50 protein-coding genes, 1 tRNA gene and 1 pseudogene (2 of these 52 running past the window's edge) are annotated in these 56,093 nt (G+C 67.6%); 15 read left to right on the top strand and 37 right to left on the bottom strand.

Features of this window, described 5'->3' with window-relative positions; translation table 11 throughout:
• Positions 1-31, bottom strand: partial view of an ABC transporter ATP-binding protein/permease gene (locus OCUBac02_RS23345; protein ID WP_173049097.1) — the 5' portion only. Its footprint begins 1,688 nt before the window's first position; the window shows 31 of its 1,719 coding nt (coding positions 1-31); the start codon lies at positions 29-31; the stop codon falls past the left edge of the window.
• Between the two features lie 239 nt (positions 32-270).
• Between OCUBac02_RS23345 and OCUBac02_RS23340 the strand changes: the two genes are divergently transcribed.
• Entirely contained in the window at positions 271-573 is a 303-nt protein-coding gene (locus OCUBac02_RS23340) for a plasmid stabilization protein (RefSeq protein ID WP_173049095.1), read from the top strand.
• A gap of 121 nt (positions 574-694) precedes the next feature.
• Here the strand turns inward: OCUBac02_RS23340 and OCUBac02_RS23335 are convergent, their stop codons facing one another.
• Both OCUBac02_RS23335 and OCUBac02_RS23330 read right to left on the bottom strand, forming a co-directional pair.
• A complete protein-coding gene (locus tag OCUBac02_RS23335) occupies positions 695-2,980 on the bottom strand; it encodes an NADP-dependent malic enzyme (RefSeq protein ID WP_173049093.1) in 2,286 nt (761 codons plus the stop codon).
• Between the two features lie 121 nt (positions 2,981-3,101).
• Complete coding sequence (locus tag OCUBac02_RS23330) at positions 3,102-4,934, bottom strand: methyl-accepting chemotaxis protein (protein ID WP_173049091.1); 1,833 nt, start codon at positions 4,932-4,934, stop codon at positions 3,102-3,104.
• A 104-nt stretch (positions 4,935-5,038) separates the two neighbouring features.
• On the opposite strand from OCUBac02_RS23330, the gene mutS reads away from it, so the two are divergent.
• Positions 5,039-7,756 carry a DNA mismatch repair protein MutS gene (gene mutS, locus OCUBac02_RS23325; protein ID WP_173049089.1) on the top strand — a complete coding sequence of 906 codons (2,718 nt, stop codon included), beginning with the start codon at positions 5,039-5,041 and terminating at the stop codon, positions 7,754-7,756.
• 163 nt (positions 7,757-7,919) lie between these two features.
• Here mutS and OCUBac02_RS23320 read toward each other — a convergent pair whose 3' ends face one another.
• The 3 genes from OCUBac02_RS23320 to OCUBac02_RS23310 all read right to left on the bottom strand — a co-directional run bounded on the left by OCUBac02_RS23320 (position 7,920) and on the right by OCUBac02_RS23310 (position 10,635).
• Positions 7,920-8,777 (bottom strand): C40 family peptidase, encoded by an 858-nt coding sequence (locus tag OCUBac02_RS23320; protein WP_047580970.1) that lies wholly within the window; start codon positions 8,775-8,777, stop codon positions 7,920-7,922.
• A gap of 41 nt (positions 8,778-8,818) precedes the next feature.
• Positions 8,819-9,172, bottom strand: coding sequence for a MarR family winged helix-turn-helix transcriptional regulator (locus OCUBac02_RS23315; protein WP_047580968.1), 354 nt, complete (start codon positions 9,170-9,172; stop codon positions 8,819-8,821).
• Between the two features lie 80 nt (positions 9,173-9,252).
• On the bottom strand, positions 9,253-10,635 hold the full coding sequence (locus OCUBac02_RS23310; RefSeq protein ID WP_173049087.1) for a leucyl aminopeptidase family protein: 1,383 nt from the start codon (positions 10,633-10,635) through the stop codon (positions 9,253-9,255).
• 168 nt (positions 10,636-10,803) lie between these two features.
• On the opposite strand from OCUBac02_RS23310, the gene OCUBac02_RS23305 reads away from it, so the two are divergent.
• The gene (locus tag OCUBac02_RS23305; RefSeq protein WP_173049085.1) at positions 10,804-11,667 is read left to right on the top strand and encodes a tetratricopeptide repeat protein; all 864 of its coding nucleotides are present in this window, start codon (positions 10,804-10,806) and stop codon (positions 11,665-11,667) included.
• Between the two features lie 120 nt (positions 11,668-11,787).
• Here OCUBac02_RS23305 and OCUBac02_RS23300 read toward each other — a convergent pair whose 3' ends face one another.
• The 9 genes from OCUBac02_RS23300 to OCUBac02_RS23260 all read right to left on the bottom strand — a co-directional run bounded on the left by OCUBac02_RS23300 (position 11,788) and on the right by OCUBac02_RS23260 (position 20,532).
• On the bottom strand, positions 11,788-12,765 hold the full coding sequence (locus OCUBac02_RS23300) for a type II secretion system F family protein (RefSeq protein ID WP_173049083.1): 978 nt from the start codon (positions 12,763-12,765) through the stop codon (positions 11,788-11,790).
• Positions 12,766-12,773: 8 nt separating this feature from the next.
• Positions 12,774-13,751 carry a type II secretion system F family protein gene (locus tag OCUBac02_RS23295; RefSeq protein ID WP_173049081.1) on the bottom strand — a complete coding sequence of 326 codons (978 nt, stop codon included), beginning with the start codon at positions 13,749-13,751 and terminating at the stop codon, positions 12,774-12,776.
• Positions 13,752-13,778: 27 nt separating this feature from the next.
• Complete coding sequence (locus OCUBac02_RS23290) at positions 13,779-15,227, bottom strand: TadA family conjugal transfer-associated ATPase (RefSeq protein ID WP_173049079.1); 1,449 nt, start codon at positions 15,225-15,227, stop codon at positions 13,779-13,781.
• Between the two features lie 80 nt (positions 15,228-15,307).
• Positions 15,308-16,552: a P-loop NTPase gene (locus tag OCUBac02_RS23285; protein ID WP_047576438.1), complete on the bottom strand. Its 1,245-nt coding sequence runs from the start codon at positions 16,550-16,552 to the stop codon at positions 15,308-15,310.
• A gap of 20 nt (positions 16,553-16,572) precedes the next feature.
• Positions 16,573-17,319 carry a CpaD family pilus assembly protein gene (locus OCUBac02_RS23280; RefSeq protein WP_173049077.1) on the bottom strand — a complete coding sequence of 249 codons (747 nt, stop codon included), beginning with the start codon at positions 17,317-17,319 and terminating at the stop codon, positions 16,573-16,575.
• Between the two features lie 33 nt (positions 17,320-17,352).
• On the bottom strand, positions 17,353-18,798 hold the full coding sequence (locus OCUBac02_RS23275; RefSeq protein WP_047576426.1) for a type II and III secretion system protein family protein: 1,446 nt from the start codon (positions 18,796-18,798) through the stop codon (positions 17,353-17,355).
• Entirely contained in the window at positions 18,795-19,568 is a 774-nt protein-coding gene (gene cpaB, locus OCUBac02_RS23270; protein ID WP_173049075.1) for a Flp pilus assembly protein CpaB, read from the bottom strand. The genes OCUBac02_RS23275 and cpaB overlap by 4 nt, the downstream gene beginning before the upstream one ends.
• A 125-nt stretch (positions 19,569-19,693) precedes the next feature.
• Positions 19,694-20,206, bottom strand: a complete 513-nt coding sequence (locus tag OCUBac02_RS23265) for an A24 family peptidase (protein WP_047576422.1) — start codon at positions 20,204-20,206, stop codon at positions 19,694-19,696.
• A 152-nt stretch (positions 20,207-20,358) separates the two neighbouring features.
• Positions 20,359-20,532: a Flp family type IVb pilin gene (locus OCUBac02_RS23260; RefSeq protein WP_082009641.1), complete on the bottom strand. Its 174-nt coding sequence runs from the start codon at positions 20,530-20,532 to the stop codon at positions 20,359-20,361.
• A gap of 415 nt (positions 20,533-20,947) precedes the next feature.
• Between OCUBac02_RS23260 and OCUBac02_RS23255 the strand changes: the two genes are divergently transcribed.
• From OCUBac02_RS23255 to OCUBac02_RS23245, 3 genes are all read left to right on the top strand, one after another.
• Positions 20,948-21,445 carry a pilus assembly protein N-terminal domain-containing protein gene (locus tag OCUBac02_RS23255; RefSeq protein WP_047576421.1) on the top strand — a complete coding sequence of 166 codons (498 nt, stop codon included), beginning with the start codon at positions 20,948-20,950 and terminating at the stop codon, positions 21,443-21,445.
• Positions 21,446-21,746: 301 nt separating this feature from the next.
• A complete protein-coding gene (locus tag OCUBac02_RS23250; RefSeq protein ID WP_052232100.1) occupies positions 21,747-22,286 on the top strand; it encodes a TadE/TadG family type IV pilus assembly protein in 540 nt (179 codons plus the stop codon).
• 5 nt (positions 22,287-22,291) lie between these two features.
• A complete protein-coding gene (locus tag OCUBac02_RS23245; protein WP_047576419.1) occupies positions 22,292-22,897 on the top strand; it encodes a TadE/TadG family type IV pilus assembly protein in 606 nt (201 codons plus the stop codon).
• A gap of 112 nt (positions 22,898-23,009) precedes the next feature.
• Here the strand turns inward: OCUBac02_RS23245 and OCUBac02_RS23240 are convergent, their stop codons facing one another.
• From OCUBac02_RS23240 to OCUBac02_RS23230, 3 genes are all read right to left on the bottom strand, one after another.
• Entirely contained in the window at positions 23,010-23,537 is a 528-nt protein-coding gene (locus tag OCUBac02_RS23240) for a retropepsin-like aspartic protease family protein (protein ID WP_173049073.1), read from the bottom strand.
• Between the two features lie 132 nt (positions 23,538-23,669).
• Entirely contained in the window at positions 23,670-24,590 is a 921-nt protein-coding gene (locus tag OCUBac02_RS23235; protein ID WP_173049072.1) for a ribokinase, read from the bottom strand.
• On the bottom strand, positions 24,587-25,483 hold the full coding sequence (locus OCUBac02_RS23230) for a 2-dehydro-3-deoxygalactonokinase (protein ID WP_173049070.1): 897 nt from the start codon (positions 25,481-25,483) through the stop codon (positions 24,587-24,589). The genes OCUBac02_RS23235 and OCUBac02_RS23230 overlap by 4 nt, the downstream gene beginning before the upstream one ends.
• A 190-nt stretch (positions 25,484-25,673) precedes the next feature.
• Between OCUBac02_RS23230 and OCUBac02_RS23225 the strand changes: the two genes are divergently transcribed.
• On the top strand, positions 25,674-26,558 hold the full coding sequence (locus OCUBac02_RS23225) for an aldose epimerase family protein (protein WP_173049068.1): 885 nt from the start codon (positions 25,674-25,676) through the stop codon (positions 26,556-26,558).
• A 3-nt stretch (positions 26,559-26,561) separates the two neighbouring features.
• On the opposite strand, the gene OCUBac02_RS23220 is transcribed toward OCUBac02_RS23225, so the two are convergent.
• The 5 genes from OCUBac02_RS23220 to trpA form a co-directional block, all read right to left on the bottom strand.
• On the bottom strand, positions 26,562-27,227 hold the full coding sequence (locus OCUBac02_RS23220; RefSeq protein ID WP_173049066.1) for a L,D-transpeptidase: 666 nt from the start codon (positions 27,225-27,227) through the stop codon (positions 26,562-26,564).
• Positions 27,228-27,359: 132 nt separating this feature from the next.
• A complete protein-coding gene (locus OCUBac02_RS23215; protein WP_173049064.1) occupies positions 27,360-28,205 on the bottom strand; it encodes an aldo/keto reductase in 846 nt (281 codons plus the stop codon).
• A 37-nt stretch (positions 28,206-28,242) separates the two neighbouring features.
• The gene (locus OCUBac02_RS23210) at positions 28,243-29,565 is read right to left on the bottom strand and encodes a bifunctional folylpolyglutamate synthase/dihydrofolate synthase (protein ID WP_173049062.1); all 1,323 of its coding nucleotides are present in this window, start codon (positions 29,563-29,565) and stop codon (positions 28,243-28,245) included.
• A 38-nt stretch (positions 29,566-29,603) separates the two neighbouring features.
• The gene (gene accD, locus OCUBac02_RS23205; RefSeq protein ID WP_047573225.1) at positions 29,604-30,503 is read right to left on the bottom strand and encodes an acetyl-CoA carboxylase, carboxyltransferase subunit beta; all 900 of its coding nucleotides are present in this window, start codon (positions 30,501-30,503) and stop codon (positions 29,604-29,606) included.
• 106 nt (positions 30,504-30,609) lie between these two features.
• Positions 30,610-31,455 (bottom strand): tryptophan synthase subunit alpha, encoded by an 846-nt coding sequence (trpA, locus tag OCUBac02_RS23200; protein WP_173049060.1) that lies wholly within the window; start codon positions 31,453-31,455, stop codon positions 30,610-30,612.
• A gap of 78 nt (positions 31,456-31,533) precedes the next feature.
• Between trpA and hrpB the strand changes: the two genes are divergently transcribed.
• Entirely contained in the window at positions 31,534-34,038 is a 2,505-nt protein-coding gene (gene hrpB / locus OCUBac02_RS23195; RefSeq protein WP_173049058.1) for an ATP-dependent helicase HrpB, read from the top strand.
• A gap of 138 nt (positions 34,039-34,176) precedes the next feature.
• Here hrpB and OCUBac02_RS23190 read toward each other — a convergent pair whose 3' ends face one another.
• The 3 genes from OCUBac02_RS23190 to aroA all read right to left on the bottom strand — a co-directional run bounded on the left by OCUBac02_RS23190 (position 34,177) and on the right by aroA (position 37,254).
• Positions 34,177-34,983 carry a DUF1194 domain-containing protein gene (locus OCUBac02_RS23190; RefSeq protein WP_173049056.1) on the bottom strand — a complete coding sequence of 269 codons (807 nt, stop codon included), beginning with the start codon at positions 34,981-34,983 and terminating at the stop codon, positions 34,177-34,179.
• Between the two features lie 280 nt (positions 34,984-35,263).
• On the bottom strand, positions 35,264-35,914 hold the full coding sequence (cmk, locus tag OCUBac02_RS23185; protein WP_173049054.1) for a (d)CMP kinase: 651 nt from the start codon (positions 35,912-35,914) through the stop codon (positions 35,264-35,266).
• Entirely contained in the window at positions 35,911-37,254 is a 1,344-nt protein-coding gene (gene aroA / locus OCUBac02_RS23180) for a 3-phosphoshikimate 1-carboxyvinyltransferase (protein WP_173049052.1), read from the bottom strand. Before aroA ends, cmk begins: the two co-directional genes overlap by 4 nt.
• Positions 37,255-37,448: 194 nt before the next feature.
• Here aroA and OCUBac02_RS23175 point away from each other — a divergent pair, with 194 nt between their 5' ends.
• From OCUBac02_RS23175 to OCUBac02_RS23160, 4 genes are all read left to right on the top strand, one after another.
• Complete coding sequence (locus OCUBac02_RS23175) at positions 37,449-37,847, top strand: TIGR02300 family protein (RefSeq protein WP_047577354.1); 399 nt, start codon at positions 37,449-37,451, stop codon at positions 37,845-37,847.
• Positions 37,848-38,010: 163 nt separating this feature from the next.
• A tRNA-Ala gene (locus OCUBac02_RS23170) sits at positions 38,011-38,086 on the top strand.
• A gap of 215 nt (positions 38,087-38,301) precedes the next feature.
• Positions 38,302-38,583 carry a hypothetical protein gene (locus OCUBac02_RS23165; RefSeq protein WP_173049050.1) on the top strand — a complete coding sequence of 94 codons (282 nt, stop codon included), beginning with the start codon at positions 38,302-38,304 and terminating at the stop codon, positions 38,581-38,583.
• Positions 38,584-38,680: 97 nt separating this feature from the next.
• Positions 38,681-39,682, top strand: a complete 1,002-nt coding sequence (locus OCUBac02_RS23160; RefSeq protein ID WP_244639031.1) for a pyridoxal-phosphate dependent enzyme — start codon at positions 38,681-38,683, stop codon at positions 39,680-39,682.
• Between the two features lie 18 nt (positions 39,683-39,700).
• Here the strand turns inward: OCUBac02_RS23160 and OCUBac02_RS23155 are convergent, their stop codons facing one another.
• From OCUBac02_RS23155 to OCUBac02_RS23115, 9 genes and pseudogenes are all read right to left on the bottom strand, one after another.
• Positions 39,701-40,846, bottom strand: coding sequence for a Gfo/Idh/MocA family protein (locus OCUBac02_RS23155; protein WP_173049048.1), 1,146 nt, complete (start codon positions 40,844-40,846; stop codon positions 39,701-39,703).
• A gap of 85 nt (positions 40,847-40,931) precedes the next feature.
• On the bottom strand, positions 40,932-41,912 hold the full coding sequence (gene rocF / locus OCUBac02_RS23150; RefSeq protein ID WP_173049046.1) for an arginase: 981 nt from the start codon (positions 41,910-41,912) through the stop codon (positions 40,932-40,934).
• A 107-nt stretch (positions 41,913-42,019) separates the two neighbouring features.
• Entirely contained in the window at positions 42,020-42,844 is an 825-nt protein-coding gene (gene efeO / locus OCUBac02_RS23145) for an iron uptake system protein EfeO (RefSeq protein ID WP_173049044.1), read from the bottom strand.
• A 1-nt stretch (position 42,845) separates the two neighbouring features.
• Complete coding sequence (gene efeB, locus OCUBac02_RS23140) at positions 42,846-44,165, bottom strand: iron uptake transporter deferrochelatase/peroxidase subunit (RefSeq protein WP_173049042.1); 1,320 nt, start codon at positions 44,163-44,165, stop codon at positions 42,846-42,848.
• A complete protein-coding gene (locus OCUBac02_RS27240) occupies positions 44,162-45,118 on the bottom strand; it encodes a cupredoxin domain-containing protein (RefSeq protein ID WP_197933366.1) in 957 nt (318 codons plus the stop codon). Before OCUBac02_RS27240 ends, efeB begins: the two co-directional genes overlap by 4 nt.
• Positions 45,119-45,184: 66 nt before the next feature.
• Positions 45,185-45,982, bottom strand: a pseudogene (efeU, locus tag OCUBac02_RS23130) (iron uptake transporter permease EfeU); the annotation flags it as partial.
• 279 nt (positions 45,983-46,261) lie between these two features.
• Entirely contained in the window at positions 46,262-47,644 is a 1,383-nt protein-coding gene (locus OCUBac02_RS23125; protein WP_173049040.1) for an aldehyde dehydrogenase family protein, read from the bottom strand.
• 171 nt (positions 47,645-47,815) lie between these two features.
• Positions 47,816-49,471, bottom strand: coding sequence for an acetolactate synthase large subunit (locus tag OCUBac02_RS23120; RefSeq protein WP_173049038.1), 1,656 nt, complete (start codon positions 49,469-49,471; stop codon positions 47,816-47,818).
• 143 nt (positions 49,472-49,614) lie between these two features.
• Positions 49,615-50,403, bottom strand: coding sequence for a class II glutamine amidotransferase (locus OCUBac02_RS23115; RefSeq protein ID WP_052232115.1), 789 nt, complete (start codon positions 50,401-50,403; stop codon positions 49,615-49,617).
• A 270-nt stretch (positions 50,404-50,673) separates the two neighbouring features.
• Here OCUBac02_RS23115 and OCUBac02_RS23110 point away from each other — a divergent pair, with 270 nt between their 5' ends.
• From OCUBac02_RS23110 to OCUBac02_RS23100, 3 genes are all read left to right on the top strand, one after another.
• Positions 50,674-51,273: a TRAP transporter small permease subunit gene (locus OCUBac02_RS23110; protein ID WP_173049036.1), complete on the top strand. Its 600-nt coding sequence runs from the start codon at positions 50,674-50,676 to the stop codon at positions 51,271-51,273.
• 158 nt (positions 51,274-51,431) lie between these two features.
• Positions 51,432-53,105: a TRAP transporter large permease gene (locus tag OCUBac02_RS23105; protein WP_082009648.1), complete on the top strand. Its 1,674-nt coding sequence runs from the start codon at positions 51,432-51,434 to the stop codon at positions 53,103-53,105.
• Positions 53,106-53,118: 13 nt separating this feature from the next.
• Positions 53,119-54,543, top strand: a complete 1,425-nt coding sequence (locus OCUBac02_RS23100) for a sodium:proton antiporter (RefSeq protein WP_173049034.1) — start codon at positions 53,119-53,121, stop codon at positions 54,541-54,543.
• 152 nt (positions 54,544-54,695) lie between these two features.
• Here OCUBac02_RS23100 and OCUBac02_RS23095 read toward each other — a convergent pair whose 3' ends face one another.
• Positions 54,696-55,706 (bottom strand): Lnb N-terminal periplasmic domain-containing protein, encoded by a 1,011-nt coding sequence (locus OCUBac02_RS23095; RefSeq protein WP_173049032.1) that lies wholly within the window; start codon positions 55,704-55,706, stop codon positions 54,696-54,698.
• A 36-nt stretch (positions 55,707-55,742) separates the two neighbouring features.
• Positions 55,743-56,093 carry the 3' end of a phosphoenolpyruvate carboxykinase gene (locus tag OCUBac02_RS23090; RefSeq protein WP_465247743.1) on the bottom strand. It continues 1,284 nt past the right edge of the window, so 351 of the gene's 1,635 nt are visible here — the last part of the coding sequence; its start codon lies off the right edge, out of view; its stop codon occupies positions 55,743-55,745.

The raw sequence follows: 56,093 nt of genomic DNA, 5'->3' as shown, positions 1-56,093 counted from the left end.
CAGTCTCGCCGCGCCAGAAGTCACGGGTCAACCGCGCGAATCGTAGCGCGACCTGGCGATCTCCAGGCACGTCCGATCTAGCGCCTGGCGTCTCGTCGGGCGTCGGCACGGTTGCGATTGGTCCCCCAGGGCCGGTTTTCCGGTCTCCTCTGACTTGAACCTGATCGGGCGAAAATGAACTCGACATGAACGGACGGCCGCGCAGCCCGCTCCGGAACAGTCTCGAGGCGTCCGGCGTTCCCGGCTCATATCCGTGTAGGGAGGTTCGCGATGCCGCGTGGAGACAAATCCGCCTATACCGACAAGCAGAAGCGCAAGGCCGAGCATATCGAGGAGAGCTACGAGGAGCGCGGCGTGCCGCATGAGGAAGCCGAGCGCCGCGCCTGGGCGACGGTCAACAAGGATAGCGGCGGCGGCAACAAGTCCGGCTCCGGCAGGGGCAAGCCGGACACCAACGCCTCGGCAAGGCGCGGCGGCAGGTTGGGAGGCGAGGCTTCGGCCGCGCGTCCGAAGGCCGAGCGCTCCGCCTCGGCGAAGAAGGCCGCCGCGACGCGCAGGAAGAACGCGTCCTGACGTCCTCGTCATGGTCGGGCTTGTCCCGGCCATCCACGTCTTCCTGCGTCGAGGACGGCGCTCAAGACGTGGATGCTCGCCACAACGGCGAGCATGACGAGCGTTGGTCGATGACGCCGATTCAGCCGCCGATATTGAAGGCGGCCAGCGCGGCCATGTTGACGATGTCGGAATCCTTCGCGCCGAGCGGCACGATCTGGATCGGCTTGTCGAGGCCGACGATCAGCGGGCCGATCACGGTCGCGCCGCCGAGTTCCTGCAGCAGCTTGGTCGAGATCGAGGCCGAGTGGAAGGCCGGCATCACCAGCACGTTCGCCGGCCCGGAGAGCCGGCAGAACGGATACTGGCTCATCACCTCGCGGTTGAGCGCGACATCGGCCGCCATCTCGCCGTCATACTCGAAATCGACGCGCTGGTTGTCGAGCAGCGCGACCGCCTCGCGCACCTTCTCCGAGCGCTCGCCGGCCGGATGGCCGAAGCTGGAGAAGGCCAGCATTGCGACGCGGGGCTCGTAGCCGAGCCTGCGGCCGACGCCGGCCGCCTCGATCGCGATCTCCGAGAGCTGACGCGCCGTCGGCATCTCGGTGATCGCGGTGTCCGCGACCAGCACGGTGCGGTCACGCGAGATCACGATCGAGACGCCGATCACGCGGTGCCCCGGCTTCTCGTCGATGACGCGGCGGACCTCCTCCAGCGCGATCGAGTAGTTGCGGGTGACGCCGGTCACCATCGCGTCGGCATCGCCCAGCGCCACCATCGCCGCGGCGAAATGGTTGCGGTCCTGGTTGATCAAACGCTGGCAGTCGCGGAACAGGTAGCCCTGCCGTTGCAGCCGCTCGTAGAGATACTGGGCATAGACGGCATTGCGGTGAGAGAGCCGGGCGTTCTGGATCGAGATGCCCTTGGCTTCGAGATCGACGCCGAGGAAGGTCGCGACCTCCGAAATGCGGTCCTCGCGGCCGACGAGGATGGCCTGGCCGAGCCCCTGCGCCACGAAGGAGGCGGCGGCGCGGATGACCTGCTCCTCCTCGCCTTCGGCGAAGACGACGCGCTTCGGATAGCGCCGGACGCGCTCGAAGATGCGGTTGAGCGTGCCGGCGATCGGGTCGCGCCTTGCCGAAAGCTGCGCCTTGTAGGCGGCCGTATCGACGATCGGCTTGCCGGCGACGCCGGTATCCATCGCCGCCTTGGCGACCGCCATCGGCACGACATGGATCAGGCGCGGGTCGAACGGCACGGGGATGATGTAGTCCTTGCCGTAGCGCGGCCGCGAGCCCTGATAGGCGGCCGCGACCTCGTCCGGCACGTCCTCGCGGGCCAGCATCGCCAGCGACTCGGCCGCCGCGATCTTCATCTCCATGTTGATGGTGGTGGCGCGCACGTCGAGCGCGCCGCGGAAGATGAAGGGGAAGCCCAGCACGTTGTTGACCTGGTTCGGATAGTCCGAGCGGCCGGTCGCCATGATCGCGTCGTCGCGGATGGCATGGACCTCCTCCGGCGTGATCTCCGGATCGGGATTGGCCATGGCGAAGATGATCGGGTTCGGCGCCATCGAGGCGACCATCTCCGGCGTCACCGCGCCCTTTTGCGACAGGCCGAAGAAGGCGTCCGCCCCGTCCAGCGCCTGGGCCAGCGTACGCCGGTCGGTGACCGCAGCATGGGCCGATTTCCACTGGTTCATGCCCTCGGTGCGGCCCTGGTAGATCACGCCCTTGGTGTCGCAGAGGATGACGTTGTCGGGCTTGAAGCCCATCGCCTTGAGCAGTTCGATGCAGGCGATGGCGGCCGCGCCCGCGCCGTTGATGACGAGCTTGGTCGTCTTGATGTCGCGTTCGGTCAGGTCGAGCGCGTTGATCAGGCCGGCGGCGGCGATGATCGCGGTGCCGTGCTGGTCGTCGTGGAAGACGGGGATGTCCATCAGTTCGCGCAGGCGCTGCTCGATGATGAAGCATTCCGGCGCCTTGATGTCCTCGAGATTGATGCCGCCGAAGGACGGGCCGAGATAGCGCACGGCCTCGATGAACTTGTCCGGGTCCTCGGTATCGACCTCGAGATCGATCGAGTCGACATCGGCGAAGCGCTTGAACAGGACCGACTTGCCCTCCATCACCGGCTTCGAGGCGAGCGCGCCGAGATTGCCGAGGCCGAGGATGGCGGTGCCGTTGGTGATCACCGCGACGAGGTTCGAGCGTGTCGTGTAGTCATAGGCGCGCGACGGGTCCTCCGCGATCGCCAGGACGGGCACCGCGACGCCGGGCGAATAGGCGAGCGAGAGGTCACGCTGCGTCGCCATCGGCTTGGTCGGCACCACCTCCAGCTTGCCGGGCCGTCCCTGCGAATGGAACAGCAGGGCCTCCTGGTCGGTGAAGGTCGGGCGGGCTCTCTTGGTCGTCGGACGGTCGTTCATCGAAGCGTCTTTTCTTGTGCGTTTCCTCGAGGGGTACCGACCATACGGCGGCGGCGCCCGAGATCACAAGCGGCGAGTGCTTCACAGAACTCTTGTCGATGACGAGGGGTGTCGCGGGCGGTCAGGCCCGCGAGGCGCTGCGCACGCTGCGCACGAAATCCGCGACATAGCGGTCGAGCGCCTCGGCCTGCTCGTCGACCTTGCGGGCGGCGTCCGCGACCTGGATCGCGGCATCGCCGGTGACGCGCGCTTCGGCGCCGACGGCGCCGACATTGACCGTGACCGTATCGGCGCTCAGCGCCACGGCCTGCGCGTCGGCGGCGATGGTCGAGGCGATGCCGGCCTGGCGGCTGACGACATCGGCGATCGCGCCCGAGGTCTGCTCGATCGTCGTCATCGTGCCTTCGATATGGGCCACGGCCTCGAAGGCGGTCGCCGCGGCGCCGCGGATATCGGCCAGCGTCTCGGCGATGTCGCGAGTCGCCTTCTGGGTCTGCTCGGCCAGCGTCTTGACCTCGCCGGCGACCACGGCGAAGCCACGGCCGGCGGCCCCGGCGCGGGCCGCCTCGATCGTCGCGTTGAGGGCGAGCAGGTTGGTGCGGGCCGCGATCTCCTCGATGAAGTCGAGCACGGCGCGGACCTTGTCGGCGGCTTCCGTCAGCCCGGCGACGTCGCTGCGGGTGCTGCGGACATAGGATGCGGCGGCGCGTACCGTGTCGTCGGCATGGCTGGTCTGGCGGGTGAGCTCGCGGATCGAGGCCTCGATCTCCTCGGCCGCGACCGCGACGCTGCCGATGCGGCGCGAGGCGCTGTCGGCCTCCTGCGTCACGCTCTCGGCGCGCAAGGTCGTCTTGTTGGCGTTCTCGACCATCTGGCCGGCGGCCGCATGCATGCCGTGCAGCGAGGCGCCGACATCGCCCAATGCCTTGCCGACGGTGCGTTCGAGATCGCTCGCGAGCGCATCGAGCGTCGTCTTGCGCAGCGTTTCGATCTCGCCGCGGCGGGTTTCCAGCGTCTTCTCGGCGGTGATGTCGAGCAGGATGCCGTCCCAGACCAGCGTCCCGTCGCGCAGGCGCCGCTTGGTCGATTCGCTGCGAAGCCAGACGATGCCGCCATCGGGCGCGTGATAGCGTCCCTCGAAGCGCCAGAACGTCTCGGTCTCCTGCTGGTCGCGGCGTTGCTGCTCGAAGCGCGCCCGATCCTCGGGCAGGAGCTTGCCGAGCCAGACCTCGGGATCGCGCTCGACCTCCTCCCTGGTGATCCCCAGCAGCTTGTCGATGGCGAAGGAGGCGAACTGATAGGTCATCGTGCCGTCCGGCCGCACCAGCCGCTGGTAGAGCGTGCCGGGCGCGCGGTCGATCAGCGTACGCAGCCGATAGGCCGTCTCACGCCTCTCGCTGTCGTTGATGACGATGATGCCGGTGAGGAAGATGCCGATCGTCCCGACCAGGATCATCACCGGCACGGCCTCGCGCAGGAAGCGTTCGCCGGCCGCGCCGGGAATGAAGCCGACCGAGGCGATGAGGATGATGGCGTCGATGGCGCTGAGCGCCGCGAGGTCGCGGATGCCGAGCGGCCGCCGGCGGCGCGCCAGCCAGAACGCATAGGCGATGCCGATCAGCGCGCGGGCGAGGATACCGGTGATGCCCGTCACCATGCCGACTCCGCCGCCGAGATAGCGCATCACGACGAGCGGCGCGGCAGTCAGGACGGAGGCGATCGGTCCGCCGACCGGCCCTGCGAGGATCGCGAAACTGTTGCGGGAATCGACGACGAGACCCGGCTGGAGCACGAAGGGATTGCCCATGCTGACCAGCGCGCCCGCCGCGAACAGGATGCCGACGACGACCTGACGCAGCCAGGCGCGGTCCCCGATCCGGGGCGTGGCGACGGTCAGCAACAGCCCTGCCAGCAGCAGGAAGAACAGGCTCTCGGCGAGGTTGATCAGCAGCAATGGGGAGATCCTGGCCCGATTCGGCTGCCGAATAGTGCTTTCAATTGTTGAAAGCCGTCCTAACGGATGGCCTTGGCCGGACATTTTGCTAGCGTGCCGGCGCGATGCGCCAGAGTTCCTCCTCCGAAACCGCCCGTCCCATTGCCGCGGCGCCCGACCGGGTCACGCCGATGATGGCGCAGTATGTCGAGATCAAGGCCGCCAATCCCGACTGCCTGCTCTTCTACCGGATGGGCGATTTCTACGAATTGTTCTTCGCCGACGCCGAGATCGCCTCCCGCACGCTCGGCATCGTGCTGACCAAGCGCGGCAAGCATCAGGGCGACGACATCCCGATGTGCGGCGTGCCGGTGGAGCGCGCCGACGACTATCTCCAGCGCCTGATCGCCGCCGGTCACCGCGTCGCCGTCTGCGAACAGACCGAGGACCCGGCCGAAGCGAAGAAGCGCGGCAACAAATCGGTGGTGAAGCGTGACGTCGTGCGCCTCGTCACCCCCGGCACCATCACCGAGGAACGCCTGCTCGAACCCGGCCGCGCCAGCCTGCTCGTCGCCGTTGCGCGCCGCCGGACCGGCGAAGCGGCCTCGCTCTACGGATTGGCCGCGATCGACATCTCGACCGGCCGCTTCACCGTGATGGAGACGCCGCAGGAGCGGCTCGGAATCGAGTTCTCGCGACTGGAACCGCGCGAGATCGTCTGCCCGGACGCGATCCACGACGATCCCGAGCTCAGGGAATTCTGGCGCGAGATCGCGGTGCCGGTGACGCCGCTGGCGCGCGACGGTCTCGATGCGGCCTCGGCCGAGCGGCGCCTGAAGGAGTTCTTCGGCGTGGCCACGCTCGACGCCTTCGGCGCCTTCACCCGCGCCGAGATCGCGGCGGCGGGCGCGGCGCTCGCCTATGTCGAGCGCACCCAGCTCGGCGCCCGCCCGCCACTCTCGGCGCCGGTGCGCGATTCCGGCTCGGCGACGATGCTGATCGACGCCGCGACCCGCGCCAATCTCGAACTGACCCGCACGCTGGGCGGCGAGCGCCAGGGCAGTCTGCTCGCCACGATCGACCGCACGGTGACGCCGGGCGGCGCGCGCCTGCTGGCCGAGCGCCTCGCCGGCCCGCTGACCGATCCCGCCGCCATCGCGGCGCGCCATGATGCGGTCGAACTGCTCGTCGCGGATGCCGGTCTGCGCGAGAACCTGCGTCTCGCCCTGGAGAAGGTCCCCGATGTCGCTCGCGCATTGGCCCGGCTCTCGCTCGACCGTGGCGGCCCGCGCGATCTCGCGGCGCTCGGTGCCGGGCTCGATGCGGCCCGCGCGATCGCCGCCTTGCTGGTCCGGCGCGGCGAACTGCCCGTCGAACTCGCCCGCGCCATGCGGGCGCTCGGCGAAAGCGATCCCGACCTGCCGGTGCGCCTCAATGCGACGCTGGCCGACGAATTGCCGCTCAACCGCCGCGACGGCCGCTTCGTGCGAGAGGGCTTCGATCCGGCGCTCGACGAACTGCGCCTGCTCCAGATCGACTCGCGCAAGGTCATCGCCCAGTTGCAGGCGCGCTACGCCGCCGAGACCAACTGCCGGACTTTGCGCATCAAGCACAACGCCATGCTCGGCTATTTCGTCGAGGTGCCGCAGGCGATGGGCGAGGAATTCCTGCGCGATCCCTGGCGCGCGACCTTCGTGCATCGCCAGACCATGTCGGATGCGATGCGCTTCTCCTCGGTCGAGCTCGGTGAGCTCGAAGCCAAGATCGCCTCGGCCGCCGACCGGGCGCTGAAGCTGGAACTCGCGATCTTCGCTGCGCTCAGTGAGGCCGTGCTCGCCCAGGCCGAGCCGATCAAGGCCGCCGCTCTGGCGCTGGCCGAACTGGATGTCGCCTCCGCGCTGGCCGATCTCGCAACCCGCGAGGGCTGGAGCCGCCCGCAGGTCGATGATGGTGCAGCCTTCACCATCGAACGGGGCCGCCATCCCGTGGTCGAGGCCGCGCTGAAACGCGACGGCAAGCCTTTCGTCGCCAACGACACCGAACTCTCGCCGCCCGGCGGCGATGCGAAGGGCGGCCGCATCTGCCTGATCACCGGCCCGAACATGGCCGGTAAATCGACATTCCTCCGCCAGAACGCGCTGATCGCGGTGCTCGCCCAGATGGGTTCCTTCGTGCCGGCGACCGCGGCGCATATCGGCATTGTCGACCGGCTGTTCTCGCGCGTCGGTGCGGCCGACGATCTCGCCCGAGGCCGTTCGACCTTCATGGTCGAGATGGTCGAGACTGCTGCGATCCTGAACCAGGCCGGCCCGCGCGCGCTCGTCATCCTCGACGAGATCGGGCGCGGCACCGCGACCTTCGACGGTCTTTCCATCGCCTGGGCCGCGATCGAGCATCTCCACGAGATCAACCGCTGCCGCAGCCTGTTCGCGACGCATTACCACGAGCTGACGGCGCTCGGAGACCGGCTCGACCGCGTCGCCAACGCGACCGTGCGCGTCACCGAGTGGAAGGGCGAGGTCGTCTTCCTGCACGAGGTCGTGCCGGGCGCGGCCGATCGCTCCTATGGCATCCAGGTCGCCAAGCTCGCCGGCCTGCCGCCGGCCGTGGTCGAGCGCGCCCGCGCCATCCTCGGGGAACTGGAGAAGACCGAGCGCGAGAAGCCGGTCGCCTCGCTGGTCGACGACCTCCCGCTTTTCGCCGTGCCGCAGCGCCGACAAGCGTCGGTCGTCGTCGAGGGCGAGCCGGACGGCCTGCGCGAGGCGCTCGCCGGGATCGACCCGGATGAGATGACCCCGCGCGAGGCACTGGAAGCGCTCTATCGCCTGAAGGGCATCGCCTGAATTTCAAGCCCTACGAAGGACGGCCGTCATCCCGGACAAGTCGCGTCAGCGGCGCCGATCCGGGATCCATTCCGGATCGCCTCCGATGAAGGTTCAGGCATGGATCCCGGGTCTGCGCTTCGCTCCGCCCGGGATGACGGCCCGCTTTTAATGGATCGGGGCGTCAGCCCAGCCGTCTGATGGCCGTGACCTCGCCGAAGCTCCTGGCGCGGATGCGGTCGCGCGCTTCGCGCAGGGGCTCGCGATAGACGCTCATCACATGCCCGCTGGCATGGAGCAGCGTGTCGGGAGCGGTCAGGATGCCGACATGGCCCTTCCAGAAGACGAGGTCGCCGCGCTGCAGGCCGGCGAGGTCCTCGCGCAGTTCGACCGGTCGGCCGAGCGTCGCTTCCATCATGTCTGAATCGCGCGGCGCGGAGATGCCGGCCGCTGCCAGGCAAAGCTGCGTCAGCCCCGAACAGTCGAGCCCGAGACTGGTCTTGCCGCCCCAGAGATAGGGCACGCCGACGAAGCGTTCGGCCACAGCGACGAAATCCGGTTCAAACTGGTCGATCGGCGCGAGATGCGCGGCAAAGACATGGCCGCCATCGGCCAGAACCGCGAAATCGCCCTTGTTCTCGATCGCGGCGACGCCGGCGCCGAGTGAGAGCGCGGCGAGCGGCGGCAATTTGATCGAGGGGCCGGGATACACGAATGTCCGTAAGCCTGCGACCCGATGCGTCGGGTCAGGCTGGTCCGGCCGTAAGAAGTCATCGGGGATGTAGCCGACATAGCCGTCACGGGCGAGCTGCGCCCAGGCCCAGCCCTCCTCGCGCTCATAGACCTGCACCAGCTCGCCGGCCAGCGCTTCCGTATCGAGCGCCGCGTCCGGGCGCGGTTCGCGCCGTATCGGGGCGGAGGCTGCGACGACGCGCATCGGCTGCGGGTCGGTGAAGCGGGCGGCCTCGACCTGTCCGGTCAGCGCCCGCGCGGCGAGGTCGGGGCGGAAAGCGTGGATGCGGCGGTCGAGAATCGCGGTCATGGCGGCAATCTAGCGTGGCGGGCGGCAGTTCGGGAGAGGCGTCAGCTTCCACCGATCTCCTTGGCGTGTTCCGTGACCAGATCGGCCAGCCGCTCGACGGCCAGTGCCCCGGCGACGGTGCGCTGGATCACGACATTGCGGCGGTCCGCCTCGTCGCGCTTGCGGGTGAGCAGGCCGAGCTTGCCGAGCGTATCGAGCGCGCGCGTTATCACCGGCTTGGTCACGCCGAGCTGCGCGGCGAGCCCGCGCACCGTATGCGGCGGCAATTCGAGATAGACCGTCAGCAGGATCGCGGTCTGGCGTGCCGAGAGATCGGCGTCATGGTCCCGCACCAGATCGAGATGCACCTGCCGCCACAGCTTGAGCGCCTGCGAAGGCCTGATCTCCAGGGGCATGAAGGAACGGGTCCAGATCGTTACGGACCCGTATCATTATCGCGTGGCGGGTTTCGCGCAATCGCCTTTGCGGAACAGGCTTAACTGCCGGGATGAAGCTGCTTCACCAGCGCGTGGATCAGCCGTGCCCCCTGGCACTCGCCGCCCTCCGGCCGTCCCGGCCTGTTCGAGGGGTTCCAGGCATAGATGTCGAAATGCGCGTAGGATCTGGTCTTCTCGACGAAGCGGTTGAGGAACAGCGCCGCCGTGACCGAGCCGGCCATGCCGCCGCCGGAGATGTGGTTGACATCGGCGATCTTGGACTCGAGCAGGCCGTCATAGGGCGGCCAGAGCGGCAGGCGCCAGACCGGGTCGTTCACGGCCATGCCGAGCCGGGCGATCTCGCCGGCGAGGGTCTCGTCATGGGTGTAGAAGGGCGGCAGCTCCGGGCCGAGCGCGGTCCGGGCAGCCCCGGTCAGCGTCGCGAAATCGACGAGCAGCCCCGGTGCCTCCTCGTCGGCGAGCGCCAGCGCATCGGCCAGGATCAGCCGGCCTTCGGCATCGGTGTTACCGATCTCGACCGAGAGGCCCTTGCGGCTCGCCAGCACGTCGCCCGGGCGGAAAGCGCTGCCCGACACGGCGTTCTCGACGGCGGGCACCAGCAGGCGCAGACGAACCGGCAGCTTCGCCAGCATGATCATCCGCGCCGCGGCGATCGCCGCCGCAGCCCCGCCCATGTCCTTCTTCATCAGGAGCATCGAGGCATCGGGCTTGAGATTGAGCCCGCCCGTGTCGAAGGCGACGCCCTTGCCGACGAGCGTGACCTTGGGATGGACGGGATCGCCCCAGACGAGGTCGACGAGCCGCGGCGCCCGCGTCGAGGCGCGGCCGACCGCATGGATCATCGGGAAATTGCGGGTGATCAGGTCGTCGCCGACGATGCTGGTGACGGTCGCGCCGCATTCGCCGGCGAGCCCGCGGATCGCCGCCTCGATCTCGCCCGGTCCGAGCTCGTTGGCCGGCGTGTTGACGAGATCGCGCGCCAGCATGGCGGATTCGGCGATCTGGCTGATGTCCTCGCCATCGACGCCGCCGGGCACGACCAGCCGGGCGCGGGCCGGATTCGGCTTGCGGTAGCGATCGAAGCGATAGCCCTGCAGCAGCCAGCTCAGCGCCGCCAGCGCAGGATCGCCGACCTCGCCCGATAGCGCGTAATCGCCGGCCGGCAGCAGGGCCGCAAGGCGCCCGGCCGCGAACGGATCGGGCCGGCGCCCACCGGCATCGATGCCGAGCAGGACGGCTGCCAGCGCGCCTTGCTGATCCGGCAGCAGGCAATGCTGCCCGGCGCGGGCCGCGAAACCCTGCGCGAGGGCGAAACCGCGATGGGCGGCCGGGAGCTGGTCCTGAAGCGCGGGCCAGTTGCCGGCCGAGATGACGTGGACGGGAATGGCGGCAGCAGAAGCGGAGGTCAGGAGGCTGTGCACGGAGCGCTGTTTCGGTTTCGGGCAGGGGTGCCGGGGCGGGAATTAAGAATGCATTAGGGTTAACGCTTTATCACCGGATCGACCAGACGAACCCATCCGACGACCCGTTTTCGGGAGGCGATCCGGCCCATGTCTTCTGCCCGGCCCCATTCTTCAGCCCGCGAGCCCGTGCGGCGCGCGCGTCCCGTCCTCGGCCTCGCCGTCTGCCTTGCGGCGCTCGTCCTGGCGGGGTGCCAGGGTCGCGGCGGCCTCGGCGATGTCACCGGCTCGATCGGCCGCAGCCAGGCGAGCCAGCCGCGCAGCGCATCCGACTGGCAGGCCGAGCGCGACAGCTGGGCCAAGCGCTACGACGCCAACCCGAAGGATCGCGACGCCGCCTTCTATTATGCGCGGGCGCTGCGCAGCCTCGACCAGAACGCGCAGGCGCTGGCCGTGCTGCAGAGCGCCGTCCTGACCCATCAGGGCGATCGCGAGCTGCTCGGCGCCTATGGCCGCGTGCTCGCCGATAACGGCCGTTTCCAGGAGGCGGACGACGTGCTGTCGCGGGCGCACTCGCCCGAGCGGCCGGACTGGCGCATCCTGTCGGCGCAGGGCACGGTTGCCGACCAGCTCGGCGATCACGCCCGTGCCCAGCAGATCTACCAGTCGGCGCTGAAGCTCGCCCCGAACGAGCCGACGATCATGTCGAATTACGGGCTGTCGCTCGCCCTGTCGCGGAACCTGCCCGAGGCGGAGCGAATCCTGTCCGAGGCCGCGGCCTCCGAACGCGCTGATGCCCGCGTCCGCCAGAACCTCGTGCTGGTGCTGGGCCTGCAAGGGCGCTTCGGCGAGGCCGAGACGCTGGCCCGCCGCGACCAGAGCCCGGCCGAGGCTGCCCAGACGATCGCCTATCTCAAGCGCAGCGTCAGCCAGCAGAATAGCTGGAAACTGCTCAAGGGCGGCAAGGGCAAGGCCCAGGCGCCGGCGAGGCAGCCGGCCGTTCAGGGCGCGCAGGGAGCCGGTCCGCGGCCCGCGGCCGCCCCGCCCGCCTGAAACGGCTATCCGCCCCGGCTCGAGCGCGTCGCGAACGACAGCGTGGAAACCAAAGAAGGCCGGAGCTGCAAGGCTTCGGCCATTTGCGTCAGCGAGACATCGTTGGTGAGCGAAGACGCTTCACTGCCACTTGAAGACCTGCACCATCGCCGGCGTCATGATGATGACGAACAGCACCGGCAGGAAGAACAGGATCATCGGCACCGTGAGTTTCGGCGGCAGCGCTGCCGCCTTCTTCTCCGCGGCCGACATGCGCTGATCGCGGCTTTCCTGGGCCAGCACGCGCAAGGCGGTGCCGAGCGGCGTGCCGTAGCGCTCAGCCTGGATCAGAGCGGTCGAGACCGATTTCACGCTTTCGAGACCCGTGCGCAGCGCAAGGTTCTCGTAGGCGATGCGCCGATCGGTCAGATAGGAGAGTTCGGCGGTGCACAGCGCAAACTCTTCCGCCAGCGGCACCGATTGATTGCCAACCTCGCCCGCAACCTTGCGGAACGCATGCTCGATCGACATGCCGGATTCCACGCAGATCAGCAGCAGGTCGAGCGCATCCGGAAAGGCCAGGCGCATCGACACCTGCCGTTTGCTGATCTGGTTCGACAGGAAGATCTCCGGCGCTTTGATGCCGAGATACGCGCCGCCGATCGCCATCCCGACCTTGACCGTGAAGCTCTGGCCGAAATCATTGATCGCAAAGACGTAGAACAGCGTGAACAGGAACAGCCCCACGGGAACGGCCAGGCGGAAGAACAGGAAGCCGATTTCGGCCTGGGGGCCGCGATAGCCGGCCATGGCGAGCTGCTTCTTGGCGGTCTCCGTGCCCAACCAGTCGCCGAGTTTGAAGCGCTCGACGATGCGCCGCATATACGCCTTGGGCTCTTGCCGCAACGAGACCTTCTCATTCTGCCGGTTGAGACGCTCGCGTTCGCGGGCGCGGATCTTATCGCGCTCCGTCGCGACGTTCTTCATGCGCTTCTGGAGGCTGTTGCCCTCGGTCAGCGGGATCGCGATCGTCAGCACGGTCGCAGCCGCCGCGATGGCGGCCAGCAGCGCCAGCATGAACTGCGGATTGGTGACGCTGTTGGCGATTTGAGAGATCATCGTTCGCCTCAGATGTCGAAGTTGATCATCTTGCGCATGATCAGGACGCCGATCAGCATCCACAGGCCGCTTGCGACCAGCGCGACCTTTCCGGTCTGGCTGATCCAAAGAATCTCGATGTATTTCGGGGTGGTGAGCCAGACAAGGAGTGCCACCACCGGAGGCAGCGATCCGATGATGGCGGCCGAGGCCTTGGCCTCCATCGATACCGCCTGGATCTTGTCACGCATCTTGCGGCGCTCGCGCAGCACGCGCGACAGGTTTCCGAGCGTCTCGGAGAGGTTGCCGCCGGTCTTCTGCTGGATGGCGATGACAATGCCGAAGAAATTGGCCTCGGCACAGGGCATGCGCTCGAACAGTTTGCTGGTGGCTTCCGCCAGCGGCAGGCCTAGAGCCTGAGCCTCGATGATCGTCCTGAATTCGCCCTTCACGGGCTCGACGGCTTCGTTGGCGATGATGCGCAGGCAGTCGTTCACGGGCAGGCCCGCCTTGATGCCGCGTACGATGACGTCCAGCGCATTCGGGAATTCGACGCCGAACTTCTTGAGGCGCTTGGCCTTGCAGCGCTTCAGAAACCAGGCGGGCATGCCGAAGCCGCCGATGAACAGGCCGGCCAGGCCGATGATCCAGCTTCCGCTGCCGAGCCAGAGCGCGAAGCCCAGCGCGACTGCAAGTCCTGCGCTGATCCCGTAATATTTCTTGGGCGTCCAGCTAAGGCCAGCCTGGGCAATGCGTGTTTCGAGGGAGACCTTGTTGCGCTCGTTCTCGCGGTTCTCGATCTCCTTCAGGCTCTGCGCGATCTGGCCGCGCTTGTGCCGGGCCTGCGCCTCGCGGTCGATACCGCGCGCCGTGCTTGGGCCTGCGAACTCCTTGCGCCGCTTCTCGGCGCGCTTCTCCCCGCTGAGCGTCGGATAAAGCAGCGCGTAGACCACGCCGCCGACGGCGAACATGGCCAGCAGGGCAACGGCCAGCGTGCTCGTGTTCATGCCCGGCTTCCCCGCGAAAGCTTCCGGTCAGAGCGCATTGCTGGTGCCCGCCTCTTCGAGCTGGTCGATCGCGGCGGCGAGGCGCTGCTCCTCGTTGAAATAGCGCGCGCGCTCCCAGAAACGCGGCCGTCCGACCCCGGTGGCGCGGTGCCGGCCGATAAGCTTGCCGGCGGCATCCTCGCCGGTGACGTCGTAGAGCATCAGGTCCTGCGTCGTGATCACCTCGCCCTCCATGCCCATCACTTCGGTGATGTGCGTGATCCGGCGCGAGCCGTCGCGCAGGCGCTGGGCCTGGATGATGACGTCGATCGACGAGCAGATCATCTCGCGCAGCGTCTTGGAGGGCAGCGAGAAACCGCCCATGGTGATCATCGACTCGATGCGGCTCAGGCACTCGCGCGGCGAGTTGGCGTGCAGCGTGCCCATCGAGCCGTCATGGCCCGTGTTCATCGCCTGGAGCAGGTCGAAGGCCTCGGGTCCGCGCACCTCGCCGACGATGATGCGCTCGGGCCGCATGCGCAGGCAGTTCTTGACGAGGTCGCGCATCGTCACCGCGCCGGTGCCTTCGAGATTGGGCGGGCGGGTTTCGAGACGCACCACATGCGGCTGCTGGAGCTGGAGCTCGGCGGCGTCCTCGCAGGTGATGACGCGCTCGTCATGGTCGATATAGTTCGTCAGGCAGTTCAGCAGCGTGGTCTTGCCCGAGCCGGTGCCGCCGGAGATGACGATGTTGCAACGGACGCGGCCGATGATCTTCAGGATCTCGGCCCCCGGCGGCGAGATCGCGCCGAACTTGACGAGCTGGTCGAGCGTCAGCTTGTCCTTCTTGAACTTGCGGATGGTGAGGGCCGGGCCGTCGATCGCCAGCGGCGGTGCGATGACGTTGACGCGCGAACCGTCGGCGAGGCGTGCGTCGCAGATCGGCGAGCTTTCGTCGACGCGCCGGCCGACCTGGCTGACGATGCGCTGGCAGATATTCATCAGCTGCGCGTTGTCGCGGAAGCGGATATTGGTGAGCTGGATCTTGCCGGCGGTTTCGATGAAGGTCCGGCCGGCGCCGTTGACCATGATGTCGGCGATGTCGTCGCGGGCCAGAAGCGGCTCCAACGGTCCGTAGCCGAGCACGTCGTTGCAGATGTCGTCGAGCAGTTCTTCCTGCTCCGCGATCGACAGCACGACGTTCTTCAGCGAGATGATCTCGTTGATGATGTCGCGGATTTCCTCGCGCGCGGATTCGGCATCGAGCTTCGCGAGCTGCGACAGATCGATCGCCTCGATCAGCGCCCCGAAGATCATGCTCTTCATCTGGTAGTAGTCGTCGGAGCGCGGAGCCGCCTCGACCATCGGCGCGATCTTGCGCTCTTCCAGGGCGGCTGGAGCCGGCTCGGGCTTGCGCGGGGCGGCCTGCACGGCTGCGGGCACCCTTGCCTTCAGGTTGGGCGCATGACCGGCGCCTGCGGATCGCTTGCCGAACATCTCGTCACTCTCCCGCCCGGATCGGGTCGGTCTCTCGCCTCGCGCGCGGGCGGCTCGCCGTCATCGTCAGTTCCTGTTCCTCACGAGGCCTTGCGGCGTTTCAGCTTCGCGACGAACGGATCGAGCAGGCTGCGCCGGCTGCGTCTGGCCTCGCCGCGCCCGGTCAGGGCGCTGGCGATCTGGGTGAAGGCCTCGGTCGCCTTGCTGCCGGCCTGCACCTCGGCGATCATCTGGCCGTTATTGGCGGCCGTGCCGAAAAGCTGGGCGTCGAAGGGAATCGTGCTGAGCACGTCGATGCCGAGCGCCTTGGAGAACTCCGACGTGCTGATCTCCGGCCGCTTCGGAACGCCCACGCGGTTGAGGACGAGCCGGGCGACCGCATCGTTCGGCCGGGTCGCGCGCGACAGATCGACGAGGTTCTTGGCGTTGCGCAGGGAAGCGAGTTCGGGCTCGGCCACGATGACCACCTCGTCGGCGCTGAGCACCATCCGTTTCACCCAGGCACTCCACTGATGCGGCACGTCGAGGACGATGCACGGCACGCTGGCTCTGAGCAGTTCCAGCAGCTGTTCGAGCGCGTCCTCGTTAAGATCGACCGTCCGATCCAGGACGGCCGGAGCGGCGAGCAGAGCGAGATTGTCGCTGCAACGCGAGAGCAGCCGGTCCAATAGATTGGAATCGAGGCGCTCCGGTGCGAATACCGCTTCCGCGATACCTTGCGGCGGGTCCTGGTTGAAGTTGAGCCCTGCCGTACCAAAGGCAATGTCGAGATCGACCACCACAGTCGAAGCGTCGAGGTTGCGCGCAATCGCCCAGGAGACGTTGTGGGCGACGGTCGAGGCCCCGACGCCGCCCTTGGCGCCCATCACCGCGATGACGCGGCCGAGGTTGCGGGCTTCGGGGGCTGTGTAGAGATCCGACAGCGTGCGCAGGACATCGAGCGGCTCCAGCGGCGCGATCAGGTATTCGCTGACGCCGCGGCGCATCAGGTCGCGATAGAGCTGGACATCGTTGACATGGCCGATCACGACGACCTTGGTGCCGGCATCGCAGCTTTCCGACAGGGATTCGAGATGCGAGACCAGCGTCGCCGGGTCGGCAACGGCTTCGAGCACGATGATGTTGGGGGTCGGCGCCGCGCGGAAGGCCTCGACGGCCGCAGCCGGGCCCCCCATCTGGACGCGGGCATGGGCCTTGTCCATGCGCCGGTCGGCGATCGCGGCCTGCATGGTCGCGGCGACGGCCGGGGTCTCGCAGAAGGCCTGCAGCGTGACGCGCGGCAGCGGCGCGATGATCTCGTCGCTCGGCAGGTCGATCGCAGGGATGTCGCGGGTGTCGGCCTGCATCAGTTTCCGCCTCCGACCGTCGAGTTGATCTGCGGCGTCTGCTGGCGGTACTGGGTCGAAGGATCGCGGCCCTCGCGGATCTTGGCGATCGCGCCCATGCGCTTGACCATATCGGGGCGACCCTCGTCGCGCGACCGGACGAGGTCCAGCGGATCTGCCACCTGCGCGGCCAGGGTCGCCTGCGACGAGCAACCGAGATTCCAGTAGGGCGCGTTCGAGGACGAGAACTTGAAATCGGAGCTGCCGATGTCGGACGGCCATTGCCCGCAAGCGTGTGCCACGCTCGCCTGTAGCGAAGCGAAGGTCAGCCGGATCGGCGAGGCCAGTCCCGGATCCTGCACCGGATAGCTGCGGACGCTGAGGATGCGGGGCGAGACACCGCCGCGAGCCAGCTCGGCCCTGATTTCGTTGAGCGTGTCGTGCGCGGCACGGTCGCGGCGGTCGCCGGTCGGGACTTCGGCCACGAGGCCGCCCTTGCCGGAGAGGCGGAACTCGCGGGCAAAGCTGGCAACATCCTCGGCCTGCCGGGCGTCGAGCCTGCCGCCGGCGCGCCCGACGAAGACGTCGAGCGAGCGGGGTGCGTCGCGCAGCACGATCGGATGGCGCTCGCGCACGTCGTCTGGACCGTAGGCGAGAGTGTCGCCTCCGGCCGTCCGGTTGGCGCAGCCGCCGAGCACGGCGCCGAGCGCCAGCACGGCGGCGATCAGGCGCAGTCCTGTCGAGTCGATCCGGGAGGAAACCGTCATGGTCGGGCCATCCATCATCGTTTTCACCGGGGCTCAGTCGGCGATGAAGCCGACGCGGCCCTTGTAGGCCTGGGGAACCGGGCCACCACCGCTGCCATAGATCTTGTTGAGGCGGCCGAGCAGGATCGCCTGGGAATCATGTGCCTCGACGAAGCCGTCGTCGGGTCTCTGGATCTGGTTCGGCTGCATCGGCTTGGCGATGTAGGGCGTCGCCATGATCATCAGCTCGGTTTCCTCGCGCTGGTAGTCACGCGAGCGGAACAGGGTTCCGATGATCGGCAGGTTCATCAACCCGGGCAGGCCGTTGATCGACTGCTTCGAAACGCGCTGAATCAAGCCGGCCGTTGCCAGCGTGCCGCCCGAGGGCAGTTCCACCGTGGTGTCGGACTTGCGCACGCGGAACGCGGGCACGTTCAGGGCCTCGTCATTGGCAGCGTTGAAGCGAAGCTGGTTCTCGAAGTCGAGTTCAGTGACTTCGGTCGCGATGCGCATGCTGATCTTGTTGTCGGACAGCACGATCGGCGTGAAATTCAGGGCGACGCCGATGGGCTTGTACTCGATCTGAACCTGGCAGGTGCGCCGGTTGAGGATGTCGTAGGAGCAGTTCTGGCCCTTCGGCACCGGTACTTCGCCGCCGGCGGTGAATTTGGCGCTCTCGCCCGAGATGGCCGTAACCGTCGGTTCGGCGAGAACGCGAGCCAGGCCTGCGCGTTCAAGCGCTCGCAGCGTGAAATTCTGGGAATTGCCGAGTCCGGCGCCGATAGCGGTGGCCGAAAGCTGCTGCGGTTGCAGCGGGAACGGGTTCTCGATCGAAGGGGTGATGGAGAACTTCCCGAGCTTCCACTCGCCAGTCGAGTTGATGCCGAGCTGTTTGATCGCCTTGCGTGAGACTTCGGAAACGGTGACCTTCACCATCACCTGGTCGCGATCGCGTAGCGTCAGCGAATTGATCACCGTCCCGCTGCGCCAGGAGGAGGCGCCGCCGACGAAAGCCTTGGCGATGTCAACGGCCTGGGTCGCTTCCGAAGCGTTCGGCACGGTTCCGACGAGCAGGATCGAATCGCCGGCCGGCTTGATGTCGATCTGCGAGTTTGGCAATGCGGTGCGCAGCGTCTGCCGGAGGACGTTGAGATCGCGGCCGACATTGATGTCGAGCGCGGTGATCTGCTGGCCGTCGCCGTCCATGACGAACATCGAAGTGTTTCCGTCGGCGATGCCGATCACGAAGAGCTTGCGCGCCGTCCGGACCACCGCATTGGCGACCTTCGGATTGGCCACGAAGACTTCCTTCGCGTCGCGCGGCAATTCGACGATGAGCGAGCGGCCGATCGAGAGATCGAGCTTCCGCGAGATCGCGCTCTCGCTCGAGCCGACATTCAGCACCGGGGCAGGGCCTTTGCCTGTGGTCTGGGCAGTGGCGTTGCCGGCGGCCAGGGCAAGCGCGAGAGCCGTCGCGAGGCGGAGGGAAGATCTGATCATGGCTTCACGCTCTTCGAGGTGACACCGTAGCGTACGAGCGTCAGGGAGTGGTCGGCCTGGGAGGGCGGCGTCGTTTCGCCGGCATCCTTGAGGCTGCGCAGCGCCAGCGAGAGCGTGCCCTTCTTCTGAGCCTGGATCAGGTTCTCGACCTGCCCGGGCTCGATTTCCAGCGTTGCTGTCTCGCCGATGACGACTTTCTCGCCGTTGCGCTCCTGCACGTTCTGGCCGATGGCCAGGACGCGGATGTTCCGCAGGATGACCTCGCTGGCATAGTTCTCCTGGCCGCCTGATTCGCTGCGCGTGGTGGAGATCACGTCGACGCGGTCATTCGGCAGGATGAAGCCGCCGGCGGTGCTGGCGCCGCGGCTGTCGGTCGAGATCGCAACGGCCCGCATGCCGGAGGGCAGCACAGCTGAAAGGAAGCCGGTGCCGTCGGTCTTGATCAGCTTCTCGCGGCGGATCGGTTCGGCGCCCAGGGTGGCATAGCGCGCCACCTGTCCGATGATCTCCTTTTCGGCCTCGGGCGTTTCGTCCTTGCGGATGATGCCGGCCGGTACGCTGGCCAGCGGCCATTCCAACCAGCGCAGGTCGTTGGCCGTCACCGTATTGCCGACGGGGATGTCGCTGGCCGCGACCAGGACGGGTACAGTCGGGGCTGCCTCGACCTTCGCCACGGGAGCGGGGGCGTCGGAGGGACCCTGCACAAGCAGTGCTGCTCCTAACCCTGCCGCCAGCGCGACCACAAGAATGATGATGCGTGCGGGACTCATGGACGAACGATCCTCAGCCAAGCGTGATTGGCTCTCGACCCGGATCGTCTTCGTCAAACGTCAACTTATGGTTAATCGGTCGTATATTTTTTGAAGCCTGCCGGCATTCCGGCATGCAAAGCCGCTCAGATGCCGATCGCCGCGTGCCAGATGGACGTCTCCGGCAGGATCAGCAGCGCGGCGAAAGCGAGCGCGATTCCATAGGGCACTCCCTCGTTGGCCGCATGAAGCCGGCGCAGCCAGGGCCATGTCTCGACGGGAGCCGGCAGCGGCCGCGAGCGCAACGCGAGGATGAAGATTGTCAGCAGGCCGCCGAGGATGCCGGCGATCGTCAGATAAGGCATCAGCTGGTCGAAGCCGAACCAGACGGCCGTGGCGGCCGCGAGCTTGGCATCGCCGCCGCCGATCCAGCCGGCCGCGAACAATCCAAAGGCAATCACCAGAACCAGTCCACCGGCCGCGAGATGCCAGCCGATCTCGGGAAGGCTCAGGCCGAGCACGGCGGCGCATAGTGCAAACGCGCCGAGAAGGAACAGGCAGAGCCGGTTCGAGATCGTCATTGAGACGAGGTCGCTCGCTGCGGCATAGGCCATCGCGAACGGGAAGACGCCCAGGAGGACGATCAGGGACAGCGACATGGCATGATCCAATCGGCAATGCCCGCAGATTGACAGCCATCCCTCACCAAAGCCTTACGGGTTTGCCGACAGAATGGACCATCCGAACGAGAAACGCCCCGGCGTGAGACCGGGGCGTTCCCTAAAGGTCGGAACCTGAGGTTCCGCAGCGATCAGGTCGGAGCGTTGAGCTTGCCGCCGATGCCGGTGAACAGGGCGCTGAGCTTCGTGCCGAGGGTGGTCATGCCGGCGATGGCGGCGACGGCGACGAGAGCGGCGATCAGGCCGTACTCGATGGCGGTGGCGCCGGACTCATCCTTGACGAAGCGAGCGAAAACGTTGGTCATGCGAAATCTCCTTTACACCACGGTTTGACGGCTGCCTGTGCTCTGAGGTGGCTTCGGTCAGCGACAGGAACGACACTAGCCCGCTCATCTTGCTGATCGGTTAAGCTGATCGAAGAATTGGCTTCTTTGTCGCAGTGTTTTTTCTGTGGTTAACGCTCGATTGAGCAGGCATAAATTGACGGTTAGCTTATGAGTAAAGTCGGGATTCTGAGTTTTTGTCGGTAAACAAGGTGTTTAATGGATCGAATAATACCGATTTATTTTCATCTGGATCGGCAGGAAGCTCTGGCCTTCATCGTTGTTCCGCTGCGGCATCATTGAGTCTGTCGCGCGAGATCGCTGTTCGCCGCACGCTTAGGATTTGATTCATCATTTTGGGCTTCAGTGAGGCGGTCGCAAAGCTTGAGGCGCCGCCATGTTGATCATTCGTGCTCCTGAAGGGCGCCTTCGGCTAACCCGTTGGGTGGCTGCAACGGCCCTTGCGCTGACCATGTGCGGCACCGCCGCAGCGACGCCTCAGGGAAAATCCGACAGCGTGATTGTTCTCGTCGATCACGCCAAGGTCGTGCGCCTGCCCGAGAAGGCTCAGACGGTCGTCGTCGGCAATCCGGCCATCGCCGATGTATCGGTTCAGCGCAACGGTGTGATGATCGTCACCGGCAAGAGTTTCGGTGTGACCAATCTGATCGCGCTGGATGCCAACGGATCGCTGCTCGCCGAATCGATGGTGCGGGTCGGTGCGGCGTCCGACGAGGTCCTGACGGTTCAGCGGGGCATGGACCGCGAAAGTTATGCCTGCAATCCGACTTGCGAGCCTTCGGTCCAGTTGGGCGATGCCCAGCCCTTCTTCGGACGCACAACGGGGCAGGCGGCCGCTCGCAACGCGCTCGCCGCGGGCGGCGCGCGGAACTAGGCTGCTTTGAGGTTGATGCGCCATAAGTCGCAGCCCTCGTATTCAAGTACGCAGGCGCGCGCGAGACTTCCGTTGCCCTCGCACATGGTTAGCGAAATCTTCACCGCGATTCCGGCTGGCCGGCGGCGCCCCTAACCGATCTGAAATTCTTTTGCCGTAGAGATTTCCGGCCTGGGCCGAAACTCGACGGGGCAAATGGATGTTCGACACCACGAAAACAATGCCCTTGCCCGATGACGGGTCTCGGCGCCGCAATGCTCGCCTTCTACTGCTCCGGCGCTTTCGCCGCTCCCAGGACGGAGTGGCCATCGTCGAGTTCGCATTCCTGGCAGCGCCGTTCTTCGCGCTGCTTTTCGCGATCATCGAAACGGCCTTGATGTTCTGGACCAGCCAGGTCTTGGAAGAGTCGCTGTCTCGGGTCGCCCGCTCGCTGATCACTGGGCAATCGCGGACCATCTATAACGGAGCCACTGGAGCAGCGAACGCGGCGAAGTTCCGGGATGACATTTGTGCCGTAGCGCCGATGGGTCTGATCGACTGCACGAAGCTCTTCATCGATGTCCGGGTCTATGACAACTTCGCCGCCGCCTCCTCTGGGACGTCCGCCAGCAATCCGATTTCGGGCGGCGGCCTGAGCACGGGCGGCTTCACCTATGTCCAGCCTCAGGGCAACGACATCGTCGTCGTCCGCGCCGTGCTCGACTACAAGCTGTTCTTGACGAGCTGGGCTTCCGCTGCGCTGGCGAATATCGGCTCGGGCCGGCGGGGCATCGTCGTGAGCATGGCCTTCAGGGCGGAACCCTTCGTCTCGTCGGGCGCGGCTCCCGCCGCAGGGTCTTGAGAAGGATGATTCTCATGCGGAAACTGAAAGCCCTCCGTTCCTGCCGCCAATTCTGCAGCAACCGGGACGGTGTGGCCATCGTGGAGTTCGCCATGCTCCTGCCGGTGATGGCCATTGCGTACGTCGGAATGGTCGAGACCGTGCAACTCGTCATGGTCAACCGCAAAGTCACGCAACTGACCTCGGCGCTCAGCGATCTCACGGCACGCGTCCAGACGGTTTCGAATGCGGATGTCGACAACATCTTCAATGCCGCGCAGACCATCCTGATGCCGTATGACAACAGCAAGGCCTCGATGGTGATCGCCAATGTCGTCATCGACGCGTCGGGCGTGGCCAAGGTCTGCTGGAGCAACCAGCGCAATGGAATGGCGCCGGCACGCGGAGCCACCATCGCGGTGCCCGACAGCGTCCGGATTCCGAACACCTCGGTCATCATGGCCAAAGCGAGCTACAGCTACACACCGGCCGTCGGCTATGTCCTCACCGGCACATTCAAGCTCGGCGACAATGCGATCTATGCGCGCCCGCGCAACGGCGTGGCTGGCGGTACCCTGAATATCGAGCAGGTGGTGCGGACGGGTACGAACGCCTGCCCGAATTTCAACTGAGCTGATCGACCTCCGAGGCGGAGAGCCACCATTCCGCCCGGCTGCATCTTCTGTGGAGGGGCCGGTACCGGGTCGTCGGGGCTCCCGAACGTCGGATATCCGCGGGTAAGCTCTATCCCCGCAGCACCATGCGCCCGGTCTGGACCTCGTAGCCCAGAAGCTTGCTGAGGAAGGAGTTGCCCAGCAGGCTCATCGAGAGCGCGCGCTCGGGCAGGACCACGGCATCGACATTGCGGACGACGATCTCGCCGAGCCGGATCTCCCGCAGCACGGTGCGGAAGCCGGTGACCCTGCCGTTGGCCGTGCTGAGCATGACCTTGCGCGTCGAGGCGTCGCTCCTGATGCCGAGGGCGCGCGCGTCCGCCGCGGTCAGCGCGACGATACTGGCGCCGGTATCGACCATCATCTTGATGCGGTAATTGTCGACGGAGGGGTGGACGATATAGTGCCCGCGATAATCGGCAGCGACGGCGAGCGTGGTGGGCACGCGTGGCCCGGGCATCCTCTGCGTGGTCGCGGCGACCGCGACGGAAGGCGCTTCGCCGGCCATGCGCGGCGCGAGCCAGTGTGTATACGATAGCGCGCCGACGGCTGCGGCACCGGCCACGCTCAACGCCCAAGTCAATGGTGATGTCGTCACGGCCCCCTCCGGTCCTCTGCCGGTGCGTCCAGGATGCGCAAGCGAGCCCTGACGAAGCGTGAACGGGTTGCAGGCATTTGCCTGCAACCGGACGGTGAGGGCCGCAGGGCTGCGGACAGGCTTAACCCGGGCTTACCGCCCGGCTTCGCCGGAAAGCGTGGCGGCCAGTGCCGCGATCTCGGCCGCATGAGGGATGCTCGGCTGGGCTCCCCGCCGCGTGCAGGCGAGCGAACCGGCGGCGAGCCCGTCGCGCAGCGCCGCAACCATCGTCTTCCCGGCCGCGAGCGCGGCAGCGAAGGCGCCGGTGAAGCTGTCTCCCGCCGCGACGGTGTCGACGACATCGATCTGCGGGGCTTCGAGCCGATGACGGGCCCCGCCGATCCAGGCCACGACACCGGCCGCTCCCAGCGTCGCGATCGTGGCGATGCCGCGGTCGCCGTCGAGCCGTCGCGCAACCGCGTCCGGATCGCGTTCCGGCCAGCCGAGCGCCTGCGCCAGCACCATCGCTTCGTGCTCGTTGACGACCAGCATGTCGAGCTGGTCCAGCATGGCGGCTGACGGCACCCCGGCGGGGGCGAGATTGAGGATCACGCGCCCGCCGGCCCGTTTCATCGCGCGGGCGGCCTCCAGGCAGGCTTCCTCGGGGACCTCGCGCTGCAGGAGCAGGATATCCTCCGCCGCGAGCTCGATCTGCCGCAAGGCATCCGGCCGCACGGCCGCATTGGCGCCGGCCGCGACGATGATCTGGTTGGCGCCGTCCCGGTCCGTCGCGATGAAGGCTGCGCCGGTCGGTGCGTCGACCTGCCCGACATGATCGAGATCGACGCCGTCGGCGGCGAGCAGCGCCAGCGCGGCATCGCTGAATCGGTCACGCCCGGTCGCGCCGACGAGCACGACATCCGCGCCAGCCCGTCTGGCGGCGAGCGCCTGGTTCGCTCCCTTGCCGCCGGGATGCAGGGCATAGCCCGGCCCGAGGACGGTCTCGCCCGGCCCCGGCAGGCGCTCGACCGGGGTCACGAGGTCGATATTGATCGAGCCGAAGACGACGATCATGCCGGCAGACCGGCCGCGAGCCGCCCAATGCCAGCAACGAAAGCTGCTTCGGGCGAGACGATCTGCACGGTGTGCCCCCGTGCCTGCAGGCCCGCGCCATAGCTCTCGGCCAGCGCTCCGTCCGCGACGAGGTGGATCGTCTGGCCCTTGCCGAACAGGGCTTCGGCGCCGGCGATCTCCTGTCCGACCAGCAGCGCCGAGATATAGGGACCGACCGCGCCGCCCGCCATCCGGCCGGCGAGAACTTCGGTACGCGCCGCGAAGGCGGTGTTGAGCAACCCGCCCGCACGGCCGGCCGCGGCGCGGCCGCGCGCGGCACCCTCGGCCGTGTCCGACTCGGATGGAGCCTCGGCCAGCCGGGCGAGGATCGAATCGTTGCGTAGCAGCCCGTAGATCTCGCCGGTCATGAAGCTGGCGAAGCGGGTGATGCGGCCCTGCCTGATCTCGGCCCATTTCGAATGGGTGCCGGGCAGGCAGGCGATGCCGTCGCTCAGGCCGAGGCCGACGATCAGCGTCTCCTCGCCGCGCATCACGTCGAAGGCGCCGTCGTCGCAGCTCAGGCCGGGCAGGATGGTCGCGGTCGTCTGGGCATCGAGTTCGACCTTGATCGCGGCGGCAGCGATCTCGGCGGGCGAAGCCGGGCAGGGAACATAGCGCGCCTCGATCCAGCCGTTGCGGCTGCCGACCATGCCGGCGAGCACGATCGCGGCATCGGGCGCGGCCTGCCGGAAATCGCCGGCAAGCTCCGCGAAGGCATCCGGATAGCCGCCCGCCGGAACCGACTGGATGCCGCGATCGGCGATGCGCCGCTCCAGCACCGCGCCCGCCTCCGAGATCAGGAAGGCGCGCGCGCGGGTCGTTCCCCAGTCGAGCGCGATCAGAGGTTTGGGCATGGCAGAATCCGAAGCGACGACAAATAGATGGATCGCTACGCATCCGGCGGGACGAACTGCGATCCAGGCGCGGCGACTGTCTCCGCCGCACCCGGCTCGGTCAAGAGCAGCCGCAGAGAAGCCTTGTATAGCGCGGACCTTCGCGGCAACCCTGAAAGTCTTGATGGCAGGGACGAATCGGACAAGCCGGATGCTCGAACTGCAGGCGGGCGGCCTCGACGCCGTCATTCATCCCGAGATGGGCGGCATCGTCTCCTCGCTGAACTGGCGCGGTCCGGATGGCCGGCGTCATGACGTGCTCTATCCGCCTGCCGGGCGGCAGCCGGGCACGGCCTCGCCGAATTTCTTCGGGACATGGGCGCTGCTGCCTTTTGCCAACCGCGCCTTCGATTGCGTCGTCGACGATGGCGAGCGGCGCTTCCGCGTCCCGCAGAACGATCCCGGCGGCGCCATCCACGGTTTCGGCTGGCAGGCGGCCTGGGACGTCCTGGAGTATGACCGCGGTCATACCGTCCTCGAACATCGCCGCACGGAGGGGGCGGACCCCTATCGCTACCGGGCGCGGCAGGAGGTCATCCTCGACGAAGCCGGTATGACCGTCCGGATGGCGATCACCAACGATGCGACGGCGGCACTACCGTTCGGTATGGGGCATCATCCCTGGTTTTCCTGCGCCGCCGACACGCGCCTCGTCATGCGCAGCACCGGCGCGCTGGTGTTCGGCGAGGCCTTCCGCGCCACTGGCCAGCAGGCCTTCGCCGCTGGCGGGCCCTATGCCGAAGCCAAGCCCTTCCGTGCCGAGACCGTGACCGCCTGGAGCTTCCTCGGCTGGGACGGCCGGGCCCGGATCGAGACGCCCTCGACCGGCCTCGCGATCACCCTGACCGCGAGCGACAATCTCGACTGCCCGGTGGTCTGGGCGCCGGCGGGTGCGGATTTCCTCTGCGTCGAGCCGCAGAGCCACGCCATCGGCGCGCCGAGCGAACCGCCGGCCCGCGCTGCGGCGCCGTTGCAGCGGCTGGCGCCTGGCGAGACGCTCGAAGGCTGGCTCAGGATCGTGCCCGAAGCGATCTAGCGCTCAGCGCCAGCCGTAGCTGCTCGGATAATAGGGCTGATAGCCATAGGCGCCGGCCGGCAGGGCGGGGCGCAGCAGGATCTGGCCGCGCGCCGCTTCCCAGTCGCCGCCGCGACGCTGCTGGGCGACGCTCGTCGCCTGATGACGCTGCTTCGCCTTGGCGATCTTGTGCTTGGACGAACCCGCCTTGGCGATCTTCGCCTTCGACGGCGAGGAGGCCTTGGCGAAGCGCGAGAGATTGTCGGGCGCCGCGCCGTTGAGCGCGATCCTGGTCTGGCTGGAGCCGTGCTTCTTCACCAGCGCGAAGAGCTTGGCGGCATTGGCCGGGTGCAGGCGGATGCAGCCATGCGAGGCCGGGCGGCCGAGCGCACCGACGGCCGTGGTGCCGTGGATCGCATAGCCGCCGCGGAAGAACACGGAATGGGGCATCGCGCCGCCATATTTGCGAGAGTACCAGTTCTTCTCCAGCCGGGTCGGCCGGTAGACGCCGTTGGGCGAGCGGAAGCCCTTTCGGCCCGACGAGATCTTCCAGTCATAGACCTCGCCGTCGGTGGTGGTCACCGTCATGCGCTGGGCGACGATATCGACCCGGACATCGACGCCGGCATGGGCGGTGCCGGCCAGGGCCGACAGGATCAGGACGGCCAGGAAGCCGAGAACGCGACGCATCACACGCACTCCGAAAGACGCTACTGCTGGATGAGGCGTTGTCGAGCTCTGACGGCTGCCGCCCTTGACTCTAGGAAAGCGCCGACACCCCCGGCTTGTAAAGCCGGAAGGCGGAACGTGGTTTCCGCCGGCTCAGATCATCGGCAGCGAGGCGGGCTTCCGGCCACGAGGGAAAGCCGCGTCGATCCGCGCGATCTCGGCCTCGGAGAGCGCGAGTTTCAAGGCGCCGGCATTGTCCTCGACATGGGCGACCCGGCCGGCCTTCGGGATCGCGAAGACGCTGTCGCGCCGTGTCAGGAAGGCGAGCGCGACCTGACGGGCCGTCGCGCCATGACTCGCGGCGATCTCGGCGAGAACCTTGCCTTGGGCGCTGCCGACAGCCGGGAAATCGTTATGGCCGAACGGGCTGTAGGCGGTGACGGCGACGCCGTTGCGCGCGCACCACGGGATCACCGCATGCTCGATCGCGCGTTCGCGCAGATGGTAGAGCACCTGGTTGCAGGCGATCTTGCCTTTGCCGGCTGCGGCGAGAGCCTCGTCGAGATCGTCCTCGTCGAAATTGCTGACGCCCCAGGTCTGGATCTTGCCCTCCTGCTTCAGCGTCTCGAAGGCGGCGAAGGTTTCTTCAAGGGCATGCGGGCCGCGCCAATGCAGCAGGTAGCAGTCGAGCCGGTCGGTCCCGAGTTGCTTCAGCGAGCGCTCGCAGGCGGCCTGAACGCCGCGTCGCGAGGCGTTGTGCGGCAATACCTTCGAAACCAGGAAGACCTCGTCGCGCCGGCCGGCAATGGCCTCGCCGATCAGCGCCTCGGAGCGGCCGTCGCCATACATCTCGGCGGTGTCGATATGGGTCAGCCCGAGGTCGAGCCCGCGCCGGAAGGCGGCGATCGCCTCGCGCCGGTCGCCCTGCTCGCTATACCAGCTCCCCTGGCCGATCGACGGGACGAGTGGACCGGAGACTCCGAAGGGCTTTGCGGTCATGCGTGCCTCCCGCGGCCGGAAAGGGGTTTGAGCGGTTCTAGCGCGGCGGCGTGCCGTTATCCGACAGCACTTCGCCCGCGAGATAGAGCGAGCCGCAGATCAGGATGCGCGGCGGCACCGGCCAGTCGCGCGCCGCGATCGTCCGCAGGGCCTGCTCGACCGAGCTGGAGACCTCGGCGACGAGGCCCGCGTTGCGGGCGGCCTCCGCCACCTCCTCGGCCGGGCGCGCGGCCAGCGAATTATGGATCGGCACGGCGTAGAGCGCCTGTGCCAGTCCCTTGAAATGGCCGAGCGTCGCGGCGGCGTCCTTGGTCGAGAGCAGGCCGGCGATCATCACCAGCGGCGCCGGGTTGCGGTCGGCGAGATCGGCCATGGCCTGGGCGAGAACGCGCCCGCCATCGGGATTGTGGCCGCCGTCGAGCCAGAGCTCGGCACGATCAGGCACGATCTCGGCGAGCGCGCCGCGCGACAGGCGCTGCAACCGCGCCGGCCAGTCGGCCTGGCGCATCCCGTCCTCGAAGGCGCGCGTCGGCAGGGCGCCGTAGCCGGCGGCCCGCAATGCGGCGATCGCCGTGCCGGCATTGATATGCTGGTGCCGGCCGGAGAGGCGGGGCAGCGGCAGGTCGAGCAGCCCGTCCTGATCCTCGTAGACCAGCCGCCCGCCGGCCTCGTGGACGTTGAAATCCTGCGCGCCGATCAGAATGCGGGAGGCGCCGGCGCGCTCGGCCGCGGCTTCCAGCACGGCGGTCGGCTCCGGCTCCTGCGGCGCGATCACGGCCGGCGCGCCGCGCTTGAAGATGCCGGCCTTCTCGCCGGCGATCTTGGTGACGGTATCGCCGAGATATTCGGAATGGTCGAGCGAGACCGGCGTCACCACCGTGCAGGCCGGATGGGCGATGACATTGGTCGCGTCGAAGCGCCCGCCGAGCCCGACTTCCAGCAGGAGGACATCGGCCGGATGCTCCGAGAAGAGCAGCAGGCCGGCGGCCGTCGTCATCTCGAAGAAAGTGATGGGATCGCCGGCATTGATCGCCTCGCAGCGCTCCAGCGCCTCGACCAGCTTGTCCTCGTCGACGAAACGCCCGCCGCCGGGGGCGCCCAGCCGGATGCGTTCATGGAAGCGCACCAGATGCGGCGAGATATAGACATGGACCGAGAGGCCGGCCGCTTCGAGGATCGCCCGCATGAAGGCGATGGTCGAGCCCTTGCCGTTGGTGCCGGCGACATGGATCACCGGCGGCAGCTTCTTCTGGGGGGCGCCAAGCCGCTCCAGCAAGGTGAGGATGCGGCCGAGCGAGAGATCGATCAGCTTGGGATGCAGCGCCATGAAGCGCGCGAGCAAGGCGTCGGAAGACCCCATGGCGTGACGGCCCCCAGCCGTAAGCTATCTCGGACCGCTCAGACCGCCTCGGCCACCGGACGCGCGGGCTCTGTCGCCTCTTCCTTCACGGCCGGCTGCCTGGTCAGCAGGCGGCCGAGCCGGGCGAGCGTTTCCGGCAGGTCGCGGCGATGCACGACCATGTCGACCATGCCGTGATCCTTGAGATATTCCGAGCGCTGGAAGCCGTCGGGCAGCTTCTCGCGGATGGTCTGCTCGATCACGCGCGGGCCGGCGAAGCCGATCAGCGCGCCCGGCTCGGCGATATGGACATCGCCCAGCATGGCATAGGAGGCGGTGACGCCGCCGGTGGTCGGATTGGTCAGCACCACGAAATAGGGCAGGCCGGCGGCGCGCAGGCGCCGGACAGCGACGGTCGTGCGGGGCAATTGCATCAGCGAGAGGATGCCCTCCTGCATGCGGGCACCGCCCGAGGCCGCGAAGACGACATAGGGCGTCTTCTTGTCGAGCGCGGTCTCGGCGCCCTTCACGAAGGCCTCGCCGGCGGCCATGCCGAGCGATCCGCCCATGAAGTGGAAATCCTGCACCGCCAGCGTCATCGGCAGGCCCTTGACCCGGCCGTAGCCGATCTTGAAGGCGTCCTGCATGCCGGTCTTGGCGCGGGCGTCCTTCAGCCGGTCGACATAGCGCTTCTCGTCGCGGAACTTCAGCGGATCGACCGGGACTTCAGGCAGCGCGACGTCGAGCCACTTGCCGTCGTCGAAGGTCAGGCGCAGGCGCTCCGGCGCGGTGACCCGCATATGGTGCTCGGAGCCGGGGATGACGTAGCCATTGGCCTCGACATCCCGATGGAACACCATCTGCCCGGAATCGGGGCATTTGATCCAGAGGTTCTCGGGGCTCTCGCGCTTGAACAGCGTCTTGATGCGCGGCCGGACGACTTCGGAAATCCAGTTCATCGGATGAATCCCTGATGCGCTTTTCGGCGCTTGCGCGCCGTCACGCCGAAAATGGGGTCGCGCCTGCCGGTGGGCAAGCGACGCGACCGTGAACGAAACTTGGGCCTCAGGCCGCCTTGGCGGCGGAGCGGATGCCCTCGGCGAGCTCGCTGACCAGCGAGGTGACAGCCGAAACCGTCTTTTCCGTGGCCTTGCCCTGGTCGTCGAGCGAGAGGCGGACGCGCTCGACGAGGGCCGAGCCGACGACGACGCCGTCCGCGCGCCTGGCGATGGTGGCGGCGTCCTCGGCGGTCTTGACGCCGAAGCCGACCGCCACCGGCAGGTCGGTATGGCGCTTGATCCGGGCGACCGCGTCGCCGACCGCGCCGTAATCGGCGATGGCGCCGCCGGTCACGCCGGTGACCGAGACGTAATAGACGAAACCGGAGGTGTTCTGCAGCACCTTGGGCAGGCGCTTGTCGTCGGTCGTCGGCGTCGCCAGGCGGATAAAGGAGACGCCGGCTTGCAGCGCCGGCAGGCAGAGCTCCTCGTCCTCTTCCGGCGGCAGGTCGACGACGATCAGCCCGTCGATGCCGACGCGGCGGGCGTCCGCGAGGAAGGCTTCGACGCCATAAGCCCAGATCGGATTGTAATAGCCCATCAGCACGATCGGCGTGTCATGGCCGGCCTTGCGGAAGCTCTCGACCATGGCGAGGGTCTTGCGCAGCGTCTGGCCGGCCTTGAGCGCGCGCTGGCCGGCGAGCTGCACCGGCACGCCATCCGCCATAGGGTCGGTGAAGGGCACGCCGAGCTCGATCACGTCGGCGCCGGCTCCGGGCAGGGCCGCGAGGATCGCGCTGGAGGTCTCGAAATCCGGGTCGCCGGCGGTGACGAAGGTCACGAGTGCCGCCCGGCCCTCGCGGGCGCAGGCCTGGAAACGGTTCTGGATGCGGGTCTGGCCGGTCTCAGTCATGCCGCAGCGGTTAGCATGATGCGTGCCCGCTGGCGAGTGGCTTGCGCGTAGGGCGCGGCTGCGCCACATCGGCCGGGCATGCGCACCTTCGACACGCCCCTTCCGATCGATGCCGTCCTCGGTGATCTCGCTGCCTCATTGAGGGCGCGACCGAATGCCGTGCTGGTCGCCCCGCCCGGCGCCGGCAAGACCACGCGCGTGCCGCTCGCCCTGCTCGACGAGCCCTGGACGAAAGGCGGCAAGCTGATCGTACTGGAGCCGCGCCGCCTGGCGGCCCGCGGCGCGGCGAACCGGATGGCGCAGACCTTGGGCGAGCGCGTCGGCGAGACCGTCGGCCTGCGCGTGCGGCTGGGCTCCAAGATCGGCCCGAAGACGCGCATCGAGGTCGTCACCGAAGGCGTCTTCGCCCGGATGATCCTCGACGATCCCGCGCTGGATGGCGTCGCGGCCGTGCTCTTCGACGAATTCCACGAGCGCTCGCTCGATGCCGATTTCGGTCTCGCGCTGGCGCTCGATGCCCAGGGCGGCCTGCGCGAGGACCTGCGCATCCTCGTGATGTCCGCGACGCTGGATGGCGCCCGCGTCGCAAGACTGCTCGGCGATGCCCCTGTGATCGAGAGCGAGGGGCGCGCCTATCCGATCGAGACGCGCTATCGCGGCCGCGACCCGCTGAAGCGCATCGAGGATCAGGTCACCGAGACGGTCCTGCTCGCGCTCAACGAGCAGCCGGGCTCGCAGCTCGTCTTCCTGCCCGGCCAGGGCGAGATACGCCGTGTCGAGGAGCGCCTGCGCGAAAGATTGCGCGATCCGGCCGTCGAGATCGCTCCGCTTTATGGCGCGCTCGATCAGCGCGATCAGGATCGGGCCGTGCTGGCGGCGCGGGCTGGCCGACGCAAGATCGTCCTCGCCACCGCCGTCGCCGAAACCTCGCTGACCATCGAGGGGGTCCGCGTCGTCATCGATTCCGGCCTCGCTCGCGTGCCGGTCTACGAGCCCGATATCGGCGTGACCCGGCTGGAGACCCGACGCGTCAGCCGCGCCGCCGCCGACCAGCGCCGGGGCCGCGCCGGCCGCACCGAGCCGGGCGTGTGCTACCGGCTCTGGGAGGAGGCCGCCACCGGCGCGCTCGAAGCCTTCGCCCGGCCGGAAATACTCTCGGCCGATCTCAGCCCGCTCCTGCTCGATTGCGCCGCCTGGGGCGTGGGCGATCCCACCACGCTCGCCTTCCTCGATCCGCCGCCCGCGCCAGCCCTCAGGGAAGCCCGCGCGCTGCTGAGCCATATCGGCGCGCTCGATCTCGACGGTCGCATCACGCCGGACGGGCGCGCGTTGCAGGCGCTGCCCCTGCCGCCGCGCCTCGCCCGGATGATCGTGGCGGCGGCTCGCTTCGGACAGGCGGATGCCGCTGCCGATCTCGCCGCGCTGCTGGTCGAGCGCGGCCTCGGCGGCGATGCCATCGATCTCGCCGAGCGGCTGGAGCGCTTCAACCGCGAGCGCGGCGGCCGGGCCGGCGACATGCGCCGCCTCGCCGAAGGCTGGGCACGGGCCGCCGAACGCAACAGCGGCAAGGGGCAGGCTCCGGCCAACGAAACCCTCTCACCCGGCCTGCTGCTCGCTTTCGCCTATCCCGACCGTATCGCCAAGGCCCGCGCGCCGGGCTCCGGCCAGTATCTCCTCGCCAATGGCCGCGGCGGCGCTTTGGAGCCGTCGCAGCGTCTGGCGCGCGAGCCCTATATCGTCGTGGCCGAGATGACCGGTGTGGCCCAGCAGGCCCGCATCATGGCCGCCGCCACGATCAGCGAGGCCGAGATCGCGACGCTCGTCTCCCATGGTCTCGCGCCCTTCGCCATCGCGGAGCGCGAGGAGGCGAGTTTCGACCGTGCTGCTCGTGCCTTGCGCGTCCGGGCCGTGCGCCGCTACGGCGCCCTCTCGCTGTCGGAACGGCCGCTTTCCGTCGCCGCCACCCCGGAGAATGCCGAAGCGTTGGCCAAGGGCATCGCGGCGCTCGGCATCGATCTCCTGCCCTGGACCAAAGGGCAGAACCAGTTGCGCGAGCGCTCGGCCTTCCTCCGCAAGGCCGAGCCAGAAGCCGGCTGGCCTGACCTTTCGGACGAAGGCCTGGCGCAGGAGCCGGAAATCTGGCTGGCGCCGCATCTCGCCGGCCGCGCCTCGCTCGCTGCGATTCAAGCCTCTGATCTCGATTCGGCGCTGGCAGGCCTCCTGCCCTGGGAGATGAAGCGCCGGCTCGATCAGGAAGCGCCGACCCATTTCACCGCTCCGACCGGCTCCTCGCTCGCGGTCGACTATGCCGCCGAGGCCGGCCCGACCATTTCGGTGCGCGTGCAGGAGCTCTACGGGCTCGCGACGCATCCGGCCCTGGCCGGCGGGCGCGTGCCGCTCGTGCTGGAGCTGCTCTCCCCGGCGCATCGGCCGATCCAGGTCACGCGCGACCTGCCGGGCTTCTGGCGCGGCTCCTGGGCGGGGGTGAAATCCGAGATGAAGGGCCGCTATCCCCGCCATCTCTGGCCGGACGACCCTGCCGCCGCCCTGCCGACGACACGGGCGAAGCCCAGGGGGACGTGAGCTTCTCGTACAAACGCGCCGTCCCGGACAAGCCGCGTGAGCGGCACCGATCCGGGATCCATGCCTGAACCGTTCCGGCATGGATCCCGGGTCTCCCTTCGGTCGCCCGGGATGACAACGAGGGGACAGCAGCTTCCCTCAATTCCCCATCCGGTCGCGCCATTGCCGCTCGCCGGCAAGGCAGGTCGCGATATTGCCGGATTGCGCCTTGTGGAACGTCGCATCGGCCGGCGCCTCGGCGATCTCGCGCAGCAGCTTCGTCTTCGTCGCCTCGACGAATTGGCTCTTGTCGCGGATCGGGATGACGAAGGCGCCGATGCCGGTGATGACGCAGTCGGAATAGTAGGTGTCGAGATTGTCGATGTCGAAATAGCCGGCCTGCTTCAGCATCACCGGCAGGCCGTTGATGGCGATGCCCTTGGCGCCCGCGTCGTCGCGCGCGGCGGTGACAGGGCGCCCGTCATTATTGGCGCCGTCCCCGGAGATGTCGATGACGCGCCGCATCGCGCTGACATTCGACTGCTCCAGCAATTGCACGCCGAGATCGATCGCGCCCGAGATCGAGGTGCGTCGGCCGCGCCGCGTCGGCGCCTCGCCGAGCTCCTCGGCGAAGGCGATGGCCGCGGCCGGGCCGTCGATCACCTTCCATGGCCGGACGACGTACTGGAAATTGCCGCCGGCCCATTCGAAATAGGTCACCGCGATCTTGCCGATCGCGCCCTTGTCGATGGCGTCGTGAAGCTGTTTCGAGCGGAAGGCCTCGATATAACCGTTGCGCTGCAGGGCGAGCTCGTCGATATCCATCGAATAGGAGACGTCGACCGCGAGCACGAGCGCGACATCGACCTCCTCGGGCGGTGTCGCGGGCGTCTGGGCTCGAGGCAGGGCGGGCTGCCAGAGCGCCGCCGCTGCCAGACATGAGAGACCGTACAGCCAACGCCGCATCGCCACCTCCGTCGCCGATTTGCGAGGGGAAGTGTGCGCTTGGTCGGGGCACGCGCCAAGCCGGAAAATCCGGCTAAGGGCGCCTGTTTCGATAGCAAATTCGCGAGCGGCGGGCTCCGTCCGGTCGAATATACGAGCCCTCATCCTGAGGAGCCGCGGCACGCGGCGTCTCGAAGGATGCTCCAGTTACCTCCGAAGCCTCCTGAAGCATGCTTCGAGACGCTATCTCTCCCGAAATGGCTCCTCAGGATGAGGGCTCACCATTCTTCTCGTTCGGCTTTCAGGCCGCGCGGCGGCCCTCGACGATGCCGATCGCCGCAGTGGCCGCCTCCTCGACGGTCAGCGCCGAGGTGTCGAGCACGACCGCATCCTCCGCCGCCTTGAGGGGGGCGTCGCTGCGGCCCGAATCGCGGGCGTCGCGCCGGCGGATATCGGCGAGGATGCCGTCGAGGGTGACGGCCTCGCCACGCCCGACCAGTTCCTTGTGCCGGCGGGCGGCGCGGACCTCCGGCGTCGCCGTGACGAAGAGCTTGGCCGTTGCCTCCGGGCAGATCACGGTGCCGATATCGCGCCCGTCGAGCACGGCCCCGCCGGGTTGTGCCGCGAAGCGCCGCTGCCGGGTCAGCAGGCCGGCACGCACCGCAGGCATGGCCGCGACCACGGAAGCCGCCTCGCCGATCTCGCGGCCGCGCAGCCGCTCCTCGGGGAAGGCGGTCTCGTCGAAGCTGCCGACGATCCTCTCGGCCGCCTCGGCATCGTGGATGTCGTGGCCGGCATCGAGCATGGCGCGCGCCACCATGCGGTAGAGCAGGCCGGTATCGAGATAGGGCAGTCCGTAATGCGCGGCGAGCCGGCGCGCCAGCGTGCCCTTGCCGGAGGCCGCAGGGCCGTCGACGGCGATGACGAGGCGGCCGGAGCGGGCCGCGCTCATCCGATCTGGCCTCCGAGGCCGTTCATCAGCGAGACGAAGCTCGGGAAGCTCGTCGCGATCATCAGCCCGTCATCGACCACGACAGGATTCCGGGTGGCCAGCCCCATGACGAGGAAGCTCATCGCGATGCGATGATCGAGATGGGTCGCGATCGGCCCGCCGCCCCGCACCGGTCCGCCGCCCGAGCCTTCGACGATGAGGTCGTCGCCCTCGATCCGACAGGTCACGCCGGCTGCCTTCAGCCCGGCTTCGACCGCCGCAAGACGGTCGGATTCCTTGACGCGCAATTCCTGCAGGCCGCGCATCCGCGTCGTGCCCGTCGCGAAGGAGGCAGCCACCGCCAGCACCGGATACTCGTCGATCATCGCCGGCGCCCGCTCCGGCGGCACCGTCACGCCCGTGAGCCTGGAGGCGCGCACGCGCAGGTCGCAGACCGTCTCGCCGCCCTCGTTGGCCTCGCGCTCGATCGTGACGTCGGCGCCCATCTCGCGCAGCGTGGTGAGCAGGCCCGAGCGCAGCGGATTGGTCATCACGCTCTCGATCAGGATGTCGGAGCCCGGCACGATCAGCCCCGCCACCAGCGGGAAGGCGGCCGAGGACGGGTCCGCCGGCACGACGATCGGCGCCGCTTTCAGCTCAGGCTGGCCCTTCATCACGATGCGCCGGCCATGTTCGCCCTCTCGCGTCACCGTGATCTCGGCGCCGAAATGCGCCAGCATCTTCTCGGTATGGTCGCGGGTTGCTTCCGCCTCGATCACCGTGGTCTCGCCGGGTGCGGCGAGCGCGGCCAGCAGCACGGCGGACTTGATCTGCGCCGAGGCGACCGGCGGGCTGTAGGTGATCGGGATCGCCTCCTTCGGCCCGCGCAGGGTCAGCGGCACGCGGCCGCCCTCCTGCTGCGACACGACGACGGTGCCCATCTGCTCGAGCGGGTCGAGAATGCGGCGCATCGGCCGTTTGCGCAGCGAGGCGTCGCCGTCGAAGGTCGTGGTGATCGGGTGCGAGCCGCAAACGCCCATCATCAGGCGCGAGCCGGTGCCGGCATTGCCGAAATCGAGCACGTCGGCCGGTTCGCGCAGGCCGCCGACGCCGACGCCCTGTACGCGCCAGGCGCCCGGCCCGTCATGATGGACGATGGCGCCGAGCGCGCGGGCCGCCGCGGCGGTGCGCATCACGTCCTCGCCTTCGAGCAGGCCGGTCACCTTGGTCTCGCCGATCGCCAGCAGGCCGAAGATCATCGCCCGGTGCGAGATCGACTTGTCGCCGGGCACGCGGACGCGGCCCTTGAGCGGCCCCCCGGCGCGGGCGGTGACGGGAACGGGTTCATGGTCGTGGGACACGAGTAACGGTCTCTGCGGGCTGGCCGAACGGAATGCACCGAGGGCCGTAGCATGCCCGCGCGCGATGCGCCAAGACGAGCGCGGGCGGGGGGTGGAATCGAAGCCTCCCGCAAATCAACATTTGACAGCGCCGCCTGCCCCGACTAACGGACGCGCCTGCTTTTCAGAACAAGATGGTTGAAGGGTCCGACGCAGTGGCGAAACCGGAACTCGGAACGAAGCGCGTTTGCCCGGTCACGGGGCGCAAGTTCTATGATTTGAACAAGGATCCCATCGTCTCGCCCTATACGGGCCAGGCGTATCCGCGGGCGATGTTCGAACCGCAGGCCAAGGCGGCTGCGGCAGCGAAGCCCGAGGCGGACGAGGAGGACGAGACCGAGGCCGCCGATGGCGCCGTCGAGCTCGTCTCGCTCGACGAGGCCGATGCCGAGGCGTCCGAGAAGGAAGCCGTCGTCACCAGCGAGGACGATATCGAGGTCGAGGATGTCGGCGGCGATGACGAGGACGACACCTTCCTCGAAGAGGATGAGGAAGGCGACGACGACGTCTCCGACCTGATCGATGGCGACATCGAAGGCGACGAGGACAACTGATCCACAGCCTCGAAAAAGATGACGACACGGCGACATTAAGCGCTTGTGTCTTCAGCCCGGGCCGCCTATAGAGCGCTTCGTCGCCGGCAGGGCGGCCCGGACGGAGCCGCCGAGGCGGTAGAAATCCGGTTGATGATCGATCCCCAACTCGGTCGTCTTGCGTGGGGCCATAGCTCAGTTGGGAGAGCGCTTGAATGGCATTCAAGAGGTCGGCGGTTCGATTCCGCCTGGCTCCACCAAATCTCCTTCCGTGAACAGCCGGCTTGCCCGTTCTCGGATTTTACGCTTCGGCGTTTTCCCCATATCGCGAACGGGCTGAAGCGTGATGAAGCGATGATCGTCGCGCTCGTCTGATCCGCCCCTGCTCACCATGCTCCGCGAATCATGCGGCAGCTTGCCGTGCGAGCGACAGGGTGAGAGCCGCCGGTTACACGCTCCGGACAAGGAAGCAGGAATGGCCAAGCGCACGAAATCCAAAGCCCTGGATACCGAGTTCACCATGTTCGACGTCGTCTATGAGGACGGATCGAGGACGTCGAACCGGCGCGTTCTGACGTCGTTGCTCGGCGGCCTCGATGGAGACGAGCCCGCCCGGACGGCCATCATGGAGCAGGACCAGGTCATCTCGGAAAAATCGGGCAAGCCGCCTTTGGCGATCGCGACGCTCGTGCGGTCGTCGAAGTCGGGCGCCGAGCCGGACGCGCGCAAGGACGACCGGAAGAAGCGCTCGGCGTAAGGCCGGTATCGACGGGGCTTGTCTTTCCTCAAGCGATGAGCGAGCACGCGGCCATGCCGCGCCGCTTGCGGGCGCGATCTGGAGGGCGGTTGGCCTGATGTCGGACCTGCAGACCATCCTGCGCGAGCCACGCTACGATCTCGTCAAGGCGCCGACGCCGCTGCAGCGCCTCTCCGGCTTCGAGCGCCAGCTCGGGCGGCCGGGCCTCTATATGAAGCGCGACGACCTGATGGAGATCGGGCTCGGCGGCAACAAGCTGCGCAGCCTCGAATTCTGGCTGGGCGCTGCCTTGCAGGAGCGCGCCGACATCGTCCTCGTCGCGGGCGGGGCGACGTCCAATCTCTGCCGTCTCACCGCCGTAGCCGCCGCGATGGCGCGGCTGGATTGCGTGATCATCCACAATGCCGAGGACAGCCCGGCGAATCGCGAGCGCTCCTTCCTGAATCGCCTGTTCGGCGCTGAGACGCGTTTCATCGGCGTGGTCGGCGAAGACGAGCGCGGAGCGGCGGTGAAGGCTGCAGCAGCGGAGTTAAGGCAGCAGGGACGCAGCCCCTATATCGCCGGGGACGCTGTGCTCGGTGCGCTCGGCTATGTCCTGGCTGCTTTCGAACTGCACGGGCAGTCGCAGCGCGAACCGGCTCCGTTGCGGCATGTCTTCCTCGCCGGTTCGATGGGGCCGACCGAGGCCGGCTTCATCTTCGGCAACGCCATGCTCGGCCACCCCTTCCAGGTCCATCTCGTCAGCGTCGAATACGAGCAGGCCGAGCTGGAGGCCCGCATCCGCCGGATCTACGACGGCATCGGCGAGCGGACCGGGCTTTCGGTCGGCGGGCTCGATCGGGCGCCGCTGCACTATCACATGGCCCATCTCGGCGGGGGCTGGGGCGTGCCGACGCCCGAATCGGAAGCGGCGATCGTCGCCTTCGCCCGCACCGAGGGCATCCTGATCGAGCATGTCTACACCGCGAAGACCTGCGCCGGCTTCCTTGATCTGGTCGCGAACGGCACGATTCCGCAGGACGAACCGGCCTGCATCATCCATACCGGCGGGACGGCCTCGCTCTTCGCGCAGCGCGAGCTGTTCCGCACGGTGAGCTGAGAGCGCCGGTCCGCGCGGTCAGAAGCTTGAGCGCGGCCGGTAGGGCTGTGCCAGGTCACGGGCGTTGTTGAGAGCGAGCGCGAGCTCTGTGATATGCAGCGCGAGTCCGCCCGAGAAGCGCGGCGCCTCGCCGCGCGCGATCGCCTCGGCCTGATCCGCCACGCCCCGCATGAAATCGATCTGCGAGGGATAGCCGGGCAGGGCCTTGCTCGTCGGCTGCGCGGGATAGGGCAGCCTGCGCCCCGGCGCAGGCTTCCAGGGTAGCGCGCGCCCGAGCTTCGCCTCGGCCCGCGTCAGGATGCGTCCGAGCAGCGGTCTCGGCGCATCGGCCTCCTCGACATGGACCACGGAGCGATTGTCCCAGAGATCGCGCACAGTCAGCGAGCCCTTCTCGGCGAAGACCTGCAGCGAGCGGTCGCGGGGAGCGGCGAGCCCGTTGGTCAATCGCGCGACGACGCCGGAGCGGAAATTCAGGCAGCCCACCGAGAAATCCGGCGCCATTGCGACGTGCCCGGTGCCCGGTCCCTTGTCCGGAAAGGTTACGGCGGAGAACGCCGTCAGGCTCTCGACGGGTCCGAACAGCGTCACCAGCCAGGACAGCGCGTAGCCGGCATGTTCCAGCGTGCAGCCGATCTCGAACTCGTGCAGTCCGGGCCAGGGCGCGCCCGAGCGCGAGCGCCAGGTCTCCCATTTGTCGCGGAAGACCGGGCCATCCTCCATCGCTGCATAGACCAGGCGTGGCGCGCCGATCCGGCCGGAACGCAGGACATCCTCGACGAGGCGATGTGCGTCGCTGAGACCGTTGGCCGGCGCGGTCGCGAGCGTCAGCCCGGCAGTTTCTGCCTGCGCGACCAGCGTCTCGGCCTGCGCCAATCCCATCGCTAGCGGCTTCTCGCAATAGACATGCTTGCCGGCGGCAAGCGCGCGGCTGCTGATCTCGCAATGGCTTTCGGGCGTCGTCAGGTTGACGACGATCTGCACGGCCGGGTCGGCCAGCAGGGCATCGAGATCGGGATAGGCGGGGATGTCGTGGAAGGCGCGGAAGGCTTCGAGCCGCGCCGCATCGTGATCCCAGACGCCGGCGAGAGCGAGCGCCGGATGGTTCACCAGCGTGGTGATGTAGTAGTCGGCGACGAACCCCGTGCCGACGAGCGCGATCTTCATGCCTGAATCCGTTCCGTCGGCTGGCAAGCCGACAGAACCGCCTCTAACAGGCAAGAGTGAAGATCGGCTTTCGCGAAAGCGCGACTTACGCCGCGCCGATCGCGTTCGAAGGTGTCTGCCGGTCGGTGATCTGCTGGCCGAACAGGCTGCCGGCGAGCTCGACCGCGAGGCGGGCGGTCTGGCCGCGATCGTCGAGAAAGGGGTTGAGCTCGACGATGTCCATCGAGCGCACCAGCCCGGAATCGTGCAGCAGCTCCATCACCAGATGGGCCTCGCGATAGGTCGCGCCGCCCGGCACGGTGGTGCCGACGCCCGGCGCCAGCGGCGGATCGAGGAAATCGACGTCGAAGGATACGTGCAGCACGCCGTTTGCCGCGCGCACCTTCTCGATGACCTGGCGGATCAGCACGCCGACGCCGTGCTCGTCGATGGCGCGCATGTCGGCGATGTCGACGCCGCGAGCCTTCACCGCCGCCTTCTCCAGCGGATCGATCGAGCGGATGCCGAACAGGCTGAGCTGCTCATGCGCGATCGAGGCACGCGGCTCGGCGCCGAGCAGATCGTCGAGCCCGGTCTCCCCGCAGAGGAAGGCCGAGGACATGCCGTGCATGTTCCCGGAGGGCGAGATCGCCGGCATGTTGAAATCGGCATGGGCGTCGAGCCAGAGCACGAAGAGTTTGCGACCCTGCTCCTGCCAGTGGCGGGCGACGCCGTTGACCGAGCCCATCGACAGGCTGTGATCGCCGCCGAGGAAGATCGGCGTGTCGCCGGAGCGGGCTATCTCGTAGGCGCGGGCGCTGAGCGCGCGCATCCAGGCGGCGATCTCGTTGTAGAAGCGGGCATTGGCCGGGGCGGGGCCATCCACCGGCTTCAGGTCGCGCGGCAGGATGTCGCCATGGTCGCTGACCGCGTAGCCGAGGCTTTCCAGAACGCCGACGAGACCGGCGGTGCGCAGGCCGGCTGGGCCCATCAACGCGCCGCGACGCGAGGCGCCGACCTCGATCGGGCAACCGAGCAGGGCGATGCGGCCCTGGGAGGCGGGAGCGTTCGTCGAGGAGGCGGTCATGCTGGCGATCCGTTCATGGGATTTCGATAGGCGTCAGGCGCCGATGCGCCGTCCATGGCGCATCGGCTCCCACCTGTCGAGTGGCGCGCTTGCGTAACCGGTTGATGTCAGCCGAGGCCGAGCACGCCGCGCAGCCTGGAGAGGTCCTCCGCCAGCGTGGTGATCATCGCGGCCAGCGCCTTGCGGTCGGCCTCGCTCAGCTTGTCATAGGTCTCGAAGCCGCCATCCTTGAGCCTGTACTTGGCGAGCGTCTTGTCGACGGTCACGAAATTGGCGTCGATCTTCCCGGCCAGCGCCTTATCCTCCTTGACGACGAGCGGGCGCAGCAGGTCGACGATCTTTTTGGCGCCGTCGACATTGGCCTGGAAATCCCAGAGATCGGTATGGCTGTAGCGGTCTTCCTCGCCGGAGATCTTGGTCGCCGCGACCTCCTCGATCAGCGCCGCCGCACCGCCGACCATCTTGTCCGGCGGCACCGTCAGGCCCTTGATGCGGCTCTGCAATTCCGTGACGTCGGCGAGCAGGCCGTCGGCGAAGGGGCCGAGCCCCTCCGTGCTGTTCTTGGCGAAGAGACCATATTCGATGCGGTGGAAGCCGGTGAATTCCGGGTCCTTCTCGGCCTTCTCGTGGTCGTCGGCGCGCGAGTCGATCTTGCCGTCGAGATCACTGAACAATTCGGCCACGGGCTCGATCTTCTCATAGGAGACGCGGGTCGGCGCGTAGAGCGCCCGGGCCTTGGCGAGGTCGCCGGCCTTGACGGCATCGGTGAAGACCTTGGTGTCCTTCACCAGTTGATCGACGCCCTTGGAGACATAGAGCTTGTACTCGGCAACCGGCGCCACGAGGTCGAGCGGCGAGGCGGCCCATGCCGATCCGGCGGTCATCATGGCGATCAGGCTGGCACCGGCCAGCCTTGCGAAACGCAAGCGCATATCAGTCTCCTGTCTTGCGGGGGGAAGTCGAGGTCGCGGCGGGGACGATGCCGCGCGCGGCCCGAATCAGGCCGGCGCCGAGATGGCTGCCGGCCTCGGGCACGCCCGGCAGGGCGAAGAAATAGCCGCCGCCGACAGGCTTGATGTATTCCTCCAGCGGCTCGCCATCGAGCCGCTTCTGCACGGCGATGAAGCTGCGCTCGAGATCCTGCTGGAAGCAGATGAAGAGCAGCCCCATGTCGAGCTGGCCGGCGCGGGTGACGCCGTTGGAATAGTTGAACGGCCGGCGCAGCATGCGGCTGGCTTCCGTCCCCGGGCGGCGCGGATTGGCCAGCCTTATATGGGCGTCGAGCTTCGTGCGCTTGCCTTCGGGATCGTCGGCATAGACGGGCTCGTCATACTCCTGGCTGCCGCCGAAGGGCGCGCCGCTCGCCTTCTCGCGGCCCATGATCGCTTCCTGCTCGCCGAGCGGCGTGCGGTCCCAGCGCTCGACGAAGTTCCGGATGATCCTGACGACCTGATAGCTGCCATGTGTCGCCCAGTCCGGCTCGCCGGAACCTGACTGCACCCAGACGAGATGGTCCATCAGGGTCGTGTCGGCGGCATCGGGATTGGCAGTGCCGTCGCGGAAGCCGAGCAGGTTGCGGGCGCTCTCGGCCGGCTCGCCGGGCTTCGGCTTCAGCACCGGCACCGTACCTTCCTGCTTCCAGCGCAGCACGAGCAGATCGGGCGCGTTCTTCAGGATGTCGCGCAGAGCATGGATATTGGTGTCGGCGGTGTTGGCGCAGAACTGCAGCAGGAGATCGCCATGGCAGAGCGCGCCGTCGAGCGCGTCGTTGCGGAAGCGCTTCATCCGCTGGAGATGCCTGGGCTTGAACGGCCCGAGCCCGAAGCGTTCGTCGAAGAGCGAGGCGCCGAGCGCGATGGTGACGGTGAGGTTGTCGGGCGCGATGACCGGGCCGAGGATGCCGCTGTCGGGCGGCGGAAAGCCGGGGTCGGCGGTCGGCGCCGGCCCGCCCTGCATCAGGAAGGCGATGCGCTCGCTGAGCAGCCGGAAGAGCCGTTCCAGTTCGTCCAGCGAGGTCGCGGTGACGTCGAAGGCAGCGACCATTCCGGTAGCCGGGCGCGGCGTGACGATGCCGGATTGATGGAGGCCGTGGAAGGGCTGGCGCTGGGCGGTGGTCTCGCTTTCGGGCGCCGCCGCCGGATTCTGCACCGGTTCGCCCGAGGCCTGAGCCAGCGAGGCGCTGCCGAGAGCTGCCGCGCCGCCGGTCAGGAGCGAGCGCCGCGAGGGTATGAAGGGCTTGTCCGGTCTGGTCATGACTTGCGCTCCGCTTCGGGCAAAGCGAGCGCCTTGCGCATGGCCGCGAGGTCTTCGGCCAGCGCCTGCCGCGCGCCACCCGGCTTGGCGTCGTCGGGCAGGGCCACGAGATCGGCCCGCACACGTGCCGCCAGTGCCGGATCGACGCGCACCGTCAGTGGCAGCAGCAGCTTCGCGATATCGCTCGCGGCAATGGCGTCCTCGGGCGAGGCGGCCTCGCCATCCGGCGACGAGAGAAGGTTGATCGCGCCCGCCAGCATCGTGTCGGGTAGGACGGTGCGCTGGGCGAGCGCGGCGCGGAAAGTCTCGGCCGCCGGCTTGATCGCGACCGCTGCGCCGGAGAGCGCCGCCTGCAACGTGCCGTAGAGCCCTTCGAGCTCGCCGTCGTCCGCCGTGGCCGGGTGCAGTCCGGATAGCAGCGAAGCGGCCTCGCGGCGGGCTTTGCCCGCCGCCTGCAGGTCGCCCGTGCCTTCCGCCTGTTCGAGCCTGTCGAGCGCCGCCCCGAGTGCGGCCGAGCGCTCGCTGAGGACCGCGCGGTATTCGGCGGCAGGGCCGACCATGTCCATCAGCGTCAGGGCCGGGCGTGGCTGCGCCGTCGAGGCCTGCACGATCAGGCGGCCGCGCGGCGCGCTGAGCAGGCCGCAGGTGATGGCGTATTCGCCGGGATGAAGCTGCGTCGTCAGCCGGCGCGACTGGCCCGGCGCGATGTTCTCGCGCTCCTCCAGCACCATGACGCCGTCGAGAATTTCCCATTCCAGCACGCGTTCGCCGCGATTGCTCACGACGAAGCTCAACCTGCCGGCGGGAACGGTCAGCGTCGCCGGCTGGCAGGTCCGGTCGGTGATCGCGATGGCGATATCGCTCGTCCCGGCCGCCGCCCCGCGTCGGCCACCGCTGCCGGCGGCATAGATGAAGGCCGTGACGCCGCCGCAGGCCAGCAGCAGCGCGGTCATACCGGCAAGCTTCAGGCGCGGCGAGCGCTGCACCCTGGCCTGCGGCGCAGGCGATGTCTGCGTCTCCCTGCCACCCAGGAGAAACAGCGCCAGCATCGGGATGAGGAAGGCGAGATAGGCGAGGACCTCGCCGAGCGCCGCCCGCTCCTGATAGCCGAAGAAGCCGGAGAGGACCGCGCCGAGCGCGCTGTCGGCCGGCAGCACCGTGCCGAGATCGTAGACGCCCTGCTGGAGATGGTTCCAGAGCCCGGCTTCGTGCAGCGAGCGCACGGCGTTCGCCACGAGCCCGGCCGCGACGAACAGGATCAGGATGCCGGTCCAGCGGAAGAAGCTGCGCAGGTTGAGCTTCACGCCGAGCGCATAGATGGCATAGCCGATGACGGCCGCCAGTCCGATGCCGAGACCCGCGCCGATGGCCGGTGCCCAGCCGCTGTTCTGCTGGAAGATGGCGAGCAGGAAGAAGACCGATTCCAACCCCTCGCGGACCACGGCCAGGAAGGCGAGCCCGACCAGCGCCAGCCCCTGATGCGCCCCGGACAGTGCGGCGTCGACGCCGGCCTGCAATTCGCCCTTGATCGAGCGCGCGGCCTTGCGCATCCAGAACACCATCGAGGTCAGCATCGCCGCCGCGATCAGGCCGATCACGGCCTCGAACAGTTCCTGCCCGCGCTGGGGCAGTTCGCCCACGACGATGTCGAGCGCAGCGCCGGCCGCGAGGCTGACCGCACAGGCAAGGCCGACGCCGATCCAGAGCGCCGGCAGCCATTCGCGCCGCCCGCTCCTGACCAGATAGCTCGCGACGATGCCGACGATCAGCGCGGCCTCGATGCCCTCGCGGAGCATGATGAGAAACGGTACGATCACGACGAACCCGGCTCGATTGCGCGTCGCGATCAGTCATTCGCGGCGCAGGCAGCCCGTGCCTAGGCAGCCGGAGCGCAAGGGTCAACCAATTCCTGATAGTTTAGAATGATCGTAAACTATCGATTTGCGATCGGATACTTGTCGAAAACATGGTTCACCCACGCATTCTCATCGTGCTCGCCCGCGTGGTGAGCTTCCACGTCTTGCGCTTCCCGTCGCATGCAAGAAGACGTGGATGATCGGGATGAGCCCGACCATGACGGAGGGCGTGGACACCCGTCAGCGCCGCTTGAGCAGGATCATCTTCTCCTGGGTCATGTCGCGCATCGTGTAGGGAATGCCGCCGGTGCCGTAGCCGGAGACGCGCCGTCCGGCGAAGGGCATCCAGTCGGTGCGGAAGGTCGTGGGATCGTTGACCATCACGGCGGAGGCGTCGAGCCGGTTCGCGGCGCGCAAGGCGATGTCGATATCCTGCGCGAAGATGCTGGCCTGGAAGGCGACGGGCAGCGAATTCGCCCGCGCGATCGCATCGTCGAGCTTGCTGTAGCGGTAGATCGCGACGACCGGGCCGAAGACCTCCTCTCTGGAGATGCGCGCTTCCGGATCGGGGTCGATCAGCACGGTCGGCTCAAGCGTCGTCTCGGACAGGCGCCCGCCGCCGGTGGCGAGCCGCGCGCCGCCCTTCACCGCTTCGTCGATCCAGGAGGCGACGCGGTCGGCCTCTTTCGGGATGATCAGCGGGCCGACTTCGGTGTCCTTCAACGTCGGGTCGCCGGTGCGCAGCTTTCGGACCCGCGCCACGAGCCGCTCGGTAAAGTCATTGATGATCGCGTCATGGACATAGATCCGCTGCGTCGACACGCAGACCTGTCCGGCATGGTAGTAGCCGCCCTTCACGATCGGCTCGATGATTCCGTCGAGATCGGCGCTCCTGTCGACGATCGCCGGCGCGACGCCGCCATGTTCCAGCGCCGAGCGGGCGCCATGGGCGAGCTTGGAATGCAGGTGCCAGCCGACCTTGGCAGAGCCGATGAAGCTCAGGAAGGCGATGCGCGGATCGGTGGCGAACTTCTCCGCCAGCGCGGTCTCCAAGGGCACGAATGTCTGGCACCAGGCTTCCGGCAATCCGGCGTCATGCACCAGCTTGACGAAGTCGATGCAGGAGAGCGGCGTCGTGCCGGCCGGCTTGACGATGACCGGGCAGCCGACCGCGATCGCCGGCGCGACCTGATGCACGATCAGGTTGAGCGGGTGGTTGAAGGCCGAAATCGCCGCGATGATGCCGATCGGCTCCTTGGTGGTGAAGGCCCAGCGATCGGCGGCCGCCGCCGAGAGCCCCATCGGGATCTCGCGCCCGGCGAAGTTCCGGAGTTCCTCGGCCGCATTGTAGACGCCGTCGACCGCCCGGTTGGCTTCGACCATCGCGTCCGGCAGCGGCTTGCCGCCCTCGCGCGCGATCTGCATGGCGAAATGGTCGCGCCTGGCTTCGAGCAGGCCGGCGAGCCTGCGCAGGATCGCGATCCGCTGATGCGGCTTCAGCCAGTTGTCGCGATCCTTGAAGACCGCCTGCGCCGCCTGGAGCTTGCGTTCGAGCGCGGCCTCGTCATCGGTTTCGATCTCGGTGATCGGGGCGCGGTCAAAGGCCTGAACAACCTGGAGCATGATCTTGTCTCCTTTGGACATCGACGCTTCCGAACCCTCATCCTGAGGAGCCATTCCCTTGGGAATGGCGTCTCGAAGGATGCTTTAGGAGGCTCTGGAACTATCTGGAGCATCCTTCGAGACGCAAGCTGCGCTTGCTCCTCAGGATGAGGGCTTCGGTGATGGCGGCCGTTAAGCCAGATCCACGTCCGGCACCTTGTTCCTGAGTTCCTCGACGAGGACGCGGGTGTTCTCGGAATAGTCGATCGGGCAGTCGACGAGATGGACGCCGCCGCCCTTGAACGCGGCCTCCAGCGTCGGCACCAGCGCTTCGGCCGAGGTGACGCGCGAGCCCTTGGCGCCATAGGCCTCGGCATAGCGCACGAAATCGGGATTGCCGAAGGTCATGCCGTAATCCGGGAACTGGTCGACGGCCTGCTTCCAGCGGATCATGCCATAGGCGCCGTCATTGAGGACGAGCACGACGAGGTTGAGCCCGAGCCGGACCGCCGTTTCCATCTCCTGCGAGTTCATCATGAAGCCGCCATCGCCGCAGACGGCCATGACGCGCCGCTCGGGATGCAGCATCGCCGCCATCATCGCCGAGGGAAGGCCTGCGCCCATCGTCGCCAGCGCATTGTCGAGCAGGAGCGTGTTGGCGACATGGGTGCGGTAGTTCCGCGCGAACCAGATCTTGTACATGCCGTTGTCGAGGCAGACCATGCCGTCCTCCGGCATCACCGCGCGCACGTCGTGGACGAGACGCTGCGGCGTCACCGGGAAGCGGTCCTCCTCGGCGCGGGCATTGATCTTCGCGAGGATCTTCTGGCGCAGTTCAAGCGTCTGCTTCTGCTCGGGCAGCTTGCCTTCCAGCCGGTCGGCGAGCCCCGTCATGGTGACGCCGATATCGCCGATCACCTCGGCATCGGGATGGTAGACCTGCTCGACATTGGCGGACTGGAAGCCGAGATGGATCACCTTCGGTCCGCCGGCTTGGCGCATCAGGAAGGGCGGCTTCTCGATCGTGTCGTGGCCGACCGCGATGATGAGATCGGCGGCGGCGACGGCCTCATGGACATAGTCGCCCTCGGAGAGCGCTGCGGTGCCAAGATAGAGGTTGGAGCCGCCGGTGACGGCGCCTTTGCCCATCTGCGTGTTGAAGAAGGGCAGGCCGATGCGGCGCACCGCCGTCGAAAGCGGCTCGACGAGATGCGGCCGGTTGCCGGCGGCGCCGATCATCACCAGCGGGCGCCTGGCGGCGAGGATCATCGCGGCGGCGCGGTCGAGCGGGGCAGCCGGCGCGACCGGCCGGTCGAGCGCATGAACCGGAATCATCGGGATATCCTCGACCTCCTCGGCCGCGATATCCTCGGGCAGTTCGAGATGGACCGGACCCGGCCGCTCCTCCATCGCCACGCGGAAGGCATCGCGCACCACGGAGGGGATGCTGCCGGGGCTGACGATCTGGCGTGTCATCTTGGTCAGCGGGCGCATCGAGGCGACGACGTCGACGATCTGGAAACGCGCCTGCTTGGCGGTCATGATCGCCTTCTGCCCGGTGATCAGGATCATCGGCATCGCGCCGAGATGGGCATAGGCCGCCCCGGTCGAGAAGTTAAGCGCGCCGGGTCCGAGGGTCGCGATGCAGACGCCGGGGCGGCCGGTGAGGCGCCCATGCGTCGCGGCCATGAAGGCGGCGGCCTGCTCGTGCCTGGTCAGGACAAGCTCGATCTTCGACCGGCGCAGGGATTCGACGACGTCGAGATTTTCCTCGCCGGGAACGCCGAAGACGCGATCGACGCCCTCGTTCTCGAGCGCCTCGACCAGGAGATCGGAACCCTTCTTCATCGCCCGTGCCTTTCGCGGAGACAGCCTCGTCGGACGGCAAGGCTAGGCCTTCGACGTAGGAAGGCAACCGGGGGCGTGTCAGGGCGCACGGCGCATGGCCGTCCTGTCGGGCCGGAACTTGAAGCGAGCGGGTCGGGGTCGCCTTAAGCCGCCTGCTTCAGCGCGATCTCGAAGGGCGAGAAGGTCACCGCGCCGCCCTGCACCGTGACCAGCGTGTTGCAGGGCAGGGCCTGCCAGCATTCGCGCTGGGCATCGACCGGCTCGGAGGCGACGACGACGCTGTCGGGCCGCTCGCAGACATAGAGGCTCGGTGGCTTGGTGTCGGAGGACCAGCGGATCGCATGGATGCCATCGCCATCGGCCAGCGCGGCGGCACAGCGCAGCGGCTCGCGCACGCCGGCCTGCTCCATCAGCGCGAGCGTATCCGACAGGGCGGTGGCCAGCGCGTCGCCCGGCGCCATGCCTTCCGCCAGATGGGAGAGCGCGAGCAGGAACAGGGCTTCGGAGTCGGTCGTGCCGGCGCGGGCGCCGTAGAGCGAATCCGGGATCAGCGCCTCCAGCCGCCGGCGGATCGTGCCGTAGCCGCCGATCTGGCCGTTATGCATGAAGAGATAGCGGCCATGGACGAAGGGGTGGCAGTTCGCGCGCGTCGTCGCGGTGCCGGTCGCGGCGCGGACATGGGCGAAGAACAGATGCGAGCGCACCTGCCGCGCGATCGAGAGCAGGTTCTCGTCGGACCAGGCGGGGCGCACCTCGCGATACTGGCCGGGCTCGGGCCGCTCGCCATACCAGCCGACGCCGAAGCCATCGCCATTCGTGCCGGTCTTGGCCTCCTCGGCATGGAGCGACTGGTGGATCAGCGAATGGCAGGGCGAGGCGACGAAATCCTCGAGGAAGACGGGAACGCCGGAATAGGCGAGGAAGCGGCACATCGGCGCCTCGAATCGAGCATGGAAAGCGGGCTGGAGAATGATGTTCTCCGAAGATGAACGCGACCATAACGTTTCTTCGCGGTGCCGGCGAATTCGGATTCCGGCCGCGCCGCAACCTGTTGCCGCAAAAAGAGGCAAATGCGCCGCCTTCGCCTTTGGTCCAATGGATAAGGCCCGCACAGTCTTGCGTGCCGCGCATCCCTCCTATACCGATCCTGCCGACTAAGGGGCGGAAACGGCGCAGAATTGCGTCTTCACGGGAGCGGGAATGTGAAGGGTCTCCTCGCCATCAGCCGCGTCATCGACGCGGTTAACGGCCAGATCGGCAAGAAGATCGCCTGGCTCATCCTCGTCGCGGTGCTCGTGGCGGCGATCAACGCCATCATCCGCAAGGTCTTCAACGTTTCGTCGAACGCCTGGCTCGAGCTGCAATGGATGCTGTTCGGGGCGGTCTTCCTTATGTGCGCCTCCTGGACGATGCAGGTGAAGGAGCACATCCGCATCGACATCGTGAACAGCATGCTGCCGAGGAAGGTCCGGCACTGGATCGAGCTGCTCGGCCACATTCTCTTCCTGATGCCGTTCTGCCTGCTGATCGTCTACCATTCCTGGCCGTTCTTCATGCGCTCCTATGCCATCGACGAGCAGTCGCTCTCGGCCGGCGGCCTGCCGCAATGGCCGGCGAAGGGCCTTGTCGTGATCGGCTTCCTGATGCTGGCCTTCCAGGGCATCTCCGAGATCATCAAGCAGATCGCGATCATGCGCGGCGATCTTGAGGATCACGAGGCGGCGGCCGGCCATGCCGCGGCTGCCGAGGCGGAAGCCCAGCGCCTGCTCCATCAAGCCAAGGAACAGGGCCTCGCTTCGTGAGCGGCCCGCAAGAAGTCCGGAACCCTCCCATGCACGCTCATCGCTTTCCGCGCGTCGCCGGCCTGCTGCTCGCGCTCACGATCCTCGCCTTCTTCGGCCTCCATACCGGCGACGCCTTCGCGGCGGGCGGCGGTATCGGTGATTTCCTGCGCGTCAACATGGCGCCGGTGATGTTCGCCGCCCTCGTCGTCTTCCTGCTGCTCGGTTACCCCGTCGCCTTCGCGCTCGCCGCCAACGGCCTGCTCTTCGCGCTGATCGGCATCGAGCTCGGCCTGTTCCAGGAGAACTTCCTGCAGGCCCTGCCGGAGCGCATCTACGGCACGATGAACAACGACGTGCTGCTGGCCGTGCCGTTCTTCACCTTCATGGGCCTGATCCTCGAACGCTCCGGAATGGCGGAGGACCTGCTCGACACCATCGGCCAGCTCTTCGGGCCGGTTCGCGGCGGCCTGGCCTATGCGGTGGTCTTCGTCGGCGCGCTGCTCGCCGCGACCACCGGCGTCGTCGCGGCCTCGGTGATCTCGATGGGCCTGATCTCGCTGCCGATCATGCTGCGCTACGGCTATGACCGGCGCCTTGCAACCGGTGTCATCGCGGCCTCGGGCACGCTCGCTCAGATCATTCCGCCCTCGCTCGTCCTGATCGTGCTCGCCGACCAGCTCGGCCGTTCGGTCGGCGACATGTACGAGGGTGCCTTCATCCCCGGCCTCGTCCTGTCGTCGATGTATGCGGGCTACGTCTTCCTCGTCACCATGGTCTATCCCAATCGCGCGCCCGGCCTGCCGCCGGAAGCGCAGACCCTGGGGGATGCCGACGGCAAGACGCGGCGCTTCTCGCTGCTCGTCGTCACGGTGATCTCGCTGGCGCTCGCCTATGCCTACATGAAGCTCTTCACGACGGTGAAGGCCGGCGCCGATTTCGTGGTGCTGACCATGTCGTTGATGGTGGCGATCGCCTTCGTGATCGCGCTGATCAACAAGCTCCTGAGGCTCAACCTGCTCTCGCGCATGACCGAGCAGGTGATCTTCGTGATGGTGCCCCCGCTGGCGCTGATCTTCCTCGTCCTGGGCACGATCTTCATCGGCGTCGCCACGCCGACGGAAGGCGGTGCGATGGGCGCGACCGGTGCGATCCTTCTTGCGATCAGCAAGAGGCGGCTGAATTTCGAGCTCCTGCGGCAGGCCGTCGAGTCGACGGCCAAGCTCTCGGCCTTCGTGCTCTTCATCCTGGTCGGTGCGCGCGTGTTCTCGCTGACCTTCTACGGCGTCAACGGCCATCTCTGGGTCGAGCATCTGCTGATCGGGCTGCCGGGCGGTGCGACGGGCTTCCTGATCGTCGTCAACATCATGGTGTTCCTGCTCGCCTTCTTCCTCGACTTCTTCGAGCTGGCCTTCATCGTCGTACCGCTGCTCGGGCCTGCCGCGGAGAAGCTGGGCATCGACCTGATCTGGTTCGGCATCATCCTCGGCGTGAACATGCAGACCTCCTTCATGCATCCGCCCTTCGGCTTCGCGCTGTTCTTCCTGCGCTCGGTCGCGCCGAAGAACCCCTACAAGGACCGCGTCACCGGCCGGATGATGGAGCCGATCACCACGGGCCAGATCTACTGGGGTGCCGTGCCCTTCGTGGTGATCCAGTGCATCATGGTCGCGCTCGTCGTGCTGTTCCCGCAGATGGTGATGCACTACAAGGCCTCGGCCGTGCAGCTCGACCAGAAGGCGATCGACAAGCAGTTCGACTCGATCCAGATCCCGGGGCTCGGCGGCACGGGCCTGCCGGGCGGGTTCGACCTCAACGCGCCGCCGGTCATCGGCACGCCGCCCAAGCCGTAGGGTAGGTCGCGTCATGGCAGGCCATGCAGGCAGGCTGATCGTGATGGCATCGCTCGCGCTGGTCGCGATGCCGGGTTCCGCCTGGGCTGCGGGCGATATCGGCGGGGCCGGCATGGGTGTCGGCTGGGCGCTGCCTTTCGCCGGCATGCTGCTCTCGATCGCGCTCGGCCCCGTGCTGTTCCCGCATCTCTGGGAACGCCATTACGGCAAGTTCGCCGCGTTCTGGGCCCTGTTGACGCTGGTGCCGCTCGTCCTGCTGCGCGGCGCCGATCCGGCGCTCGGCGCGCTGCTGCATACCGCGCTGCTCGACTATATCCCGTTCATCATCCTGCTCTTCGCGCTCTTCACCATCGCGGGCGGCATCCTGATCTCGGGCAACCTGCACGGCACGCCGGCGACCAACACGGTGCTGCTGGCCATCGGCACGGGGCTGGCGAGCTTCGTCGGCACGACCGGCGCCTCGATCATCATGATCCGGCCGGTTCTGCGCGCCAATGACGACCGGCGCTTCAACGTCCATGTCGTCGTCTTCTTCATCTTCCTGGTCTCGAATATCGGGGGATCGCTGACGCCGCTCGGCGACCCGCCGCTCTTCCTCGGCTTCCTGCGCGGCGTCGATTTCTTCTGGACCACCACGCATCTCCTGCCCGAGACGGCCTTCGCCGTCGTCGTGCTGCTCGGCCTGTTCTACGCGCTCGACAATTGGTTCTTCCGTAAGGAGGAGGGTTATCCCAGGCTCAAGGACCCGACGCCGGACCGCGCCATCAAGCTCTGGGGCAAGGTCAATATCCTGCTTCTGGCCGGCGTCATCGCCGCGATCCTGATGTCGGCGAACTGGAAGCCGGGCGTCGCCTTCACCATCCACGGCGTTCCCGTCGAGGGGCAGAACCTGCTGCGCGACCTCGTCCTGCTTGCGCTTGCAGGCCTGTCGCTGAAGCTCACGCCCGGCCCGGTGCGCGCCGGCAACGAGTTCACCTGGGGGCCGATCGTCGAGGTCGCCAAGCTCTTCGCCGGCATCTTCATCTGCATCATCCCGGTGCTGGCGATGTTGCAGGCCGGGAAGGACGGCGCCTTCGCGTCGCTGGTCGCGCTGGTCAGCAATGCCGACGGCAGCGCCAACACGGTCGCCTATTTCTGGCTCACCGGCCTGCTCTCGTCCTTCCTCGACAACGCGCCGACCTATCTCGTCTTCTTCGAGCTGGCGGGCGGCGATCCCAAGGCGCTGATGACGACGGGGGCGCTGACACTGGCGGCGATTTCGGCCGGCGCGGTCTTCATGGGCGCGAACAGCTATATCGGCAACGCCCCGAACTTCATGGTCTACGCCATCGCCAAGGATCGGAAGGTGAAGATGCCGAGCTTCTTCGGCTACATCCTCTGGTCGGGCGCGATCCTGATTCCGCTCTTCATGGTGCAGACGCTGCTGTTCTTCCGATAGCTGTCTTCCCATGCGCGCTGCGGCGCGCAGTGCCGCTGCGCAGACACGCGACCGGGTGCAGAAAAGGGGCGCCTCTTCCGTCGGACGATCCCGCATCTGCGCTGCAGCATTTGCATGCTGCAGCGCGTGCGGAATGACACCCTTCAGCCGTCTTACGGCCGTCCGGTCGGCACGCCCTCGCGGATCTTCTCGGAGAAATGCGGATCGTCGAGCGAGAGCGTGCGCGCGTGGTCGCCGATGCGCGCGGCCCGGACCAGCTCGTCCAGCGGGATATCCTGCCGGATCGCGCCGATCTGCTGGAGATAGCCCGGCAGATAGCCCGAGAGCAGCACGCGCGGATCGAGCGGCAGCGAGAATTTCCAGCCCGGCGAGACGCTGGCGACGAGGTGGTAGACCACCGTCGTGCAATTGGTCGTCAGCGTGTTGTACCAGCGCGGTTTGGCGGCGAGGTCGTTGATATCGGCGACATAGGCGAGGAGCAGGTCGCGCGCCTGGGAGCCCGAGGCGCTGAGGCGGAAGAGCCGGGCGTCCTCGCGCCGGGCGTGGGTGCGCAGGCCGACGATGTCGCGCTCGTCGGCCGCGACATAGGCCATCTCGTAGCTGCGGAAGAAGCCGGCCAGAGCCGACCATTCCTCGCCCTTCTCGCGCCGGACCTCGATCGAGATGGTGAGCGGGACCGAGTCGGAAAACGTGAAGCTGATCATCAGATGCGCGATCGCCTCGCCCGACCAATAGGTCAGGAACGCGTCGGCGCCGGTAACCGCCGCAAGATTGTAGCGCCGTGTCTCCCAGCGCTGGTCGTAATCCTCTTCCGTGCGCCACCGGAAATCGCGCAGGTTGGAGACGGTGATCGCATCGCCCTGGCGTACGATGCTCGGCAGCCGTGCCAGCTCCGGGATCCAGTCGCGGTCATGCGAGGGCTGGAAGCTGTTCCACCAGCCGAGCAGGCCGGCAAAGACCATGGCAAAACCGAGCGGCAGGCGCGCATCGCTGGTCCAGATGCCGACGAGCCCGGCGAGCGCCGCGATGCCGAAGCCGATTGCGGCGACGATCCCTGTCGTCCCCGGCAGTCGGAACAGCAGAAAGCCTGCGCCCCAGAGCGTGACACCGAGAAGGACGAGAGTGAGGAGAAGTTTCAGCACAACGAAAAAGAGGCGGCTCATGGCCGCCTCTCGTAGCACAATCGGGAAGGCTTGGCCTCAGGCCGCGAGCGAACTCGTCGGCGCCGCCGCCTTCACCGCATCGTCGACATGATCCTCGAACTTGGCGAAGTTCTTGGCGAACATCTCCGTGAGGTTCTTGGCCGTCTCGGCGAAGGCGGCCTTATCCTGCCAGGTCTTCACGGGATAGAGGATATGCGGCTCGACGCCGGGCACAGAGGTCGGCACCGCGAAGCCGAAATAGGGCTCCCGGCGGAAATCGGCGCGGTTGAGCGAGCCGTCGAGCGCCGAGGAGAGCAGGCGGCGGGTGACGCGGATCGGCATGCGCCGGCCGGTGCCGTATTTCCCGCCGGTCCAGCCGGTGTTCACCAGCCAGCAGTCGACATGGTG

It is taken from the genome of Bosea sp. ANAM02, assembly GCF_011764485.1.
Lineage (GTDB): Bacteria > Pseudomonadota > Alphaproteobacteria > Rhizobiales > Beijerinckiaceae > Allobosea.
Note: the sequence above shows the minus strand (reverse complement) of the source record. Positions and strands in the feature narration are given on the sequence as shown.

What these genes read in the sequence shown, in the direction of transcription:
- trpA (WP_173049060.1), bottom strand. Translation starts at nt 31,455, where the DNA reads ATGACTGAGACCGGCCAGACCCGCATCCAGAACCGTTTCCAGGCCTGC.
- OCUBac02_RS23215 (WP_173049064.1), bottom strand. Translation starts at nt 28,205, where the DNA reads ATGACCGCAAAGCCCTTCGGAGTCTCCGGTCCACTCGTCCCGTCGATC.
- OCUBac02_RS23245 (WP_047576419.1), top strand. Translation starts at nt 22,292, where the DNA reads ATGATTCTCATGCGGAAACTGAAAGCCCTCCGTTCCTGCCGCCAATTC.
- OCUBac02_RS23095 (WP_173049032.1), bottom strand. Translation starts at nt 55,706, where the DNA reads ATGAGCCGCCTCTTTTTCGTTGTGCTGAAACTTCTCCTCACTCTCGTC.
- cmk (WP_173049054.1), bottom strand. Translation starts at nt 35,914, where the DNA reads ATGAGCGCGGCCCGCTCCGGCCGCCTCGTCATCGCCGTCGACGGCCCT.
- OCUBac02_RS23100 (WP_173049034.1), top strand. Translation starts at nt 53,119, where the DNA reads ATGGCAGGCCATGCAGGCAGGCTGATCGTGATGGCATCGCTCGCGCTG.
- OCUBac02_RS23295 (WP_173049081.1), bottom strand. Translation starts at nt 13,751, where the DNA reads ATGAACACGAGCACGCTGGCCGTTGCCCTGCTGGCCATGTTCGCCGTC.
- OCUBac02_RS23225 (WP_173049068.1), top strand. Translation starts at nt 25,674, where the DNA reads ATGCTCGAACTGCAGGCGGGCGGCCTCGACGCCGTCATTCATCCCGAG.
- OCUBac02_RS23315 (WP_047580968.1), bottom strand. Translation starts at nt 9,172, where the DNA reads ATGCCCCTGGAGATCAGGCCTTCGCAGGCGCTCAAGCTGTGGCGGCAG.
- OCUBac02_RS23105 (WP_082009648.1), top strand. Translation starts at nt 51,432, where the DNA reads ATGGCGCCGGTGATGTTCGCCGCCCTCGTCGTCTTCCTGCTGCTCGGT.
- OCUBac02_RS23235 (WP_173049072.1), bottom strand. Translation starts at nt 24,590, where the DNA reads ATGATCGTCGTCTTCGGCTCGATCAATATCGACCTCGTGACCCCGGTC.
- rocF (WP_173049046.1), bottom strand. Translation starts at nt 41,912, where the DNA reads ATGACCGCCTCCTCGACGAACGCTCCCGCCTCCCAGGGCCGCATCGCC.
- OCUBac02_RS23275 (WP_047576426.1), bottom strand. Translation starts at nt 18,798, where the DNA reads ATGATCAGATCTTCCCTCCGCCTCGCGACGGCTCTCGCGCTTGCCCTG.
- OCUBac02_RS23160 (WP_244639031.1), top strand. Translation starts at nt 38,681, where the DNA reads ATGTCGGACCTGCAGACCATCCTGCGCGAGCCACGCTACGATCTCGTC.
- efeO (WP_173049044.1), bottom strand. Translation starts at nt 42,844, where the DNA reads ATGCGCTTGCGTTTCGCAAGGCTGGCCGGTGCCAGCCTGATCGCCATG.
- OCUBac02_RS23125 (WP_173049040.1), bottom strand. Translation starts at nt 47,644, where the DNA reads ATGCTCCAGGTTGTTCAGGCCTTTGACCGCGCCCCGATCACCGAGATC.
- OCUBac02_RS23265 (WP_047576422.1), bottom strand. Translation starts at nt 20,206, where the DNA reads ATGTCGCTGTCCCTGATCGTCCTCCTGGGCGTCTTCCCGTTCGCGATG.
- OCUBac02_RS23155 (WP_173049048.1), bottom strand. Translation starts at nt 40,846, where the DNA reads ATGAAGATCGCGCTCGTCGGCACGGGGTTCGTCGCCGACTACTACATC.
- OCUBac02_RS23335 (WP_173049093.1), bottom strand. Translation starts at nt 2,980, where the DNA reads ATGAACGACCGTCCGACGACCAAGAGAGCCCGCCCGACCTTCACCGAC.
- efeB (WP_173049042.1), bottom strand. Translation starts at nt 44,165, where the DNA reads ATGACCAGACCGGACAAGCCCTTCATACCCTCGCGGCGCTCGCTCCTG.
- OCUBac02_RS23320 (WP_047580970.1), bottom strand. Translation starts at nt 8,777, where the DNA reads ATGACCGCGATTCTCGACCGCCGCATCCACGCTTTCCGCCCCGACCTC.
- accD (WP_047573225.1), bottom strand. Translation starts at nt 30,503, where the DNA reads ATGAACTGGATTTCCGAAGTCGTCCGGCCGCGCATCAAGACGCTGTTC.
- OCUBac02_RS23300 (WP_173049083.1), bottom strand. Translation starts at nt 12,765, where the DNA reads ATGATCTCTCAAATCGCCAACAGCGTCACCAATCCGCAGTTCATGCTG.
- OCUBac02_RS23120 (WP_173049038.1), bottom strand. Translation starts at nt 49,471, where the DNA reads ATGAAGAAGGGTTCCGATCTCCTGGTCGAGGCGCTCGAGAACGAGGGC.
- hrpB (WP_173049058.1), top strand. Translation starts at nt 31,534, where the DNA reads ATGCGCACCTTCGACACGCCCCTTCCGATCGATGCCGTCCTCGGTGAT.
- OCUBac02_RS23290 (WP_173049079.1), bottom strand. Translation starts at nt 15,227, where the DNA reads ATGTTCGGCAAGCGATCCGCAGGCGCCGGTCATGCGCCCAACCTGAAG.
- OCUBac02_RS23190 (WP_173049056.1), bottom strand. Translation starts at nt 34,983, where the DNA reads ATGCGGCGTTGGCTGTACGGTCTCTCATGTCTGGCAGCGGCGGCGCTC.
- OCUBac02_RS23220 (WP_173049066.1), bottom strand. Translation starts at nt 27,227, where the DNA reads ATGCGTCGCGTTCTCGGCTTCCTGGCCGTCCTGATCCTGTCGGCCCTG.
- OCUBac02_RS27240 (WP_197933366.1), bottom strand. Translation starts at nt 45,118, where the DNA reads ATGACCGCGCTGCTGCTGGCCTGCGGCGGCGTCACGGCCTTCATCTAT.
- OCUBac02_RS23210 (WP_173049062.1), bottom strand. Translation starts at nt 29,565, where the DNA reads ATGGGGTCTTCCGACGCCTTGCTCGCGCGCTTCATGGCGCTGCATCCC.
- mutS (WP_173049089.1), top strand. Translation starts at nt 5,039, where the DNA reads ATGCGCCAGAGTTCCTCCTCCGAAACCGCCCGTCCCATTGCCGCGGCG.
- cpaB (WP_173049075.1), bottom strand. Translation starts at nt 19,568, where the DNA reads ATGAGTCCCGCACGCATCATCATTCTTGTGGTCGCGCTGGCGGCAGGG.
- OCUBac02_RS23165 (WP_173049050.1), top strand. Translation starts at nt 38,302, where the DNA reads ATGGCCAAGCGCACGAAATCCAAAGCCCTGGATACCGAGTTCACCATG.
- OCUBac02_RS23115 (WP_052232115.1), bottom strand. Translation starts at nt 50,403, where the DNA reads ATGTGCCGCTTCCTCGCCTATTCCGGCGTTCCCGTCTTCCTCGAGGAT.
- OCUBac02_RS23280 (WP_173049077.1), bottom strand. Translation starts at nt 17,319, where the DNA reads ATGACGGTTTCCTCCCGGATCGACTCGACAGGACTGCGCCTGATCGCC.
- OCUBac02_RS23260 (WP_082009641.1), bottom strand. Translation starts at nt 20,532, where the DNA reads ATGACCAACGTTTTCGCTCGCTTCGTCAAGGATGAGTCCGGCGCCACC.
- OCUBac02_RS23255 (WP_047576421.1), top strand. Translation starts at nt 20,948, where the DNA reads ATGTTGATCATTCGTGCTCCTGAAGGGCGCCTTCGGCTAACCCGTTGG.
- OCUBac02_RS23340 (WP_173049095.1), top strand. Translation starts at nt 271, where the DNA reads ATGCCGCGTGGAGACAAATCCGCCTATACCGACAAGCAGAAGCGCAAG.
- OCUBac02_RS23230 (WP_173049070.1), bottom strand. Translation starts at nt 25,483, where the DNA reads ATGCCCAAACCTCTGATCGCGCTCGACTGGGGAACGACCCGCGCGCGC.